Here is a 55,826-nt window from a genome sequence, read left to right on the forward strand (position 1 = left end):
AGCTGAAAAGCCGTTTCCCGGCCATGGTGGTCGCCACCGCCGCAGGCTTGGCCGCCGCGACCGTGGCAGCAGAGCTGGACGCGCAGTACGTCAAGGACCTGCTGGAAGACAAGACGCCGACCGACGAGGAGTTGGACAACGCTTTCGACCTGAGCCTGGATGACCTGGAAGCGACCCCGGTTGCGCCGGCGCCAGAGCCTGTCGCTGAGCTGGACGCGTTCCCGGAAGATGACGACCTGAGTTTCGAGTCGGTGCTCAAGCAGCAGACTGAAGCCAACGAAAGCCTGGACGACCTGTCGGAATTCGACCTGGACCTGGGCGCCGAGGCGCCGACGCCGGTTGCGGCGCTCGACGATGAAGACTTCCTGCTGGACTTGGACGACGACCTCAAGGGCCTGGATCTGCCTGCAACTGAAACGCCAGCCTTGGCCGACATCCCAGCCGACGATCTCGAACTGCCAGCGGATTTCGATCTGTCCCTGTCTGACGAAATGGACGCGCACGATGCGCCCAAGGATGCCTTCGAGTCCGAGCTGGACGATGTGAACGCCGAGCTGGATCGCCTGTCCGACAGCCTGGGCCAGCCGACGTTTACCGCCGAAGATGCCTTGGTCGGCGCCGAAGACGAACCGGACTTCGACTTCCTTAGCGGTACCGATGAAGTGGCGACCAAGCTCGATCTGGCCCAGGCCTACATCGACATGGGCGACAACGACGGCGCCCGCGACATCCTCGGCGAAGTCCTCAGCGAAGGCGACGCCACCCAGAAGAGCGAAGCGCAGGAGATGTTGTCGCGCCTGGCGTGAATCAGCGGTTATGCAAAAACGGCAGCCAGTGAGGCTGCCGTTTTTTTTGCGGGTGATTCGCACCGCTCTTGGTGGCGAGGGAGCTTGCTCCCGCTCGAGTGCGCAGCGCTCGCAAAAGTGCTCGACGCACCATGGAGAGGGTCTGCTTCGCAGCCCAGCGGGAGCAAGCTCCCTCGCCACAAGGGCTTGTCTTGGTCCGGAAAATCACCTGAGCCTCTGTGGGAGCGAGCTTGCTCGCGATAGCGCCAGCCCATTCGACACAGGATCACCCGCCGGACTGGCATCCCAAGCCATCGGCCTTATAATGCCCGCCTTTGCGTACTTCAGCAGGCTGTAATTCCTTGGCAAACATAGACAACCCGGCCGCCGAAATGGCGGCCGACGGCTTTTTCCGGATCGCCTTGGGCGTTGAATACAAAGGCTCGCGCTATCGTGGCTGGCAGCGCCAGGCTTCCGGTGTGTTGACGGTGCAGGAAACCCTCGAAAACGCCCTGTCCAAAGTCGCTGACTCGCCCGTGTCGCTGCATTGCGCCGGCCGTACCGATGCCGGCGTGCATGCCTGCGGCCAAGTGGTGCATTTCGACACCCAGGTCGAGCGTTCGATGAAGGCCTGGGTGATGGGCGCCAACATCAACTTGCCCCACGACGTCAGCGTCAGTTGGGCGAAGGTGATGCCGGCGCATTTCCATGCACGCTTCAAGGCCATCGCCCGGCGTTATCGCTACGTGATCTACAACGATCAGATCCGCCCGGCGCACCTGAATGAAGAAATCACCTGGAATCACCGCCCGCTGGACGTCGAACGCATGGCCGAGGCCGCGCAATACCTGGTCGGTGTCCATGATTTCAGCGCCTTCCGTGCCGGCCAGTGCCAGGCCAAATCGCCGATCAAGGAGTTGCATCACCTGCGCGTGACCCGTCACGGCAAGATGATCGTGCTCGACATCCGCGCCAGCGCGTTCCTGCATCACATGGTGCGCAACATTGCCGGCGTGCTGATGACCATTGGTGCTGGCGAACGGCCGGTGGAGTGGATCAAGGAAGTGCTCGACAGTCGTGTCCGTCGCTCCGGTGGCGTCACCGCGCACCCGTTTGGCTTGTACCTGGTACAGGTCGAATATCGCGATGAATTCGAGCTGCCGGAGCGTTACATCGGGCCACATTTCCTCACGGGCTTCTCGGAACTCGACGGCTGACGCCCTCCGCAGCATTTGCTACCATCCGGGACTTTCACGGATTTGCCTGAGGTTTTACCCACCATGCCGGTCGTTCGCAGCAAGATTTGCGGGATTACCCGCGTCGAGGACGCGTTGGCGGCTGTCGAGGCCGGGGCCGATGCCATCGGGCTGGTGTTTTATGCCAAGAGCCCGCGCGCGGTGACGGTGCAGCAGGCGAGGGCGATTATCCAGGCCTTGCCGCCGTTCGTGACGCCCGTGGGCCTGTTCGTCGACGCCAGTCGTTGCGAGTTGGGTGAAATACTCGATGCGGTGCCGCTGGGCCTGTTGCAGTTTCATGGCGACGAGGCCCCGGCCGATTGCGAAGGCTGGCATCGTCCGTACATCAAGGCGTTGCGGGTCAAGGCCGGGGATGACATTGCCGCCAGTTGCGCAGCGTTCGCCAGTGCCAGCGGCATTTTGCTGGACACCTATGTGGAAGGCGTTCCCGGAGGGACCGGCGAAGCGTTCGATTGGTCGCTGGTGCCCCAAGGCCTGGACAAACCGATCATCCTGGCCGGTGGCCTGACCGTGGACAACGTGGCCCAGGCCATTCGCCAGGTTCGCCCTTACGCGGTGGACGTGAGCGGAGGTGTGGAGCAGGGCAAGGGCATCAAGGACCCTGCAAAGATTCGTGCATTCATGGCCGCTGTGCGCAGCAGCCAGTCGTCAATGTGACGGCTGGCAGACTGCCGCCGTCCATACCAGCACTGTACAAAGCAGGCAGGTGCCGCCTCCGGGTGGGCCGATAGCGAAGTGGTAGCCGCCGTGCGGTTGCCGGGATGGCTGAGGAAGGTTGGGTTGCACGCAGGTCATGTTTTGCACTGACCGTGGTGGCCCCTCGACTCGCCGCACAATGAATTTAGCTCAAGGGCATACGCGGGGCCGCGAACCAAAGCGTTCGGGCCGCCGGTACTGGAGAAAGAAAGCATGAGCAACTGGTTGGTAGACAAACTGATCCCTTCGATCATGCGTTCCGAGGTGAAGAAAAGCTCGGTGCCTGAAGGTCTGTGGCACAAATGTCCATCCTGCGAAGCGGTGCTGTACCGCCCCGAGCTGGAAAAGACCCTGGACGTTTGCCCCAAGTGCAACCATCACATGCGCATCAGTGCGCGTGCCCGTATCGACATTTTCCTCGATGCAGAAGGCCGTGTTGAGCTGGGTGCCGACCTGGAGCCAGTGGACCGTCTGAAATTCCGTGACGGCAAGAAGTACAAGGATCGCCTGACCGCTGCCCAGAAGCAGACCGGCGAAAAAGACGCGCTGATATCCATGAGTGGCACCCTGCTGGGCATGCCGGTGGTGGTGTCGGCCTTCGAATTTTCCTTCATGGGCGGCTCCATGGGTGCCATCGTCGGTGAGCGCTTCGTTCGTGCCGCCAACTACGCTCTGGAAAACCGTTGCCCGATGATCTGCTTCGCCGCTTCCGGCGGTGCGCGGATGCAGGAAGCGCTGATCTCCCTGATGCAAATGGCCAAGACCTCCGCGGTGCTGGCGCGTCTGCGCGAAGAAGGCATTCCGTTCATCTCGGTGCTGACCGACCCGGTCTACGGTGGTGTTTCCGCCAGTCTGGCCATGTTGGGCGACGTGATCGTCGGCGAGCCGAAAGCCTTGATCGGCTTTGCCGGCCCGCGCGTGATCGAGCAGACCGTGCGTGAAAAACTGCCGGAAGGCTTCCAGCGCAGTGAGTTCCTGCTGGAGCACGGCGCCATCGATATGATCATCCATCGTCAGGAGTTGCGTCCGCGCCTGGGCAATCTGCTGGCGCAACTGATGGGGCTGCCGACGCCGAAATTCGTCGCCGCGCCGATCGAGCCGATCGTGGTTCCGCCAGTGCCTGCCGGACTATGACCCAACGCACCCTGGGCGACTGGCTTGCCTACCTCGAGCAGTTGCATCCTTCGGCCATCGACATGGGGCTGGAGCGGTCGCAAGCGGTAGCGTCCCGGATGGGGCTGTCCAAGCCGGCGCCCCGGGTCATCACCGTCACTGGCACCAACGGCAAGGGTTCGACCTGCGCCTTCGTGGCTTCGCTGCTGCGGGCCCAGGGGCTGGGCGTCGGTGTCTACAGCTCGCCGCACCTGCTGCGCTACAACGAGCGGGTGCAAGTGAACGGCGTCGAAGCCACTGACGTCCAGCTGTGCGAAGCCTTTGCCGCGGTGGAAGCCGGGCGAGGCGATACAACCCTCACGTATTTCGAGATGGGCACCCTGGCGGCGTTCTGGTTGTTTGCCCGTGCCGGTCTCGATGCGGTTGTACTGGAGGTCGGCCTGGGCGGACGGTTGGATACGGTCAACCTGGTGGACGCAGACATTGCACTGGTCACCAGCATTGGTGTGGACCATGCCGATTACCTGGGCGATACCCGCGAATCCGTGGCCTTCGAGAAGGCCGGCATCTTTCGCCGGTGCGCGCCTGCGCTTTGCGGCGATCTCAATCCCCCCCAGCCGTTGCTGGACAAGGTGCGCGAATTGAGCTGCCCGTTCTTTCTGCGCGGGCGGGATTTCGACCTGGCGATGACCGAGCAGCATTGGCAATGGCGCGGCAGCGACCTGCAGGGCAATCCAGTGGAGTTGCACGATCTGCCCTTGCTGGACCTGCCGATGGAAAACGCCGCGCTGGCGCTCCAGGCCTATCTGTTGCTGGGCTTGCCATGGGATGCCGGGCAAATCGTCCAGGCGCTGCAGGCGACCCGTGTGGTCGGGCGCCTCGATCGTCGTCAGTTCGACTGGCAAGGCAAGCGTCTGAACCTGTTGCTGGATGTCGGCCATAACCCCCACGCGGCGCAGTACCTGGCCGAGCGCCTGGCACGGCGACCCGTGGTGGGGCGGCGCCTGGCGGTGTTCGGGCTACTGTCTGACAAGGATCTGGATGGCGTTGTCGAGGCGTTGGGTGCTAGTGTCCAGCATTGGGCGGTGACGCCACTGGATTCGCCGCGCTCGCGTACCGCGGCGCAGTTGCAGGAAGCCTTGCAGCGCCATGGCGCTTCAGTGCAGGCCTACGCTAGCGTGGCCGCCGCGCTGGAAGGGCAGTGCGCGCTGGCGACGGTCGATGATGAAATCCTGCTGTTCGGATCATTTTTTTGTGTTGCCGAGGCCCTTCAATGGTTGGCCCGGCGCTCCACGGAGGAGGCTGCAGATGGCATTGCTGGATAAGGCGTACAAGCAGCGCATGGTCGGGGCCTTGGTGTTGGTGGCCCTGGCGGTGATTTTCCTGCCGATGCTGTTTTCCCGTCAGGACGAGCAACGCCAGGTCACGGTCGACGCGCCGGCCGCGCCCCAGGCACCTTCGGTGCCGCCTGTGCAAGTCGAGCCAGTGGCGGTGCCCGAGCCCCAGGCGTTGCCTCAGGAACCTGTCCCGAGCGACGAGGAGTTGGCCGAGCAACCGGCGCCGTCGATGCCGATTGCGCCTGCACCCGCAACGCCTGCGCCTGCCGCACCGACCAAACCGTCAGTCGCTCCGAGTCCAGCTCCCGTTCCGGCTGCTCCAGCGGTCAAGCCGGCCCCAAGCCAGCCGATTACCGCCGCCACGACCAAGCCTGACACCACGCAAAGCCGCGTGGATGCCAATGGCCTGTCGGTCAGCTGGTCGGTGCAACTGGCCAGCCTGACCAGCCGTGAAAGTGCCGAGAACTTGCAGAAAACCCTGCGCAGCCAGGGCTACAACGCCTACATCCGTTCCGCCGATGGCAAGAACCGGGTGTTTGTCGGGCCGCTGATCGAGCGTGCCGAAGCCGACCGCCTGCGTGATCTGCTCAGCCGCCAGCAGAACCTCAAGGGTTTTGTGGTGCGCTTCCAGCCAGAGCGCGGCTGACAGCGATTTGGCTGATTTGAATCGTGCAGCTTACCGACAGCCCTGCGCTCTGCTAAAATGCGCCGCCTTATCCGTCTGTAGGCTGCACCGTGCCATTTACCTGGGTTGACTGGGCGATCGTTGCGATCGTCGCCATCTCCGCATTGATCAGTCTGAGTCGCGGCTTCGTCAAGGAAGCCCTCTCGCTGCTGACCTGGATCATCGCGGGAGTCGTAGCCTGGATGTTTGGTGGTTCGCTGTCCCAGTACCTCGCCGGATACATCGAAACTCCGTCGGCTCGCGTGATCGCGGGCTGTGCCATCTTGTTTATCGCCACCTTGCTGGTTGGCGCAATGATCAATTATCTGATCGGCGAACTGATTCGCGTCACCGGGCTTTCCGGGACGGACCGGTTCCTGGGCATGGCCTTTGGCGCGGCGCGTGGCGCGTTGCTGGTGGTCGTGGCCGTCGGGCTCTTGAGCCTGGGGCCGGTACAGCAGGATACGTGGTGGCAGGAGTCCCGGCTCGTGCCACAATTTCTATTGGTCGCAGACTGGTCCAAAAACCTGATCCTGGGTTGGAGTAGTCAGTGGCTTGCCAGCGGTATCAGCGTACCCGCTGAAATACCGTTCAAGGAACACCTCTTGCCGACGGCCAAAACGCCGCAGTGAGTGTTGTTCAGTTCAGATCCATTAAGTAGGGGTTGCGTCGCATGTGTGGCATCGTCGGTATCGTCGGTAAGTCGAACGTCAATCAGGCGCTGTATGACGCGCTAACCGTGCTCCAGCACCGCGGCCAGGACGCTGCCGGTATCGTGACCAGCCATGACGGCCGGTTATTCCTGCGCAAGGATAATGGCCTGGTGCGTGATGTGTTCCACCAGCGCCACATGCAGCGCCTGGTCGGTCACATGGGTATCGGCCACGTGCGCTATCCGACCGCGGGCAGCTCGACGTCGGCTGAAGCCCAGCCGTTCTACGTCAACTCGCCGTACGGCATCACCCTGGCGCACAACGGCAACCTGACCAACGTCGAGCAACTGGCCAAGGAGATCTACGAATCTGACTTGCGCCACGTCAACACCAATTCCGACTCGGAAGTGATGCTCAACGTGTTCGCCCATGAGCTGGCCCAGCGCGGCAAGCTGCAGCCGACCGAAGAAGACGTATTTGCCGCCGTGACCGACGTGCACAACCGTTGCGTGGGCGGCTATGCGGTGGTGGCAATGATCACCGGCTACGGCATCGTCGGTTTCCGCGATCCCCACGGCATCCGCCCGATCGTGTTCGGCCAGCGCCACACCGATGAAGGCGTCGAATACATGATTGCCTCCGAAAGCGTGTCCCTGGACGTGCTGGGCTTCACCCTGATTCGCGACCTGGCCCCGGGCGAAGCGGTCTACATCACAGAAGACGGCAAGCTGCACACCCGTCAGTGCGCGACCAACCCGTCCCTGACCCCGTGCATCTTCGAACACGTCTACCTGGCGCGTCCGGACTCGATCATCGATGGCGTCTCGGTCTACAAGGCCCGCCTGCGCATGGGTGAGAAACTCGCCGACAAGATCCTGCGCGAGCGTCCGGACCATGACATCGACGTGGTCATCCCGATCCCGGACACCAGCCGCACCGCGGCCCTGGAGCTGGCGAACCACCTGGGCGTCAAGTTCCGCGAAGGCTTCGTGAAGAACCGCTACATTGGCCGGACCTTCATCATGCCAGGCCAGGCTGCACGGAAAAAATCCGTACGCCAGAAGCTCAACGCCATCGAACTGGAGTTCCGCGGCAAGAACGTGATGCTGGTGGACGACTCCATCGTCCGTGGCACCACGTGCAAGCAGATCATTCAGATGGCCCGTGAAGCCGGCGCCAAGAACGTGTATTTCTGCTCTGCGGCCCCGGCCGTGCGCTACCCTAACGTCTACGGCATCGACATGCCGAGTGCCCATGAGCTGATCGCTCATAACCGTACCACCCAGGATGTGGCCGACCTGATCGGCGCCGACTGGTTGATCTACCAGGACCTGCCGGACCTGATCGAAGCGGTCGGTGGCGGCAAGATCAAGATCGAGCACTTCGATTGCGCGGTATTCGACGGCAAGTACGTCACCGGCGACGTCGACGAGGCCTACCTGAACAAGATCGAGAACGCACGTAACGATGCGTCCAAGGCCAAGACTCAGGCGGTCAGCGCGATCATCGATCTGTACAACAATTGATTAACCAACCGGCCCTGAGGGGCCGGTTTGCGTTTAAACCGATTTCAGGAGTGACAGCATGAGTCAGGATTGGGATGCCGGTCGGCTGGACAGCGACCTTGAAGGCGTAGCGTTCGATACCCTGGCGGTTCGCGCGGGTCAGCACCGTACACCGGAAGCCGAACATGGCGATCCGATGTTTTTTACCTCCAGCTACGTGTTCCGCACCGCTGCCGATGCAGCCGCACGGTTTGCCGGCGAAGTACCGGGCAACGTTTACTCGCGCTACACCAACCCGACCGTGCGGGCCTTCGAGGAGCGCATCGCCGCCCTGGAAGGCGCTGAGCAAGCGGTGGCCACTGCCACCGGCATGGCCGCGATCATGGCCGTGGTGATGAGCCTGTGCAGCGCCGGTGATCATGTGCTGGTGTCGCGCAGCGTCTTCGGCTCGACCATCAGCCTGTTCGAGAAGTACTTCAAGCGCTTTGGCGTGGAGGTCGATTATGTGCCCCTGGCGGACCTGCCTGCTTGGGATGCGGCAATCAAGGCCAATACCAAGCTGCTGTTCGTCGAGTCGCCTTCCAACCCGCTGGCCGAGCTGGTGGACATCGCCGCGCTGGCGGAAATCGCCCACGCCAAGGGCGCCATGCTGGTGGTCGATAACTGTTTCTGTACCCCGGCGCTGCAACAGCCACTGAAAATGGGCGCGGACATGGTGGTGCATTCGGCCACCAAGTTCATCGACGGTCAGGGTCGTTGCATGGGGGGCGTGGTGGCCGGTCGTGGCGAACAGATGAAAGAAGTCGTGGGCTTTTTGCGCACCGCAGGCCCCACCCTCAGCCCGTTCAACGCCTGGATCTTCCTCAAGGGCCTGGAAACCCTGGGCCTGCGCATGAAAGCCCATTGCGCCAATGCCCAGGCCCTGGCCGAGTGGCTGGAGCAGCAGGATGGCATCGAGAAGGTGCATTACGCCGGCCTCAAGAGCCATCCGCAGCATGACCTGGCCTTGCGTCAGCAACGCGGTTTCGGCGCGGTGGTGAGCTTTGAGGTCAAGGGGGGCAAGGAGGGCGCCTGGCGTTTCATCGACGCGACCCGGTTGATTTCCATCACCGCCAACCTGGGTGACAGCAAGACCACCATCACCCACCCGAGCACCACGTCCCACGGTCGCCTGTCGCCCCAGGAGCGTGAATCGGCGGGTATTCGTGACAGCTTGATCCGCGTTGCGGTCGGCCTGGAAGACGTGGCTGACCTGCAAGCCGACCTGGCCCGCGGGTTGGCGGCCTTGTGATCGAGCTGGCAACGCCACCGAGCGGCACTCATGGCCGGGTTGCCCTGGTTACGGGCGCCGCACGGGGCATCGGCCTGGGCATCGCTGCCTGGCTGATCTGTGAAGGCTGGCAGGTGGTGCTGACCGACCTGGACCGCGAACGCGGTTCCAAGGTGGCGAAGACCCTGGGCGACAATGCCTGGTTCATTGCCATGGACGTGGCGGACGAGGCGCAGGTCGCCACCGGTATCGCCGAGGTGCTTGGGCAGTTCGGGCGGCTCGACGCGCTGGTGTGCAACGCGGCCATCGCCGACCCGCACAACATCACCCTGGAAAGCCTGGACCTGGCTTATTGGAATCGGGTCCTGGCGGTGAACCTGGGTGGGCCGATGCTGCTGGCCAAGCACTGCGCGCCGTATCTGCGCGCTCACAACGGCGCCATCGTCAACCTGGCCTCGACCCGCGCTGCGCAATCGGAACCCGACACCGAAGCCTATGCGGCGAGCAAGGGCGGCTTGCTGGCCCTGACTCATGCCCTGGCCATCAGCCTCGGGCCGGAGATCCGGGTGAACGCCGTCAGCCCTGGCTGGATCGACGCGCGCGATCCCTCACAGCGTCGTGCACAGCCGCTGACCGACGCCGATCACGCCCAGCATCCAGCGGGCAGGGTAGGCACGGTAGAGGACGTGGCGGCGATGGTGGCGTGGCTGTTGTCGCGTAACGCCGGTTTTGTCACGGGGCAGGAGTTCGTGGTGGACGGCGGCATGACCAAGAAAATGATTTATGAGTGAGGAGCAGCTGCAAGTGGCGAGCTGCATGCTGCAAGCGACTATGCGGTGTTGGTGCTTCTGACTTGTAGCTTGAAGCTTGCCGCTCGAAGCTGTTTTTGAAAAAAAAACCAACCCTGCTATTGACTTAGCTTCGGTACCTGCGTAAATTTCGCGGCCTCAACGAAGCAAAGGGTGATTAGCTCAGCTGGGAGAGCGTCTGCCTTACAAGCAGAATGTCGGCGGTTCGATCCCGTCATCACCCACCATGTTTTACGAGAGTTTTGCGAAAGCAAGACGGAAGCTGTCAAAAGCCTCCACCGACGCGCAGCGGTAGTTCAGTCGGTTAGAATACCGGCCTGTCACGCCGGGGGTCGCGGGTTCGAGTCCCGTCCGCTGCGCCATATCTGCTTTGAGGCCCACTGAACGCCTTGAAGCTAAGAAGAAGCTGCAAAGCGACTTCTAATCGATAGCAAAGACCCTGGTCGAAAGACCGGGGTTTTTTGTTTTTGGTGTACTGCAATCCATATGTTGGATGCTGTGGCGAGGGAGCTTGCTCCCGCTGGGCTGCGAAGCAGCCCTTGTTGTTGGTGGCTTCAGAGCCCCAATTTATCCCGCAACCCGTAATACCAAGCCCCCAACGCCGCAAAAGGCGTACGCAACAACTGACCGCCAGGGAAAGGGTAGTGAGGCAGGTCCGCAAACGCATCAAAACGCTCAGCCTGACCCCGTAGCGCTTCCGCCAGAACCTTGCCCGCCAGATGCGTATACGTCACGCCGTGGCCGCTGCAGCCCTGGGAATAATAAATGTTATCCCCCAGTCGCCCGACCTGTGGAAGACGCGACAGCGTCAGCAGGAAATTTCCGGTCCAGGCGTAATCGATCTTCACATCCTTGAGCTGCGGGAAGGCCTTGAGCATCTTCGGACGAATGATCGCCTCGATGTTCGCCGGATCCCTCGCGCCATATACCACGCCGCCCCCGAAGATCAGGCGCTTGTCGCCGGTCAGGCGGTAGTAATCGAGCAGGTAGTTGCAATCTTCGACGCAATAATCCTGGGGCAGCAGGCTATGAGCCAACTCATCGCCCAACGGCTCGGTGGCGATCACCTGCGTGCCGCAAGGCATGGACTTGGCCGCCAACTCTGGCACCAGATTGCCCAGGTAAGCATTGCCCGCCACGATAATGAACTTGGCCCTGACCTTGCCCTGTGGCGTATGCACAACCGGGCTGGCACCACGCTCGATGCGCACCGCTGGCGATTGCTCATAAATTACCCCACCCAGCGACTCCACCGCCGCCGCTTCGCCCAGCGCCAGGTTGAGCGGATGAATATGCCCGCCGCTCATATCGAGCATGCCGCCCACATACTCATCGCAAGCCACCACCTCGCGAATACGCCGCTGATCCAGCAACTCCAACTGGGTATGCCCGAAACGCTCCCATAAGCGCTTCTGCGACTCCAGGTGGCCCATCTGTTTAGCGGTGAGGGCGGCGAATACGCCGCCGTCCTTCAAATCACACTGAATCTGATACTTCGCCACCCGCTCACGAATGATCCGTCCACCCTCAAACGCCATGTTGCCCAGCAACTGCGCCTGCTGAGGGCCAACGCTGCGTTCGATCACATCAATATCGCGGCTATAACTGTTAACGATCTGCCCGCCGTTGCGACCCGAAGCCCCAAAGCCGACCTTCGCCGCCTCAAGCACGGTGACTTTGAAACCGTTCTCCAGCAAAAACAGTGCAGAGGATAGGCCGGTGTAACCAGCGCCGATCACGCATACATCCGTCTCGACGTCATCCTGCAGGGTAGGGCGCGGAGGGGTGGGGTTGGCCGACGCGGCGTAATAGGACGCTGGATAGGATGTGTTCGCCATTCTGCAACCTCTGTTTTATATTTTTTACGAATGCAGCGATCCTACCCGAGATAAAAATCGGCCGCCAGCCACCGCCAAGTCTTCGTCGCATCGGCGAAATTAAATATTTTGCATATTCATAGGGTTAGGTGAAAAAAAGGTGTTGACACCCCTCCGGAATTCCGTAGAATGCCGCCTCACAGCAGGCACGTAGCTCAGTTGGTTAGAGCACCACCTTGACATGGTGGGGGTCGTTGGTTCGAGTCCAATCGCGCCTACCAAACAAAATCCGCTCTGCTGGGCGGTCTAGAAGGGCCCACCGAAAGGTGGGCCCTTTTTTGTTGGCGTACACATAAGGACATGGTCATGCGGGTTGTCACTTCCATAACTTTTCTTGCTTTAGCACTTGCTGGTTGCTCTGGAATACCTTCAGTTCCATACGAAGAGCCTGCTCAATCAGAGGGCGTGGCGCGTGTTCGCGTTATCACGAACTCCGATGTGTATGGAGATAGCATCGTCGGCAGTTGTGCTCCTGCTACCCGGCATAAGATGGCAGAAGCCGGACGTTTCGGGCAGGACGGTACGGCGAGCATCAACTACCCGCAGTATCCCCTGAAGTCGGCGAGCATTGGCATACCGAAAAGAGTTTGGCCCAGTCTTATCCAGTACGTCCCTGCAATTCGGATGGGGGAAGGGGCTTACAAAGAGGTCGTGACCGAGTATCGCGTCAGGACGGATCTGCCATTCCAAATTGCAACCCTGGGCGCGACCATTGCGGGCAATGGCAGCTCTTACCGGACCTGTGGTGGCCAGGCGCTCGTTTACAAGCTGGAACCCGGGAAAGACTACGAAGCAGTGGTAGGGGTGGATGGCAGACCAAGCAAAGATGGCGAGCCAGCGCTTATTTGCATGTTGGCGGTTCTTGAAGTTACCACTTTGCCTGGCACTTCGATTGTGATCCCCCAAAAGCTGACGCCTGCTGCGCCTCCGCAGGTGGTCTGCAAAAACTGATAGGCACAGCCCGCCATTGAGCGGGTTTTGCGTCTAGCAGAAACGAGAAAGCCCCGACTTGGATCGGGGCTTTTGCGTTGCGGCGGATAACGAGAGGCATAGGCGCCTCTACAGTAATCGGGGCCTTTTCGTTTTCAGCCACGCTGGGTTTTTTGTTGCTTCAAATCCTCGTCATGAGTAGGGCCCAGGTCTTCATGTTTCAGTCTCGCAAGGCTAAAAGCGTCCCAGCCAAAGTTGCTGAGGCGTTCAGAACTTTCACTGAGCCACCAGAACTTATCGTCGTCATCGTCTAGAACTACGGTTGCGAGCTTTGGTGGAACGGCGGCGTACTCCTGTGCCAGTCCAATTGGCAGGCTCAATTCATCCAAGCCTTTATTTGCAAGATGCACGAGGTAACGGGTGGCCGTCGGCTCTTGAATTTGGCGAATCAACAATTTGGTTGGGTTCTGGCTCATTACCTTGACATCAACGTAGAGTTCAAGAGCATCCAGGGCGCGCTCGACCTGATCCATTTTGGAGGTGTGAAGAAAGTCGACCAAGCGATCGCCTTGGGCCTGATGCACACCGAGCAGTCGGCACAAGTCGGCCTTTCGCATATCTCGCTCCATCATGGTGTTCCAAAGCGCGATCTTCGCCACGGTCACCGCAGGTAGATGAACAACGTGTTCGCCTTCCAGCGGGGCGGACGCCGGCGGAATCGAGCGGCGCTCATCGACGTAGATGGAGAGGGTGGATTCAATCCCGTCCAAGGCTTCGCGGATAGCGTGCTTCCGATCATCGCCGTAGCTGTTCAGCTCTGGCAGGTCGCGGCAGAACACGGCAACGCCCGGGGCGCTAACGTCCTGTTCGAATCGGATTGGATAGTCGTACATCGTCACTCCTTGGAGGTGAAGTCCAGTGCTCAGGCGTGGTGAAAGGGCTCTTCAGAGCCCAGTTGTTTAATGATCGCCTTACCGGTCGGTTCCGGCTTTTCCTTGGAACTGTGATCCGCGAGGTAGCCTTGTTGCCGTGGGAGGACTTTGAAGTGGCTTCCTTTGCCTGCTTCGAAGGCCATCCTTTGGGTCTTCAACCATCGTCTGAGCTCGCTGAGCTTCATCACTTCGCTTGGTTGCTTGGATGAGTCCACTCTACAACATTTCTGTGTTAATACAACACTTGTGTGTTGTTTGGTTCGAGCAGTGCCCGGGCCATGCAGGCCACTTTTATTCTGAAATGACGATGGACCCTACTGATCTCTGCACAGGCACAGCTACCTGGATGAACTGACGAGCAAAACGAGCATCGCGCAGACCAGCTGTTTGCAGTTGATGGATGTAAGCGGGTGCCTCTCAGCTGTGTTGCGTCGACCGGTTGAATCCACAACCCTGAACGGACATTCATCGACGTCAGTTCAGGGTCGAAAACTGCTTGCTCCGCTATTGCAGCGGAACATACACATCAGTTTGCCAGTGATCCTGCGGTGTCTCGGGATAGATGCTCAAGTAATGGAAGAACAGCGGCTGGTCACGAAGTTCCTCTCCACTGCCAGGAAGCCAATCGCGGTAAATCGGGTAGATCGTTTCGCCGATGTGATCCGGTGACCCCTCATGTCGCGCCACGGCACAGCGACCGCCGGGAATGACGATTTCGCGCACGCCGAACTCATTCGGCGCCACGGCCTCGTGAATCTCGCCGCAGATTGCGAAGCGGAATGCTTGCGCAGGTGTCGTGTCGGGGTTGCCATAGGGAATGCCAAAGCTGCGACTCGACGCCACCGGCGACTGTCCGCTCTGCTTACGCCACTCGATGAACTTACGCACGCTCTCATTGACGAGCCCGGCGGGCCCGCAGTGTTCAAATGCTGCGACCCTGACTTCAGGGAATTGCACGATTCGTATTTGCATGATGATAGTCCTGGAAAAATGAGGGATTGAGAACACCGCATTCCAGACCTGCCAGTTCGGCTCTTTCCTGAACGCACTCGGCGTCATACCGAACGCCCGCCTGAACGCCCTGCAAAAAGCCTCCGGACTTTCGAAGCCGGCACCGAGTGCGGCCTCCAGTACCGAGTGATCAGCGGTGGCGGCAAGGCGATGCGCCGCGCGTCGTAATCGCATCAGTTGCACATAACGTGAAACAGGCACGCCTACGAACGCGGTGAATTGTCGATGGAAGTGAAATTCCGAAAAGTTCGCCACATGGCTCAACGTATTCACCGACAGATCACCTTCGAGATTCTCATTAATGTAGGCGAGGACGGCGTTGAAGCGTTTTGCGTAAGCGAAGTTGGTCGACATGTCAGACACTTGGAAAAGGCTCCTGGAAGTACGGTCGGCAATAGAGTCGACTATAGCGCCGTGAACGCGCCTAGCCGCGTTTGCTCAAGGCACGTTTTGGGTTGGCACGTCTGATCTCTTCCAGGGCGATGTGAAGGGCGGGGGCATGTCAGGTGTTTACTTCTGGCCGTTCTCTGCCGGTGCTCACTGCTTCGTTTGCTGGTCAAGTCGAATGAGAAGGGAAAAAAGGATGAAAAAATTCTCAGATTTATTTTGGTACCCGCGCTTTGCGGGCCAAGTCCTATAAGTTAGTGCCCTGTAAGTGATAGTCTACGAGCTCTTCTATAAATGATATTGGATACAGTTATGACACGCTGTTTGAGGACGCTCGGAGCTAGCCTCGCTAACAGTATAGTGATCCCCGCCGCTTGGTTGTCGGGGCTTGTGACGATAGGACTCTTGTGGGGCATGATAGAGTTTTGGCCCGATAAGCTTACAGTCGAAGGACGTCAGCTCTTCCTGGCTTCTTTTTTTATTTTTTTTCTCGCCATATGGCACTTGATACGGCGCAAGCGACGAGCAAAAGCACTTGTAGCCTCCATCAACCTGAAAGAAAGTCTGAACCTTGACGACACTCGGCTGCTCGGCTATCCAAGCCCCCTATTTTTTGTCTTCGACCTCCCCAACAAGAAACTCGCTCAATGCCAAAGCGCCACCGGCGACTATCAAATTCGAGACTTCACGTGGGTGACAGGCTGGCAGTTTGAGTGGCTACGGATTGACAGCCGGGTGTCGGGCGGGGTTCTGCAAATAGTCGATGGGGCAGGCATGAGCGTTCCTGCCGACGAGCTACGGCGTAAATTCATAAAATTCTCACTGGTTCTGACGGTTGCCGATACAAGTCATCCTCCCTTCCGTTTTCCAATGAACCGGAGCGCAGCTGAAGGGTGGTGTACCCGGTGCAATGTGCTTTTCAAGAGCTAAACGAAGCATCACACCAGAAGACAATTATTTTTAGAGCTCGCGGCAGCGCTGCTATGAGGGCTCAAACGAGCGTTGCGAGAGGCATTGACGCAAATTCCTACACAAACCTCGGAAACGAGCGCATTGCAGCATTTGGGTATGCAACTTATTGTCTTTGTGTCGCACAGATGGCGATTCGGGTTTGGCGACTCGATTGAATGAAGCGCAGAAGCTCCTGCTCCTAAATCAATTGAATGAAGGTACTGCTCATGCCCCGATACATGCCCATCACCGGCATCGACTGCATCCCCGCAACTCTGCTCATCGACACCGAAGCGCCTCTGGACGTCCTTTTCGAAACCGCCGATTACCGCATCCGCACGGTGACCCAAGTCTTGGAAAATATCGCGTTTCGCTCGGACATCAGCTCAGACACGGTGGTGCTGACGGATTTTTGTAAATTGCTGACCACATCGTTACGTGATGGTTGTGATGTCATGGATGTGATTGGAAGACGATTGCGGGCGCAGGCGGCGGAATAATGAAGACGAGCGACTTATAAGCCGCCCGTTTCATAAGAGGAGAACAGGGACAGACTACGATTATGAGACCGACCGATTTTACAAGCGAACTCAAAATCGTGGTTTGTCCCGGTGTCTAATCCGTTCGTCAGGCAGGTGAATGATTAGCTGCATGCCCAGGCTGCGCATGAAGATCAATGCCTAGCGCATGAATGACCTTGAGTACGGTATCGGGGTAGGGAAGAAAATGGGGGCAGCCCATGACCTGTGAACTCAAACCATGGTCTGTCGCCAGTCTTTGCTGACCTCGTCCTTGCCTCGTAGCAGCGAAGTAATGGTGCTAAATTCTGCGCGTCCAGCGTACGGGCCCATCTGGCTCGGCGGGATATTTAACGCCTCTCTCAACCGATTTTGTGGATATGGAAATTCAATGAGCACATCCAAGCTTTCGATTACGCTGTCCTGCGCTGCAGCTGTTTTGATGTTGAGCGGATGCGCTGCCTCTGTAAAAAGCGGCGGGACTGAAACGCTCGTCATTCAGGAGTCAGCCAAGCAGAACCTGGTCGTAAACTTTCAAGGCAATAGCAAGGTTCAACAAAACGAGGACTGGCCTCGCTTGAAACAAGAGTGGAATGACGCCCTGCACGTCGAAGCGACTCGCGCCGGCTACAGCCTTAAAGAGGCTCAGGCATCAAGCCTCGACGGCAAGGACGGTGTCGGTATCAAGATCAACGTGACCAATTTCCGTTACCTGACCCCAGGTGCTCGCTACGGAGCCGGGGTCATGGTGGGAAATGCGTGGGTCAATTCCAGTGCAGACTACTCGGACTTGAAATCGGGTCGCCTGATTGGAACTCGCACCTATGACACGTCGTCGTCTGCTTGGGAAGGTGTCATGTCGGCTATGACCAAAGAGCAGGTTCAGGCTATTTCTCAGGAAATCATCAGTGATATCAAGAGCGCAAAAGCCAAGTAATGCGATCCTGGCTAATCAGCGGCGATGACCGGGGCGGTGTCAATCTGATGCACGCCGCTGTTGATCTTTCGGAAAGCGGATAGGTAACAGGGAAAACGGGGACAGGTCACGATTATGAGATTCAGATGAATTCAAAATCGTGGTCTGTTCTAGTTTTTAGTGCGTGGCTAGTCCTCTATTCTAGTTTTTCAATGTCTCCGTTTGAAGTTTTGAAGTAGCTTATTATGTCTTTCGGTTGCAAGCCGGAGATTATTTTCATATCGTTGAGGCTGTTGAAATGAAAAAGCTTTAGTTCTTCTGCGTATGTGGCGACAATGGTTTCGTCATTTTCAAGGTGGCATACATACATGTTGTGAAATGGGGGGCGCGTTTCGGGCCAGTCATGGGGCTTGGTGGTGGTGGATGGTATTGGGCCAGCGAACGTTTGATTGTTTCCTGATTTGAAGTCTTCAGTTAGATTTCCTGTATAGAATTCTAGGTGGCCGATAACGTACTCTATTTTTCGAGTGCGAGGTGATGCGGACGGAAAGTGATAAAAGTCATTAAAGTCTCGGACTAGACAAGAGTCCGTGTCGCTGTAGTTTCCTGCGGCCTGGTTCCCCTTGAAAATTTTCCATGATTCCCAGTAGGTTATAGTTTTGTTTGGGGTTTTTTCTATAAAAACTTTGTCTACCAATGAGAATTCTCTTGTTGTAATGGTGACTTTTTGTACTAGATATCCATCTGATGTGGGGTTGTTAATGGCAAATGAGCATTTCCAACTTACATCTCTTCCTTGTGTTCTGCTAGGCAAGTCCAGAGAAACTATTGCGATTCTAGGTTTGTCTTTCATCAATTCCATATGTGCGATCTCCAGAAGGTATTACTTTTCGGACTCCAAGAACCTTAGCTGACTCATGGTTGAACGCCTGATCACCGGTGGAGTAGACCAAGGCTCCAGTATGATCGATACCACGACAGGTCACGAACGCTGGTGTCTTGTGAGAGTGGTCCTTAGCTATCCAACTCTCCGAACTGGGAGCATAGCTGCGTATGGAAAAATCGTAAGGCTGCGATCGTGGGGCGAGCCGATTGCAAGTGAGCTCAAAATTGTGGTGTGTTCCCAGTTTTCTTTTTTGCTCGAAACCTTGTCGCCCAGTCTTGTACCGAGAGCGCGAATGGTTGGCCGTTAGCCGGGTCTGGACACCTGCGTAGTGGTCTGGCGTGATGTAATCGCGTCGAAGCTGATGAAACAACGGGCCCGAGGAAGGTTAATCAATGCCAAAGAAACAGCAGGAAAGCAAAGCAGCGACGGCTGCTGACATTGAGCGCTCCATCCAGGCACTGAACAAGATGGCTGAACGCCTCTGGGGCGATGGTCGGGAGGCTGAGGCGAAAGCCCTGCTCGATGCCTTGGACGCTTTAAACAGGGCGCTCGACAGGATCAGGATCGGGGAGAGTCGCAGGGTTCTTCATTGAGGCGTGAAGGAAAAGTGAAGAACACGGAGTCGGCGTACCTTTGGCGCGCAAAGAAAAGCCCGACTGGGGAGGCCGGGCTGAAAGGGTTTCACAAGGAGCTGAGGTAACCATAGGCGCTCGGCTGTGAAAGGAATGTGAAAGATTGCGTTCAGTACGAGTTTTAAAATCGTGGTCTGCTCCTGGTTTCTGAAATCGAGCAATCTCTACCGCATGCGGCCTACACTGGGCTAGCTCTCTAATCGAAGGACATGGAATGCTCATCGTCTTTAGCGGCCTTCCCGGCACCGGAAAAACGACTATCGCCAATGATCTTGCCGCTACGACAGGCGCCGTGTACCTGCGGATCGATACTATTGAGCAGGCGATTCGAAACTCGGGCGCTCTTGCGCAAGACGTAGGGCGCAGTGGCTACATGGTCGCCAATGAGCTTGCGCGGAGTAATCTCCGTTTGGGCCGCACAGTCATCGTTGATTGTGTCAATCCCGTTCTCGAAAGCCGAGTCGCGTGGAGCGAAATCGCCTCACAGGCGAGTAGCCGATTGGCAAACATCCAAGTGATTTGCTCCGATAAAGATGAACATCGGCGCCGGGTCGAAACAAGGAGGGTTGATATTCCCGGGCTGACGCCACCCACTTGGCAGTCGGTACTGGATCATGAATATGAGCCGTGGGAGGAAGCTCCGTTTTGCATAGACACAGCCTTGATCTCTCCGGTGCAAGCGGTCTCGATGATCATCGACCGATTTCTGCCCAGTGAGTAGCGTCGGCTAAGTCTAAGGTGGCAAGGAGTGATTTCATCACAAATTAAACGACCAGCGGTACAGAAGCCGATAGTATGTTCTCTACCGATTTCAGCGGCACTCTATACGCACCGATCTGCACGCTCTCCCAAGTTAACTGATTGTCAATAAAGACTTTTTACATTCTTCAAGAAGGTTGGATGCGCATTGCTTTCAGCGTTGCAGCGCAAAAATAGCTTACAGAAATAGCCTGTCCGACTTGCAGTCGTCGTCCGACTGTCAATGTTGACAGGTTTCAAGATGCTTTTTTCTACTTATAACCATCACGGAGGAGTTGCCGAAGTCGTCAATAACATAGAGGCAGTTTTTCTCTAGGAACGCCCGAGCAATTTAGCTGAAAAGCGGCTGGAAATTTATATCTTCTCCAGCTTTTTGGGAGTGTTATCTTATGAAAAATCTCGTAAAAATAGTAGAGCCCATGAGCCGTGCTTTAAAAGAAGCAGGTTACCCTAAGACTGTACTTGTGGTGGATCCTGCTCTAGGGGTGAGGTTTGGCGCTGCCCGGTTGAGACCTTATCAAGAAGAAGATGGAAGATGGTCAGCAGAGTTCAATTTTGATATGAATATGACCCTTTCTCGTCAAATTCTCTTGGAGCATTATTTGTCGATTCTTCAAAAAAATCCTACTCTGTTTCTTTCTATGCTTGCATTTACTAAATATGGGACCTTATTTTTAACCCCTGAGGATAAGGTTCTGACGTCGGTAGATACCTTGATGAGTTATGTCAATGACTCGTGGGCGCTAATTGAAGACTTTCCTGTTAGTCCCTTCGGTTCCGATTACTCGGTTACAACGATTGGAAAACTCATGGAGGACCGAGAGTCTAATCGATTGAGTGTTAACTTTAGGATTGAGTGCTTGTATGCTCCTGCGGCGAGTAAAGAAAATCTGGTCCGAGATATACGTCGTTGGTTCATGCCTCTTATGACCTGCATGGGGGTCTTAATAAGGCCGGGCGGTGGTGATATCACTTTTTATACTAACAGTGGTGGATTTTTTTTGATGCACCCTGTTTACGGGGAGTTGCAAGGCGGTGTGAGTTATCTTCCCTTTAATACGTGGGATGGAGAGGATACCGTCTATGCAGAATCAGACTTGGCTCTTATCTAACAAACAATACATTGATATATTAAATTTCCAGGCGAACGATGCACGGGGTGGCTTGATTTATATGAGAAAACCACGACAGACCACGATGATGAGACGGGCTGGCAACAAGTGAACTCAAATCGTGGCCTGTCCCCGATTCTAATGTCATGGATGTGATTGGAAGACGATTGCGAGCGCAGGCGGCGGAATAATGAAGACGGGCGACTTATAAGTCGCCCGTCTTCATTAAATGTGGGAAAGCTCCAAGAACGGAAGGGCAGGCAGGAATCCGCCACTACTTCGTTACTGAAATCGCAGATGGTACAGCATCAGAGTGCGGCGTTTCAGAGACAAAGCTCTCCGTATGAATGATTTGGTTTGTAGCCCCTGCCACTTCAGCGAGTCGGCAGGCAAAAAACTGGCTTCCGTGGTTTTTTATGCCGCCAGCTGTTTTTTCCAGGTCGAAGCGGAGATCTCTAACGGGAGATTTTCGCTTGTTCGGTGGGACAATAATATTGATTGGCATACGGATGTAAGCCAGAGCTTCGCCGTGCTCGAAGATACGGTCGATTTCCACTTCTTCGGTATTCTTATCTCGAGGCGGGTTAGCGGTGGAGAACCAACCGGTAACTGGCGATGAGTTAAAGGCGATTACTTTATCAATCCTGATCGGATGTGTTGCTGATCGAGGCATTGCATATGCCAACTGCTGAGCAAGCCCGCCGCCAAGTGAATGGCCAACAGCTACAACCTTGACTGTTGCGGGGAGTTTACCCCGATGTATACGGTCTTGAAGCTCAGCCTCGAAGGCCCTGGATACCCAGTCGCGCGTAATATCGTATTGGTCTTCACCTCTGAGCCAAGTCGGGATAAACCATCTAGCGTTAGAGATCCAATCCTGCTTTTGATCCCCCTCGGTGCCCCGAAACACAATCGCCACTTCTGAAACACTCGCAGCCTCTGTTCCAGATCGGTGCTCCCAGACGCTAAAAAATAGCTTTGCGTCTTCTGCCCGTTCCGCCAGGACTTTCGAAGGGAAGTCAACCCAGGCGTACCAGCCTGGTGTTGGGACTAGCTGTGTACTGTCAGGCTGGCAGGCCTGATCAAATTGCTCCTGTAAAGATGGTTGGCGAGCTTTGTTGTTGGCAATGGCTAGCTCTTGCTTATAGTTGGGCCAAGCCAAGTGATATGCATTAGCTGCGAGGGCCGTGTATTGCCAGTACATTTTTGCTGGCCCCTCTCTCTCGTGTACTACAAAACTTGACTGTTTTGGCTCGCGAATCAATACAGTGCCTTCTTTCTGAAACCATACACTGCACCCTGCCTGCAAAACAGCAATCAGTAATAAACCGACGCTTCTTAGAATCATGCTGCTGCGCTCCCTGTGTGATGGCTTCATGCTATCAATAGGTATAGCAACTCGTTTGGTAGTTGCAACACGCAGCAATACGTTATTTTTTGATTTTGTAGCGAACCTTCTGGGGCAGAACTTCGCCTCCAGCTTTGTATAGCGCAATTATTCCCCTGCTTCCAATTTCGAGCGCTAAGGCCACGATGGGGGCAACATCGGGTGTTGAACAGCATTTTGTCGAAAAACACCGCGCTCGTAGCTTGAAGTGCGGGTGGACAAATGGCACACGCTGATCGGCGATCCGTAAGCCTTCGAGCTACACCATCTTGCAACTCAGACCTTGATCCGTCTAAACCTTCACCGTCAGGCGTGTGCTGCGCGCTCAAACGACCTCGTCGGCCCATTGGTGGCAGCTGGGGCTGCAATGGTCGCGGCAGCATGCACTTCAGGACGAATGCGCAGCATCACCTTCCCAGAGGCAGTCCCCTCCGGGCTGACTCCTTATTCGGAACAGTCCGCCAAATAATCCTCGATAGCGCTAGCAAATTCGGCGCGCAGCTCTGTCACTGACTCGGCGTGAAAGCTGATGATGTCACGTCCCCCCAAAACTCGACCAACGAAGATGTCGTCACGCTCATCAAACTCAACTCGGGCGGTATAGCCCTTATAGGTAATGCTGTTCATAGTTCAACTCCTCCCCGCTGAAGAAATTCTCGAGCTTCTTCTACCTGATAATTCTTGGCTTCCTTTCCTGGGTGCGAACTCCACCGTCATTGCTCATTCAGCCGTTACTCTGCCCCAACAACCACTCACTAAACCCCCGCACCGCCACCTGCCGCTCCCGCCCTGGCACGCACACCACGGTATACCGCGCACCCGCCAAGCGAACCTCAGGGCGATATTCAACCAGCTCCCCACGCGCAACAGCCTCAGCAACCAACACATTGCTGGCAAGCACCAGCCCGTGCCCGGCGATCGCCGCCTGCAGGGCGTGTTGTTCCTCGTCATAACGCCGAAAACGCGCGTTCTCCAGCCAGCCTAGGGTGCCGGCCTTGGCACACCATGCAGGCCAGTCGACTGCAACGTTTGCGCTGCTCAGCCATGGCACGTCGATCAGTTCGACGGGTGAGCCCGCCGCGGGTGGTTGCCAACCGGGGCGGCAATAAACGCCAAAGTGCTCATCCAACAGAGGCTGTTCAAACAGCTGTGGGGCCGGCCTGAAGAGGGCGCGGATCGCCAGGTCGATGCTGGCGTCACGCTGCAGGTCGACCACGTCGTTGCTGGTATGCAGCCTGACGTCGATCTCCGGGTACAACCGATGAAAATCCCCGAGCCGCGGTATCAGCCACAGGCTGGCGAATGCCGGCGTCGTGCTCACCACCAGAGACTGTGCCGCACAAGGTGGTGACAGCACCTGCAGGCCATGTTGGATATCGAGCAGGGCGCGGTGCATGAAAGGGTGAAGGCGCTCGCCATCGGCGCTCAGGCGCACGTTTTGGCTGGAGCGTTCGAACAGTCGCACGCCAAGGAAGGCTTCAAGACTTTTGACTTGATGGGAGATCGCCGCCGGGCTGACATTCAGTTCCAGGGCTGCTGCCTTGAAGCTGCCTAGCCGTGCGGCAGACTCAAAGCCACGCAAGGCGGTGAGGGGCAGTTTGGCGAACATGAGCGGGTAGGTTACTCAGGTTGAGCGTGGCTCAATTTAGCTCAATTGTGCGCGAGGGCTCAACTTGCCAGGCTGGGGTCTTCCAAACCGGCTCAGGAGCCCAGCGATGCAAGGTACGCCCCGTAAAATCCTCCAGGCCATCCTCTACGAAGCCGGTGGCGTGCTGTTCGTGGCACCGGCGCTGGCGCTGACCTACGGTCAAGGCATGGGTTATTCAACCCTGCTGTCGCTGGTGATTTCCGCCGTCGCGCTGGCCTGGAACATGCTTTTCAACGGCCTGTTCGAGTGGTGGGAGCGCCGCCAACCCAGTCGCCATCGTAACTGGCAGCGGCGACTACTCCATTCTCTGGGATTTGAAGGCGGCTTGACGTTGATTCTTACCCCGGTGATTGGCGCGTGGTTGGGCATCAGCCTGTGGTTGGCGCTGGTGACCAATCTGGGGTTGTTTGTATTTTTCTTTTTTTACGCACTGGTTTTTCAATGGCTGTTCGATCGAGTGTTCGATGTTCCGCTTTCTGCGCAGACCGATCAGGGGTCTGCGTCCAGCGCCCGCTGAGTCAGTTGCACGACGTGACATTGCGCCTGGTTGTTGCTGATCGTCAGTCATAACCGGGTGCCGATGCTAAAAAACTCATCCAGAAGCCGATAAAAATAAATTCGATCCCGATCAACCTCGATCACTCCATATCGTCGCAGAAACGGCGCTACCCATTGTTCTCCCAACCCCTCGGCAATGTCCCGAGTTGCCAGCGCCAGGTCTTGGTATCGATGCGTGTAACGGGGTGGTGGTTGATTCGTCCTGGGGGGCACCGCAGCTCCTTGGAAGGTCTGGGTCGACCGTCATGAAACCACACATTGGCCCGCCGTGGCAGGGTGTCATTGGTCGGCGACTCGTCTAGACCGGGGGTTTATGCCGGGTCAAGGGTTGCCACTCAGGTTGTTGGCGACTACCCTGAAAATGTTTGGATTGTTACGAGAAAATTCAAGCGTGGCAATTTTCGGTCAACCGACTTAAGGATGAGGTGAACACAATGTTTTCTCATGAAGGTGCTGCAATAGAGGTGCTGCTATTCATTTTTGGCTTTGCCGGGTTTGCCCTGGCACTGTGGTTTGTTCACGCCTATTTTGAGCGAAAGACTAAAAATGGTGTAAAAAAACAACATTCAGCTCATCGGGGTAGTTGAGCGTTGGCTGATACTGCTTCCCAAGAATTTTTAATCCTCAGAAACAACAAGCCCGCACACTCATGATGAGGCGCGGGCTCTCGATGATCCAAGCCTGCAATCAGAGACGCATGCCTTTGAACGGGTTCCAGCCTTGCTCGCCTTTCACTTCCTTGAGGTAGTAGGCGTAGTTGGCCATGAGTGCGTACATCATCGACATGGCGATGCTCAGGCCTGTACTCAACGGCCGCGGAAACTCCATGCCGAGGATCGCGAAAATCACGCTCAACGCGATATTGATCGCCAGGAAAATACCCAGCAGGGCGAGGTTTTTCTTCCAGAGGCCGAGGACGAACAGGTAGATAGGGCCAAAGAAAAAAGCAATCACGTTGGCGTTGATGAGGATTTTCTTCTTGACGCCTGGCAGCGTCTTGACGGCTTCCTTATAGCGCGGGTCGTTTGGTGCGCCATAGGTTTCAAAGAAGTCAAAGCGTTCCTGCCACTTGGCGCTGTATTTACCCGTGCTTTGTACTTGTTCAGTTGTGCTCATTTTGCAAGGCTCCTGCTTTCCATTAGTAATTTTTCTTTCTTCCAAGAAATCCTGTGCTCTGTTTCTAGCGCATTGATTGCTTTGATCTTTGACAAAGGGCGCGAGTGAGTCGCGTGAGGTGTTTATTTTGCCGTTTTATGGGCCTTGGTGTGGAACATTCCGCACTGGCCGCTGGAACGGTCGCCTGGTCTGTGACGTGCTTCACCCTATTTTTTCAATGGGGCCCCCGGTGTGCTGAATCCGGATCGGGAGCAGCAGGTCGAGAACAAAGCAGCACAACTAGACGGTTGACCTTCAGGAGCGGCTGACGCGGTCACCGTAGACACGGATCATGTCCAGCAGGTTCTTGACCCGCAGCGGCAGGTTGCCGGCTGGATAGACCGCATGCATGCGCGGGTCTTCACCCGTGCTGGAGGTTAGCTTGTACTCAGGGAACACCCGCACCAGGCGTCCCGCAGCCACTTCCGGCTCCGCCAGCCAGTCGGCCAGGCGGGCAATCCCGGCACCGGCCAGCGCAGCCTGGAACACCGCCGTGCCGGAACTGAAGCGAAACTTGGGGTGCACGCGAAAGCTGCCGGCCTGGCCCGGCCCACGAAAATTCCATTCCTTGAGAATCCGCGGCGCCGTGTGCAGGATCAATGCGTGCTGTTCCAGCGCCTCGATGGATGTCGGCAGCCCGCATCGCTCCAAGTAGCCAGGGCTGGCATAGAGGTAGCGCGAATAGTTCCACAGCGGGTAGCCGATCAGGTCGCTGGATTGTGGGAAGGCGCCGCGAATCGAAAAGTCCAGCTTGCCCTCGACCGGATCGACCGCCGCATCGGTAAAGATCACATCCACGCTGACATCGGGATAACGCTGGCTGTACTGGGTGATCAACTGGGGGACCACCATGTGGGCCAAGGATTGCGGTGCGGAAAAGCGGATCCAGCCGGTGGCCAGGCCGCTGAGCCCGGCCAGGTCCTCGTCCGCCTCACGTTGCAGATCGAGCATTCTGTGGGCGTGGGGCAGTAGCCGCTCGCCGGCCTCGGTCAGCGTCACGGCATTGGCCGAGCGATTGAACAGCTTGACCCCAGTGCGTTCTTCCAGCCCTTGAATGACGCGGGTCAGCGAGCTGGGGGAGCGCCCCAGGCTGCGGGCTGCGACGACAAAGCTGCGCTTGCGGGCCACCGTCGCAAAGGCTTCAAGATCAGCCAACATATCCAGTGCCACCGGCTACCTCATTGCACTTTTCACAATATGACATTGCAACACAAAAAAGCCCCTTCCGTTAGCCTTCCCGTTCTCAGCACAAGGACGTAGGTAGACAGGAGCGATGGATATGTCAACGCTGGATGAAACGCTCAGAAAAGCAACCGCCCTTGCGGGCGAAGCGACCCACGAATGGCTGGTGCCAAAAGCCCCCCTCTCGACAGAAAAGCCTTTGGTCGAATTACAGCTTTCCTACGAAGAAAAAAGAAAACTCCACAACGAACTCAGGCATTTCGCGATCGGCGACAGCGCCAGCGGCCTGCGGCAGATGCCCGCCCTCGGACGCTGCCTGGAACAACTGCTGGCTCCGGAAAAATCCCGCTTGCTGCGTGATTTCCAGCACTGCGACGAGGTGGCGCTGGTGATCCGTGGCCTGCCGGTCGACGCGCAGTTGCCGGCGACGCCCTACGGTGGCAACCCGGATATTGCTGAACTGCCGGTGGTCGCCGGGGCGATCCTCGCGGTACTCGCCGTGCTCGGCACCTGCCCGGTGGGCTACCAGGGCGAGAGCGAGGACAGCATATTTCGCCATGTCTCGCCCAAGCAGCAGCGGGAAACCGAGAGGAGTTCTTACGGCTCGCGCCTGGACCTGGGCATGCATGTCGACAATCCACACCTGCCGCTCAGTTGCGAGGCCGTGCAGCAGTTGTCTGCCTGCCCCGAGTACCTGAGCCTGACCGGCTTGCGCTGCGAGCTGACGGTGCCGACGCGGATTGTCGCGATTGCCGACGTGCTCAACATGCTGCCGGACTTCGTCGAGCAGGAACTGCTGCGCCCGAGCTTTTCAGTCCGCCGGCCGGACTCGTTCGCCCGCCAGGACACGGTCCTGGAACAAGTCCCGCTGCTCTACCGGCCCAGCAGCGGGGGCCTGCACTGTCGCTACAACATGGCCAGCATCAGCGCTCACTGCGAGCACTCGCGACTGGCCCTGCAACTGTTCGCCGCCGCCGCCAATCACCCCGACGTGGTCCGCTCGGTACTGCTGCAGCCCGGCGACATGCTGATCTTCAAGAACCAGCAGACCCTGCACGCACGCGATGGCTTCGCGCCGCGCTACGACGGCCTGGACCGCTGGATGCTGCGGGTCTTCGGCGTCAACGACCGCAAGCGCCTGCTCCCGTTTTCGGCCACCCACCCCTTTATCGCCAGAGCCTGATCCAATGTTCGATATCGTCCTGCTATGTGTCTTCGCCTTCGCCGCCGGCCTGATCGATGCGGCCGTCGGCGGCGGCGGCCTGATCCAGATCCCGGCACTGTTCAATGTGCTGCCCGGCGCCCAGCCCGCCGCCCTGCTCGGCACCAACAAGGTCGCGGCGGCCTGCGGCACAGCCTTTGCTGCGCGCTCGTTCGTGCGCAAGGTGGTGATCGACTGGAGCCTGGTGGTTCCTGCCGCCGGCGCGGCCTTTGTCATGGCCTTCGCTGGCGCGGCGACGGTATCGCTCGTGCCGCAGGCCGTGATGCGCCCGGCGGTATTGGTGCTAATCGTGCTGATGGCGATCTACACCTTCTGGAAAAAGGACTTCGGCAGCCTGCACAAGCCCATGCGCATCGGCACCAAGGAGAAGCTGCTGGCGGTACTGGTCGGTGGCGCCATCGGTTTCTACGACGGGTTGTTCGGACCGGGCACCGGCAGCTTCCTGATCTTCCTGTTCATTCGCTGCTTCGCCTTCGACTTCCTGCACGCCTCGGCGTCGGCCAAGCTGGTGAATATCGCCACCAATGTCGCGGCGCTGCTGTTCTTTATCCCGAGCGGCAACGTGCTCTACTTGGTAGCGCTGCCGATGGCGCTGTTCAATATCCTCGGCGCGCTGACCGGCACCTGGCTGGCGGTGCGCAAGGGAGTGCCCTTTGTCCGCGCGTTGTTCCTGGTGCTGCTGGTGATTCTGATCAGCAAGCTGTCCTATGACCTGATCTCGGTGGGTTGAGTTGCCCATAGCCCCGCCAAAAAGTGTTCGGCAAGCAGATTCAGCCCCATACTCTCGGTTTTTGCACCGCAGATATCCAGATGAGGCCCTGTTTTGTCGAATGTTGAACCCCAGTTGCACGCGCTGACGTTGAATCACATCTATGACGGTTTCAAACAGCTGATCCCAATCTCTCTTTTCGTCGTCGTGTTCGGCGTTGCTTTCGGCCTGGCGGCTGCGCAAACGGGCTTGAGTGATACGTCAGCCGTACTCATGAGCACGCTGGTTTTTGCCGGCGCTTCTCAATTTGCCGCACTGGATCTGTGGGGGCAGCAAGTGCCGGTCGTTCCCCTGATGATCACCGTCTTCGCTATCAACGCCCGGCACTTGTTGATGGGCGCGACGCTTTACCCGTGGCTGCGGGAGCTGCCCGTTGCCAAACGCTACGGTGTCATGCTGGTTGTTTCTGACGCCAACTGGGCCATGGCGATGCAGGCGCTCAGTCGTGGCAAGCCGGGGCTCGGGCTTTTATTCGGCGGCGGCATTGCGCTCTGGGTCGCGTGGATCCTGGGCAGTTGGCTGGGACTTCATTTCGGCAGCGCCATTGAGAACCCGGTCAGTTTCGGACTCGATATGGTGATGGGCTGTTTCTTGTTGGCGATGGTCGTGGGCGGGAAGAAAAACCTGCGCATGTTCATTATCTGGACCGTGGCGGCCTGCTCATCGCTGTTGGCTTACTGGTACTTGCCGGCGAACAGTCATGTCGTGGTCGGCGCTTTGGCGGGGGGCATTCTGGGTGCGCTGTGGATGGAGAAAACACAATGAGCATTGAAACGGCGGGTTACGGCACCCTGATTGTCATATTGATAATGGCCGCGGTGACATTGGCGACTCGGTGGGGCGGTGTTTTCGTGATGTCGTTCGTGCCGATCAACTATCGGGTGCAACAATTCATCACGGCCATGTCCGGTTCGGTGTTGGTGGCGGTGTTGGCTCCGCTGGCGGTTAAAGGTGATAACGGCGCACGCCTGGCTTTGCTGACTACGGCGATCGTCATGCTGATACTGAAAAAACCGTTGCCGGCAATTGCGGCCGGCATACTTGCAGCGGCTTTAGCCAGGCAGTTCTGAATGGTCGAGTCGCCCGCGAACAAGCGAGCGACGAAACCCCATCAACACCCAGGTCAAAAACTCAGCGCCGCCGCTTCCCCAAACGAGTGATCCTGTACACCCGTCATAAAGTGCAGCGACATCTCCTGTGGCGCCTCGATGGGCGGAATTTCAAAACTCCCCACCACCTGCCCCTGAAGCGCACTCAGCCGCATCGACTCTTCTTCCTTTAACTTTGCCATTCTCGCGTGATTCGCTGCGATTTCGTTGAGAGTTGACACGGTACATCTCCGTTTGCTGACCAAGCATTGATTAATTTGCCGCCGCGTCAGAATTACGTCGTTCTTGGCTGCTGAGACAAGTCAGTGCAAGCCCTGAGCCAGACGTGGCCGCCTGTTGGCTCCGCCACTGGACAGGTGACGAATGGCGGGGGCAGACGTGCATTGACGGCGGCAACGTTGCAACCATGCCTCAACAATAAGTCACTGATAATACAAACCGCTCCCCGGCAGGGTCAGTCGGTCTCGGCGCTGTAGATGCTTGACCGGTGTGTCGAATACCTGTGCACCACAACCACCCCGGCTCCGATCAGGCTGGTGGCAACCGCCAGCAGCAGAATCACCTGCTGCGTTCCAATAGGCGCGGCCAGCACCGCGACCAGTAGGCCTGCGAGTGGTTGCGACAGGTTGTTGAGCAGCGTGATGACGCCGACGGTCTTGCCGAAGTCCTGGGGCGGAATGACTTGCTGGCGGAGGGTGCGGAAGTAGACGTTGAACATTTTGTCGAAACCGACAATCAGCAAGAAACCGACGACGTAGCCCCCTGTGTTCGGGCTGAGCGCAGTGATGAAGGCGCCGACGGCAATCAGCGTGTAGGAGAGGGCGCCCAGCAGTTTCAAGGGCAGGGTCAGCCGGGCGAGGAGGAACAGAATGAGGATGGTGGTCACGGCACCGGCTGCCTGTAGGCCTGCGTAGTCATCCTTGCCGGCGCCGTAATGGCCGATGACCATGGCCGCCGAGGTGGCGAGGGTGACGCCGATGATCAGGTTGACGCCCACTGCCAGGCTGATGATTTTTTTCAGTTCTGCCAGGTTGCGGATGTGGCCGAAGGCAATGCGCAGCGGGTTCAGCCAGAGGTCATGATGCTGCTCGAAGGTTTCCAGGGTGACCGAACTGATGCGCTGCCAATACAGCATCGCCAGGTCTGCCAGCAGGAACAGCCCGGCAATCGCTAGTACCACCCAGTGCCAGGCCCACACCTCAAGCAGCAGCGCAGCGATCAGCGGGCCCAGCACCAAGCCGGTCTGGTCGGCTATTTGCGAGTAGGACAGGGTCTTGGTGTAGGTGTAGTGCTTGAAGATGTACGGCATCACCACTTCGCGGGCCATGATGCCCTGGGTGGTCAGCACGCCGCACAGGGCCGAGAGCGCGACGATCCAATAGATCCCGCCGAAGACGCCATGGAGCACGACCGCCACCCCGCAGGCGACGGCGCGATAGACCTGGCTGATGTGCAGGATGCGAATCGGCGAGAACTTGTCGCACAGCGCGCCGCAGATCGGGAACGACAGGTAGCGTGGCAGGGACTCGACGAAGAACGCCAGGCCTGCCCAGGAGACGCTGTTGGTGGTCTGGAAAACAATCAGCGGGACGATGAACAGCAGAATCTGGTCGGCCAACCGGGAGAGGAACATCGAGACGAAAAAAGCCAGGTAATCCTTGCGCATGAAACTCCTTGATTGCTGTGTTCAGGTGCATCCGGTCCAGGCAAGCGGCGCGCAGTGTGATATGGAACTAATATCACCGTTAGTCTCTATATCTTTACAGGGGACATCCCTTTTTTGAGAGAACTGCCATGTTCAAATCGCGCTCGTTGATTGCTGCAGTGACTTGTTTCGCCCTGGCGGCTGGCCCAGGCATTGTTGTCGCGGACCCGGGCAACGGCAAGGGGAATGCTCAATTCGATCAAGGTCCTGGCCAGGGAGGCAAAGGCGGGCAAGGCAACAAGGGCGGTCAAGGAAATCCCGGTAACAAGGGGAACCAGGGCGGCAAAGGCAACCAAGGTGGTGGCGGCGGCGATTGGCATAACGGCCCGAGCCTCGACCGCAGCGGCATCCTGGGTGTGATTGGCGGATATCGCGATTACTGGAGCCCCGGCCCGGCGTTGCCGCCAGGCATCCAGAAAAATCTTGCACGAGGCAAGCCGTTGCCACCCGGTATCGCCAAAAAGCTCGATGGGCGACTGCTGGGGCGGTTGCCGCACTATGACGGTTATGAGTGGCAACAGGTCGGTACGGACCTGATCCTGGTGGCGATTGCCACTGGCATCATCTATGAAGTGCTCAATGGTGCGTTCGACTAAGTCGGAGTAATGCCAATCAGTTAAGCAAAACGCCTGTGGGAGCGGGCTTGCTCGCGAAAGCGGTGGGTCAGCTAGCGATGATGTTGGCTATGCCGACGCCTTCGCGAGCAAGCTCGCTCCCACAACTGGATTGGAGTATGACTGGGAGAGCCAGGCCGGCTGTCAGGCCGCCTCGCGGTGGACGTTGATCTCGGCGCCCCGTTAACCACGATGGCCGAACGCAGGTATTGCGTAGTGGGCATCCCGGCATGGATGCCGGGATAGCCGCGCTGGGCCATGGATGGCCCTTCGCGGCGGGCCCACGGAGCAATGCCGGAGTAAGGGCACACCGAGCCTAGGCGAGGTGCCGAGTGGTGGGGCAAAAGCGCTTTGGTTACTTTCGCCTGGGCCGGCTTCCGGATTTTCGAAAGTGACCCGCCGTCAGGGCGGAACCCTAAGTGGCCGTTACCGCAGCAATGGATATGTACTCAATCAACAAGAGCAAGCCCACCCACTCCCACAGGTTTTGTATCAGCTTCAAGTTGCCGCAGCCGTTTGTACAAGGTATTGCGGCTGACGCCCAGCCGTCGCGCCAGGTGTGAAATGTTCCCGCCCACTGCCTGCAACTGACGGTTCAGGTCCTCGGCATCGTTCAGGTCCACCGTCAGCGGCTCAGGCGTTTCCACCGGTTCCATTTCAAGGTCGACAAAGAAGTCGTCGGGCAGGTGTTCCGGGCGGATCGGCTGTTCCTCGGCCATCGCCAGGGCCACTTGCAGCACGCTGCTGACCTGTCGCAGGTTGCCCGGCCATGGATGGCGTTCGAACAGGTCCAGTACCTCGCGGCTCAGGCCGGCCCATTGGGTCGGTTCGCGGTGGTGTTCCCAGAGGCGTTTGAACAGGGCCTGTTTGTCGCTGCGTTCGCGCAGCGGTGGCAGCTCCAGCGTCAGGCCGCCGATGCGGTAGTACAAGTCTTCGCGAAACCGCCCCAGTTGCACCTGTTCACGCAGCGAGCGGTTGGTGGCGGAGATGATGCGGATGTCCACTGGGAACAGCTCGGCGCTGCCCACCGGTTGTACGCAACGTTCCTGCAAGACCCGCAGCAGCCGGGCCTGGGTTGGCAGGGGCATGTCGCCGATCTCGTCGAGGAACAACGTACCCCGGTCGGCCTTGCGGATCAGGCCGATGCTGCCTTTCTGGTTGGCGCCGGTGAAGGCGCCTTTTTCGTAGCCGAACAGTTCCGACTCCACCAACTCGGCGGGGATCGCTGCGCAGTTGACGGCAATGAACGGCTGCTTGCAGCGTGAACTGGCCAGGTGCAGCGCTTTGACGAAGACTTCCTTGCCGACACCGGTCTCGCCGTGGATCAGCAGCGGAATGTCCTTCTCCAGCAAGCGCTCGGCCTGGCGCACGGCTTTCTCCACGCGGCTGTCACCGAAGTGCAGGGTGTTGAGGCTGATAGCGTTGCTGGCGGGGGCCGGCGCAGGTGCTGTTTCGGTGAACACGCGAGCCTTGATCGACACCTGGCTTGGGCGCCGGAGCAAGCACTGGAAACGGTTGCTACCGGATGCTTGCAGGGCGAACGGCAGGCCGTCGGGCTGGTTCAGCAGTTCCAGCAGCGAGACCTTGAACAGGCTTTCGATACTGACCCGTGACAGGCTCAGGCCCAGCAGGTTGTCGGCCCGACGGTTGGCGGACAGGACCTGGCCGCTCTCATCGAAGATCAGCAGTCCGGCCCATTGGCTGTCGAGGTTGTTCAGGCCGGTGTTGAAGGTCAGTTGGAAGTGTTCACCGCGAAACAGGTTGAGGATCAGCCGGTTCTCCACGGTCTGGCTCATCATCTTGACCATGCCCAGGGTGTGGGAGGGCGGCAGGTAGCTGTCGCTGGAGACGTCGAGCACGGCGATGACCTTGCGCTCGGCATCGAAGATCGGCGCGGCCGAGCCGGTCATGAAGCGGTTGGCCTTGAGGAAGTGTTCATCGTGTTCGATGTGCACCGCCTGTTCGCAGGCCAGCGCGGTGCCGATGGCGTTGGTGCCGGTGCAGCGCTCCATCCAGCTCGCCCCGGCGCTGAAGCCATGGGCCAGTTTCGGCTCGATGAAACGCTGGGTGCCCCAGGAGGTCAGCACTTGGCCCTGGTTGTCGGCCAGCATGATCAGGCAGTTGGAGTTGCTCAGGATGTTTTCGTAGTACGGCAAGACTTCCTGGTGGGTGGTCTGCACCAGCGAATGCTGGCTCTCCAGCAACTGGGCGATGCCTTGGGCGGGCAACTGGTCGAAGGCCGGCACGCTTTGATGGTTCAGGCCGAAGGCGCGGCAACGGGACCAGGAGGCCTGGATGATGGCCTCGTGGGACAAGGCTGGAGCAGGTGCGGCCATGGGGCACTCTCGCAGGAGCTGTTTTTATTGTTGTGGCAAGTCTCGCACAGACTCCTTGTGCTGGGGCAGGCCTGAATACCACTTCATACACAAGCCCTTGTGGGAGCGAGCAAGCTCCCACAAGGGCATGGCCAGGCTAGCCGAAAACGTTCTTTCAGTGTTGTTCAAAATTGTTCATTGTCAACCCGTGAGTTGTTCAGTTGTTCAGTCGTGGCTGTTCACTTGTGTTCATCTGCGAACGTGGCTTTCTCAAGTTTTCTGAAAAAAACAAGCCAGATCAGCGGCTTGTCATTTCTGGCACGGCTTTCGCTTTCTAACTCGGGTCGCTTGACTCCAATAATAAAAAGGCCGAGCCATGTCATTAAAGCTTGAGCACATCTGTCGCACCGTCGAAGGCCAGACCTGGATCGACGATGCCAATCTGAGTTTCGAACCCGGATCCTTCAACGTCCTGTTGGGCCGTACGCTGTCCGGCAAGACCAGTCTCATGCGCCTGATGGCCGGTCTGGACAAGCCCGACAGCGGCCGCATCCTGATGAACGGCGTCGACGTCACCCACCGCCCGGTGCGGCTGCGCAATGTGTCGATGGTTTACCAGCAGTTCATCAACTACCCGACCATGACTGTTTTCGAAAACATCGCCTCGCCGTTGCGCCAGGCCGGTGTGTCCAACGAGGTGATCCAGAGCAAGGTGCTGGAAACCGCCAGGATGCTGCGCATCGAGAAATTCCTGCAGCGCCATCCGCTGGAATTGTCCGGCGGCCAGCAGCAGCGCACGGCCATGGCCCGGGCCTTGGTCAAGGACGCCGAACTGATCCTGTTCGACGAGCCGCTAGTGAACCTGGACTACAAGCTGCGTGAAGAGCTGCGCCAGGAAATGCGCGAGCTGTTCCAGGCCCGCCATACCATCGCTGTCTACGCCACCACCGAGCCCAACGAGGCGTTGGCCCTGGGTGGCACCACCACGATCCTGCATGAGGGCCGGGTGATCCAGAGCGGCAAATCGTCCTCTGTGTATCACCAGCCGCAAACCGTGCTGGCCGCCGAGTTGTTTTCCGAACCGCCGATCAACCTCATGCCGGGTCGTATCGCCGGCAACGAAGTCAGCTTCGCCAATTTCGTGCACTTTCCGCTGAATGTCGACCTGCGCCCGGTGGGCGAGGGTGAGTTCCGTTTCGGCGTGCGCCCCAGCCATATTTCCCTGGTGCCGAGCAACGACGACGACCTCGAACTGGCGGTGACCGTCGAGGTGGCCGAGATCAGTGGCTCGGAGACCTTCCTGCACGTGCGCAACGAGCATTTCCTGCTGGTGCTGCACTTGCCAGGAGTGCATGAATACGACGTGGATGCGCCGATCCGCATCTACATTCCGACCCATAAACTGTTTGTCTTCGACGCCCAGGGCAAGCTGGTCCAAGCCCCAGGGCAGCGTATCGCGAGGGTTGCCTGATGGCCGAAATTCGTTTGCAGAACCTCGCCCACAGCTACACCAGCACCCCGGCGGGCCCCGAGGACTACGCGATCCGCGAGATGAACCACATCTGGGAGCAGGGCGGCGCCTATGCGCTGCTCGGACCTTCGGGCTGCGGCAAGTCCACCTTGCTCAACATCATTTCCGGACTGCTCAGCCCCTCCGAAGGGCAGGTGATGTTCGACAGCAAAGTCGTCAACGACCTGACCCCGGAGCGGCGCAACATCGCCCAGGTGTTCCAGTTCCCGGTGGTGTACGACACCATGACCGTGTTCGACAACCTAGCGTTCCCGCTGCGTAACCAGGGCATGGCCGAGGCCAGGATCCACACCAAGGTCCAGGAAATCGCCGAGGTCCTGGACCTGCAGAGCCTGCTGGACAAAAAGGCCCGCAACCTCACCGCCGATGAGAAGCAGAAAGTCTCCATGGGCCGCGGGCTGGTGCGCGACGATGTGTCGGCGATCCTGTTCGACGAGCCACTGACCGTGATCGACCCGCACCTGAAATGGAAACTGCGGCGCAAGCTCAAGCAGATCCATGAGCAGTTCAACATCACCATGGTCTACGTCACCCACGACCAGTTGGAAGCCTCGACGTTCGCCGACAAGATCGCGGTGATGTACGGCGGCCAGATCGTGCAGTTCGGCACGCCCCGGGATTTGTTCGAGCGCCCGAGCCACACCTTTGTCGGCTACTTCATCGGCAGCCCGGGGATGAACCTGATCGAGGTCACGGCGCAGCCTGGCGGTGTCGGTTTCGCTTCGACGCACTTGCCGCTGTCGGAAACCTTGCAACGTCGTGTCGCCGAAGCCGAAGGTAAAAGCCTGAAGGTCGGTATCCGCCCCGAGTTCGTGCATGTCTGGGATGGCCCTTACGACGACGCGATGCGGGCTGACGTGGTCCACGTCGAAGACCTGGGCACCTACAAGATCCTGACCCTCAACCTCGATGGCGTACCGCTGAAAGTACGGCTGGCCGAAGACAAGCCCGTGCCTGAAGGCACGGCGTACATCAGTTTTCCGGGCCAATGGCTGATGGTCTATGCCGATGAATACCTGCTGGAACCGTTGAGCGAGGTGCAGCCATGAACAAGGTGCAGAACAACAAGGCGTGGTGGCTGGTATTGCCGGTGTTCCTGCTGGTGGCCTTCAGTGCCGTGATCCCGATGATGACGGTGGTCAACTATTCGGTGCAGGACATCTTCGACCAGTCCAGCCGCTACTTCGTCGGCGCCGACTGGTACAAGCAGGTGCTGCTCGATCCACGGCTGCACGATTCGCTGCTGCGCCAGTTCATCTACTCGGCGTGCGTGCTGCTGATTGAAATCCCCCTGGGCATCGCCATCGCCCTGACCATGCCGACCAAGGGCAAATGGTCGTCCCTGGTGTTGATCATCCTCGCGATCCCACTGCTGATCCCGTGGAACGTGGTGGGCACCATCTGGCAGATTTTCGGCCGCGCCGACATCGGTTTGCTGGGCTCGACCCTCAACGGCCTGGGTATCAACTACAACTATGCGGCCAACACCATGGACGCCTGGGTCACCGTGCTGGTGATGGATGTCTGGCACTGGACTTCGCTGGTGGCGCTGCTGTGCTATTCGGGGCTGCGGGCGATTCCCGACGTGTACTACCAGGCCGCGCGGATCGACCGGGCGTCGAACTGGGCAGTGTTCCGTCACATCCAGTTGCCGAAGATGAAAAGCGTGCTGCTGATCGCGGTGATGCTGCGTTTCATGGACAGTTTCATGATCTACACCGAGCCGTTCGTACTCACTGGCGGCGGGCCGGGCAACGCCACCACGTTCCTCAGCCAGACCCTGACGCAGATGGCCATCGGCCAATTCGACCTGGGCCCGGCGGCGGCGTTTTCCCTGGTGTACTTCCTGATCATTCTGTTGGTGTCCTGGCTGTTCTACACCGCCATGACGCACTCCGACGCCAACCGTTGAGGCCCGCACGATGAGCAAGAGAAAGCTGATACCCCTGCTGATCTACATCCTGTTCCTGCTGGTGCCCATCTACTGGCTGCTGAATATGTCGTTCAAGAGCAACACCGAGATCCTCGGCAGCCTGACCCTGTGGCCGCAGGATTTCACCTTCCACAACTACAAGGTGATCTTCACCGACCCGAGCTGGTACACCGGTTACTTGAACTCGCTGTACTACGTGAGCCTGAACACGGTGATCTCCCTGGGCGTCGCGTTGCCGGCCGCCTATGCGTTTTCCCGCTATCGGTTCCTGGGGGACAAGCACCTGTTCTTCTGGCTGCTCACCAACCGCATGGCGCCACCGGCGGTGTTCCTGTTGCCGTTCTTCCAGCTGTATTCGTCCATCGGGTTGTTCGACACCCACATCGCCGTGGCCCTGGCCCACTGCTTGTTCAACGTGCCATTGGCGGTGTGGATCCTCGAAGGCTTCATGTCCGGGGTGCCGAAAGAAATTGACGAGACCGCCTACATTGACGGCTACAGTTTCCCCAAGTTCTTCGCCAAGATCTTCATTCCGTTGATCGGCTCCGGCATCGGCGTCACGGCGTTCTTCTGCTTCATGTTTTCCTGGGTCGAATTGCTGCTGGCGCGCACGCTCACCTCGGTGAATGCCAAGCCGATCGCAGCGGTCATGACCCGTACGGTGTCGGCGTCCGGTATCGACTGGGGCGTGCTGGCGGCGGCGGGGGTGTTGACCATCCTGCCGGGCATGCTGGTGATCTGGTTCGTTCGCAACCACGTGGCCAAGGGCTTTGCCCTGGGCCGGGTCTGAGGAGTCGATGATGGAATGGATGAACTGGACCGCCCCCACGGCGGCGTTCTTTGGGGTCATCGCCTTGCTGCTGGCAGGCATGACCACGTGGGAATTGCGTTCGCCGAGTATCCCTCGGCGTGGTTTCCTGCCGATTGCCACCACCCGTGGCGATCGGTTGTTTATCGGTCTTCTCGGTAGCGCCTATCTGCATCTGCTGGTGATTGGCGTTACCGACTGGAGCATCTGGATAGCGTTCGCGTTGTCTGTGGTGTGGCTGTTGGCAGTGATGCGGTGGGGCTAATCGCGACAATTCGACGATCAGGCTCTTAAACCCAAACAGGAGGTCTCTATGTTCGATAAAAACAATAAGCTGCGACATAGCGTTTCATTGGCAGCCATGCTGGCACTCAGCGGGCTGAGTGCTGCGGCCTGGGCCGACGCCTATGAAGACGCCGCTAAAAAGTGGATCGGCAGTGAATTCAAACCGTCTACCTTGACAGCCGAGCAGCAGCTCGAAGAACTCAAATGGTTCATCAAGGCCGCCCAGCCATTTCGTGGGATGAAAATCAACGTGGTGTCGGAAACCATCGCCACCCACGAATATGAATCCAAGGTGTTGGCCAAGGCCTTCAGCGAAATCACCGGGATCCAGCTGACCCACGACCTGCTCCAGGAAGGCGACGTGGTGGAGAAGCTGCAGACCCAGATGCAGTCGGACAAGAATATCTATGATGGCTGGGTCAACGACTCGGACTTGATCGGTACGCACTTTCGCTATGGTAAGACCGAATCGATCACCGACCTGATGGCCAATGAAGGCAAGGACTTCACCTCGCCGACCCTGGACCTCAAGGACTTCATCGGTATCTCCTTCACCACCGCGCCGGACGGCAAGGTCTATCAACTGCCCGACCAGCAATTCGCCAACCTGTACTGGTTCCGCGCTGACTGGTTCGAGCGTGCGGACCTGAAGGCCAAGTTCAAGGAGAAATACGGCTACGAGCTGGGCGTGCCGGTGAACTGGTCGGCCTATGAGGACATTGCCAAGTTCTTCTCCGAAGACGTCAAGGAAATCGACGGCAAGCGCGTCTATGGTCACATGGACTACGGCAAGAAAGACCCGTCCCTGGGTTGGCGCTTCACCGATGCCTGGTTCTCCATGGCCGGCGGCGGCGACAAGGGCCTGCCCAACGGTTTGCCAGTGGACGAGTGGGGCATTCGCGTCGAGGATTGCCATCCGGTCGGTTCCAGCGTGACCCGTGGTGGCGACACCAACGGTCCCGCGGCTGTGTTCGCGACCACCAAGTATGTGGATTGGATGAAGAAATACGCACCGCCGGAAGCTGCGGGCATGACCTTCTCCGAGTCCGGCCCGGTGCCGTCCCAAGGCAACATCGCCCAGCAGATTTTCTGGTACACCGCTTTCACCGCCGACATGACCAAGCCGGGCCTGCCGGTGGTGAACGCCGATGGCACGCCGAAATGGCGCATGGCACCTTCGCCACGCGGCCCGTATTGGGAAGAGGGCATGAAGCTGGGGTATCAGGACGTGGGTTCCTGGACGTTCATGAAGTCCACGCCGGAGAAGCAGAAGCTCGCGGCCTGGCTCTATGCGCAGTTCGTGACGTCCAAGACCGTGTCGCTGAAGAAAACCATCGTTGGCTTGACGCCGATTCGTGAGTCGGACATCAACTCCCAGGCGTTGACCGACCTGGCGCCGAAACTCGGTGGCCTGGTGGAGTTCTACCGCAGCCCGGCCCGCGTGCAATGGACCCCGACCGGGACCAACGTGCCGGACTACCCGCGCCTGGCTCAGCTGTGGTGGAGCCACATCGCCGAAGCCGCCAGTGGCGAGAAGACCCCGCAGCAGGCCCTCGATGGCTTGGCCAAGGACCAGGATGCGATCATGACGCGCCTGGAACGCTCCAAGGCCCAAGCCACCTGCGCCCCGAAAATGAACCCCGAGCGCGACGCGCAATACTGGTTCGACCAACCGGGCGCACCGAAGCCGAAACTGGCGAACGAGAAGCCTAAAGGTGAAACAGTGAGCTACACCGAGCTGTTGAAATCGTGGGAGGCAGCACGCAAGTAAAGCCCCAAGCGTGAAAACGAACGGCACCGAAAGGTGCCGTTTTTTTTGCGTGCGCTTGCACCGCTATCGCGAGCAAGCTCGGCTCCCACTGGGGATTGTGGTGATCTGAAGGGCGAGTGATCAACCCGCTTTGGCCGGGCTGGCCAAGGCGTTTCCGGCCACGGGCGATGGTGGGCTTTTCATCAGGGCATTCAATGCCTGCCCGTAGTTTTTGCCCGCCAGGCTCATGCTGTTGTTATGCGTCGCCCCCGGCACCAGCAGCAGGCGCTTGGGCTCCCGGGCGGCGTTGAACAGTTGCTCGCTGAAGCGCGGCGGGACGTAACGATCGGCAGAACCATGGACCACCAGCAGCGGCATGTTGATCTCGCCGATTTTGTCGATGGAGTCGAATTTCTGCGACAACAACCAGCGCACCGGCAGGGACGTATTTGCCATTGCGGTGGCGACATCGCCCAAGGAGGTGAACGTGGATTCGATGATCAGGCCTCGGACCTGGGCAGCGCCATTCTTCGCGGCCTCCTGGCCCAACTGCGCTGCGAGGTCCACCGCGACGGCACCGCCCAGAGAGTGACCGTAGATCAGCCGCAGGGCCGGGTCCGGTTGCAGTACCTTGAGGCGTTCCCAAGCGATGCGTGCATCCTCATAGACGCTGGCTTCCGATGGCAGATCCCCATGGCTTTTGCCAAAGCCACGATAATCGATAGCCAGCACCGAATAACCCAGCGCCCTCAGTTGCTGGATACGAAACAACTGGCCGGTCAAATTCCAACGCACACCGTGCAAGTACAGGATCGTCGGTGCGTTCTTGCGTTCGGCCGGCCACCACCAGCCGTGGATATTTTCCCCGGCCTTGAAACTCTTGGGCTTGAGATCGAATTCCTGCACGCCGCTGGGAAGCCCACTGAACCAGCTCGCCGTCCCCGGCTCGATGCGAAAGACCAGCTCGCGTTCCTTATGTTGCAGCACTGCACAGCCCACCGGCAGTCCGACCACCATTGCGCTCATGACAAGGAAGGCCAGCCAGCGCCGCCGAAGGCGAGAGAATAAAGGTAAAGGCATCGACGCAATTCGCAACTCGAAACAGAAGATGCCTTGTAGCAGATTCTCCGGAATCGGCGCAGGGATTTCGGACGACCGTGGCGAGGTAGCAAACGCCCTCGCCACAGGTAAACACCGCGTTCCTGTCAGTGCACATCCCCGTACTCAACCACCGTCAACACCCGTGCGTTCCGGCCGTATGCGACCTTGGGCACGCCCGCCAGGCGCTTGTGCAGTACTTGGGTCAACGACTCGCCTGGCCTCAAGCTGGCATCGCCAAAATCCCCGTCCAATTGCATCGGATGCACGATGACCTCAAGCGAGCCATATGCCGGTGGCGCGGCGTGGTCCAGGTCGGCTGGGGTGCAGACGTAGTCCGCTGTCGCGCCGCACAGGCTGCGCATGCGCCGGTTGAGCAGGGTCTTGAAGATGCGTTTGGGCAGGTTCAAGTTTGCCCCCAGGTTGCGCGCCAGGCGTATGGGCACGCCTTGCCTGGCGGCGAAGCGGGCCACCAGTTCGCCGATGGGCCAGATGTTGTGCACATGTTGATGGGAATCGAGATGGCTGGGTCGCAGGCCGTGGTCCAGGCAGTGTTGCCATTGCGCTTGCAGTTCATCTTCCACTGCCGCCAGATCCTTTGAGCCCAGGCGCAGGCAATAACGCGACAGATTCAGGTCGAACTGGCCACTGGCGTCGCAAAAAACCGCTCGTGAGGTGATCGCCTGGCCCAGCGGCAGGCCGTAGCTGAGGTTGAAATGCAAGCCAACGTGGCCGTTGAGCAACGGTTGCCGGGCCATTTCACACGCCTGACCGAAACCCGGCATGTTGGCCATGGCCGTGGTAGAACTGATCACTCCGGTCTCGAAGGCCCGCAGGATCAGCGCGTTTTCGCTGAGGCTGAGGCCGAAGTCGTCAGCGTTGACGATCACTTGGCGCGGCATCCGTCTTCTCCTGGTTCTTTGGAGGGGACGATGCCGTCGTCGCGGTCGGTTTGCTCCGGCGTTTGCCGAACCATGGCTTCAAGCTTTTCCATAGCCGCAAGGCAAACCCCAGCAGCAAGCCACCGGGCTGCCAGGAGTAAAAACTCCAGCGCCAGTGTTCCAGTTGGCCAGTCATGCGTTCGTGTAGCTGATGGCTGGAGTTCTCCAGGCTGACGCGCGAGGCATCGATCCAGTGCCAGTTCTCGTCCAGCCCCCAGCGAATCCACTCTTCGAGCAATACCCGGCCGCTGCCTAGGTCGGCATGCTGCGGCAGGAACGCCAGGTTGTAGTCATACAGCCGTCCCTGATCCAGTAAACCGAGGCGATAGCTGATGCATTCGCCGTTCAGCTCCAGCATCACCACCCGCACCAGGCCTTGGGCGGCGAGGGCGGTGAAGGCGTGGTTCATCCATTGCCGGCGCCTGGGGTCGGCGAAGATGCCGACGCCTTCCTCGCCTTTCCAACTGGCCGCCTCGACCTCGGCTAGGTTGCGCAACAACTGCCCCATGCTGATGGCATCCGGTTTCACCCGGCGGATCTCGGCGCCACAGGCGGCAATTCGCTTGCGTGCGCGGCGCAATTTGTAGCGTGGGTCGCCAGAGATTTCCTGATGGTCGCTGTCGCTGATCAAATGCACCGGCACCCGGCAACTCAGGCGTCGTTCTCCGGTGGAACTCAGTGTCATCCAGGCACTGAGGACGCTTTGCTCACCGACCGGCTCGATCACCTCGTTCAATTGCAGCAGCGCGTGGGGCAAGTGCTGACGGATCTGCATCAGCGCCTGTCCCATGCCTTCGGCGTCCAGGCGCATCATCAAGGCGATGCGGTCGGCCAATGGATAACCCAAGTGATGCAACACCCGGAACCGCAGCCCGCCGATACGCTCACGCCCCGATACCAGGGGCAGGCACAGGCACAGCGCCTGGTCTTCCCAGCCCAGCAAAACCTGTAACTGCTGCTCCGGCAGCAGGGCGAACTCCGCCGCTTGCAACCAGGCCAGGGTGTTGAAGGGCGTAGCGTCGGGCACCTGGGTTCGCAGCTGGTCATAGGCCGTTATGGGAAAGTCCTCGGCGCCCAGGGAGCGACACCATTGGAACCGGATCGCCATGGGCGTCAGGCCGCTGCAGTCGATGCAACCGGCTGGGCCGGTTTACGGAAGGCGTCCAGTGCCGAGCCGTTGTAAAGCGTGTCGCGGAAAAAACGCCAGCGACCGAACAGGCGATACACATGGGTGATCTTGCCGCGTTCCTGGAAGCCCATGCGTATATGCATCTTGATCGCTGGGATGTTCTCTATGTCGCAGACATCGACCATGGTGTCGCAGCCTTTGTCCGCCATGACTTTCCACATCTCCAGCTGCATGTCCGCCGACATCCCGGAGCCCCAGTAGGCGCGGGTCATCTCGCCGCCGAACTGAAAGTATTCGCCGGGGTTGATCGGGAAGTTGCAGCGATAGAAATGACGGTCGAAATAGTCTCGCGTGCTGCCCCAGGCGAACCCCACGGTGTCGCCTTGACCGTCCAGGTACATCAAGCCTGTGTAGCCTTCGGCGGCCAGCTCGTGCATGGTTTTGACGCGGTCGCCGAAATACCGGGCAAAAGCGTCGGCATTGTTGACTGTGATGAACTCCAGGCGCATCGGCGGGTAGGCCTTGAGATTATGCGGGGGCAGTGGGGTCCGCACATCGTGCTCCAGCCATACCAGTTGCGAGTGGAGAAACACGTAGCGTCTGAACAGCTGTTTGAGGACGGCGCGCAGGCCTTTTTTCTGGATGCGATCACGCAATTTCTGCAGAACGTTCATGGTGCCTCCTGACGGGTGGCGGGGTGGGGGGAAACGGAAGCGGTCCAGCTCAGGGCAAACAGGGTTTCTCCTGGCAGGAGAAAGTGGATTTGCCCGGCCTCGCAATTGAACGGGGCGCTGCGGCTATGGTTGTCGGGGCCGAAATACGCCAACTCGGCTTTCGCCTGGGGGCAGGGCACGCCGTCCAGGCTGACCTGTTGCAGGCGCGTGCTTTTGTTTACGCCCAGCAGGCTGCGTCTTGCGTCGGTGGCCATGGCCAGTACGTCGACTTCGAAGGCGTCGTTATCCAGGCGCAACACCTGTTCGAGCCAATGCGCTTGGATGAATTGCTGGGCCAGGCCCACCGGCTTGAGTTCCAAGCGCTGGTTGTCCAGCACTCGCACCATGCCTTTTGGGTACTCCGGTTCGTCGGCGGACTGGAACCAGTTGAGCATGTCCAGCCAACCGTCCGCGGAGGCGTTGATCACCACGGACGTCCACCACAGGGCGGCGTAGTGGGTTTCCTGGTCGTAGGGGCTCAGGCTCGAGCCGCTGGACATGTTGGTCTGGTCCAGCAGCAAGGCCTTGTTCGGCCGGCCCTTGCTGTCCAGGCCCACCAGATCCGCGGCGCGGCGCACGCTGTTGCGATAGACCCGGGTCGCCAGCAGGTCGCGGATCATCCATTCATGCCAGGCCAAGGCGTCGATCTGGTCACTGGATTCGGCCAGCAAGCGTCGCGCCCAGTCGATCCCGCGCCGGTCAGCGGCGTTTTCCGCCAGGGGGCCATTGGTGAACCGAGAGCTGGCCGGTATGGCAATGCGCACCCCGGCGCGGGCGTTGGCGGGGACGGCGCGAACCTGACTGGCCATGCTCTCGAACACCTGCTTGAAACTGGCGAAATCCGGGTAGTTGAGGTTCGGCTCATCGGCGAAACTGAGGTAGTGGATACCTTTGCCGCCCATGGCGCGGGTCGACTTGAGCCAGGCCTGCAAGCCGCTGTTGCTGACGCGGTCGGCCTGCAGGTCGGCCTTGCGTGCGCTACCGGCCAGCAGGGTGATGTCCCGGGTGATGCCGAAGCGGTCCTGGTACAGGCGCCGGAACCCATCTTCATGGTCCGGCTTGGCAGCGGTAACGTCGACAAAACTGTAATAAGTGGCGGCCTGGGGCTTGAGGGCATCGATTACCGGATAAGCGGAGGGCGGGGGCATGGCGTAGGGCAGGGACATACCCAGTTTCGGAGTTGTTCCCAGGACATCGCCATAGAGTTTCAGGTGCGCTTGCCCCGGGTCCTGGCGCAGCGGGTGCAGATGCTCGGCGGTCTGGGCGAACAGGTTCGCCGTGCCGTCCAGCCAGAACGCCGCCTTGCCGTTGCCCTGCAACTGCAAGCGCCAGGTTTGCTCGACGTTGGCAACGGGCAGGGCGACCTGGTCGAACTGCCAATAGGCCGGGTATGGCTTGAGGTTCAATTGCAGCTGTTTGCCATCGGCGACGCGACGGGCTTGCAGGCTGCGCACACCGCCGTGGAACTTGCCCGCGAGCATGGCTTGCTCACCGGGGGCGACCTTGAAGTACAACTCATCGCCGTCATGGGTTTCAGCGCTGAAATGCACCTTGGCCGGAGCGAACATCGCTTGGGTATGGGCGTCGTGCTCGACGGTGTAGCGACGGAAACTGTAGCCGGGAATTTCCAGTCGATAGCTGGCGGCCCCCGGCAGCAAGGGCCACTGCTGCTCGCCACGTTCCTGGGCGGCCTTGATCAAGCGCGTACCCACCAGTCGCCCCTGGCCGTTGAGCAGGTACAGGTGCTCACTATTGGCGTTGGCCTGCCAGGCTGGTACCCAGCGCACAGTCACGTAATCCGGGCGGTCGGTCTGCAGGTACAGGCTGCCGTCGCGGATGCCGGTCCATTGCATCACCGCGCCCTGGGCCAAAAAGGCCAGGCTCCAAAGGCACAGGCCTGCAGCCACTTTCCACCAATGCTGCACTGGCCCGATCGCGAGCTTATTCGCAATGGCGGTTTGGCAGGCAACCACACTCATGTCGATTTCCCCAACAGCATCTGGCGCATCGGCAGCAAGTCGCTGGGCAGGATGATCAGTGTCTGCCACAGCGCCACGCCGCTGAGGCGGCAGTACATGGCCAGCAGTGCCACGGTCACGCCCAGGTAGGCGATTGAAGACGCGGCGGCGGCCCCGACGATGCCGTAGCGGGGAATCAGGATCAGGTTCAGCGCCAGGTTCAGCAGCGCGCCCACGCCCATCAGCAGCGAAACCGTGCCGGGGCGGTCCTTGCCCAGCAGGTCCAGGCGCAGGATGCTCGCGTAGCACAGCCCGAACAGCCCCGGCAGCAGCGCCAGCAAGGCGGGATAAGCCGGCTGGTAGGCGGCGCCGAACAGGGTGACGATCAGCCATTGGCCGATCAGCGCCATGCTCAGGCAGGCGCCGAGCATCACCGTGGCGGTCAGGCGCAAGGCCAGGGGCGTCAGGCGCTGCATGTCGCGGTCCTGCTGCAACAGGCGTTTCATCAGCGGCGTGGTGACGGCTTCTGGCACGATCAGCAGCAATTCGGCGGCGGCGCTGGCCATGGCGTAGTGACCCAGGGCCGTGCTGCCCAGCAGGGCACCGATGAACAGGAAGTCCGAGCGCAGCAGCACTTGCTGGAACAGCAGGTCCGGATGGCTGCGGGCGCCGTAGCGCAGCAGTTCGTTCTGATGGGTGCGATCCCAGCGCAGGGTCACCACATGATCGCGACGCAACCACATCCAGCCGGCCAGTACCACCAGACTCAGGCCCGCCAGCCAACTGATCAGCGCCGCTTCCAGGGCCGCATCTTTCCACATCCAGAACAACACTAGGAACAGCACCAGTGGCGCCAGGGATTCCATCAGGCGCAAGGCATTGAAGGCACCCACGCCGCCGGAGGCGTTGTGCAGCGTCAGCAGACCGCTCTTGAGCACGGTCAACGGCACGGCCAGCAACAGCAGCCAGGCGAGCAATCCCAATTGCGTGGTGATGTCCAGCTCGCCGCCGAACTCGCGTACCAACGCCACCACCAGCAAGGTCAGCAAGCCGGCCAACAGGCAGCCGAAGACCAGCACCTGGCTGAGCAACAACCCCATCGAGCGCTGCTGCGCCGCCTGATAACCCACGGCGCCATTCAGCCCACCGCTGGTGGCGGCGCTGATCAGGTCCGGCAGGGTGCTGAGCAAGGCAAACAGCCCGCGTTCGCTGGGCCCGAGAATCCGCGCCAGCAGCACATTGCGCACCAGGCGCAGGCCGATCATCGCCAGGCGCGTGCCCATGCTCAGTGCCAAGTGCTTGAGGTAATGAGCGCGGCTCATGGGCGTGTCCCGCGGCGAATGCGCCAGGCCAGCAATTCAGGGTGATGGGCATTGCTCTGACTGACGCCGAAGCGCGGCAGGTTCAGCGGGTCACCGTCGTTGCGATACAGCCCCGCCTCGGTGCCGAGGGCGAAGGCAAACCCATGGGCCGCCACCTGTTGGCGCACCCGGGCATCGTGATCGCCGTTGGGGTAGCAATACACCGGCAACGGATGGGCACAGCCGTTTTCCAGGGCGATCCAGCTGCGCGTCAGTTCTTCGTGCAGGCGCTGGTCATCCAGCCCGGTCAGGATCGCGTGGCTGGCGCCATGGGGACCGAAGCGGATCAGCCCGGAATCTTCGAGCATGCGCACCTGGGGCCAGTCCAGGGCCTGGGGCTGGGAACCCTGGGGGCAGGCGTCGGTGAGGTCGCTCAGCGTGTGGGTATCGAGACTCTTGAGGCTTTGCAGGTAATGCAGCAGCGCCAGGCTGCGGCGCTCGTCGTCGATGTCATCGAGCAGCACCGGCAACGGTCGACCGACGTGCTGCAAGTGCTCGATCAATGAGCGCCGTGCCACCTGGCCATGGCTGCCCCAGAGGGTTTCGCCGATGCTTTCCCACCAGAAGTGCTGGCGACTGCCGATGAAATCGGTGGAGAGGAAAATACTCGCCGGCACCTGGTATTGGCGCAGCAACGGAAAGGCATTCATGGCGTTGTCGCGCCAACCGTCGTCGAAGGTCAGGGCCACTCGCGGACGGTTCGGAACGGTTTCGGGATCGGCCAGCAACAAGGTCATCAGCGGCACGCACTCGAAATGCCGTAGCAGCCAGATCAGCAAATGTTCAAACGCTTCGGGCCCCACGCACAGTTCGTTGCGGTGGGGCAGTTCGGCGGCGCGGTCGTTGTTCAGTACACGATGGAGCATCAGGATCACGCCGGCGCCACGCAGGGGGTGGCGGCCCAGGGACGTGTTCAGGTACAGCCAGCCGCCGGTGCGCTTGAAGACTTGTTTGATTGACATGGGCCGTCCTCCTCAGCGGTTCTGTTCGGGGTTCCACTGGCTGTAGCGCTGGCCCCGCAGGAACTGCCAGAGCCCGATGCTCATGCCCGCCAGCGTCACCAGCACGAATGCGGCCAGGCGAAAGGGCCGGGGCAGGCGGTGGCGCGCGTCCATCAATCCGATCAGCGCCATGGCGTAACCGAGCAGTTGCGCCACCAGGCTCAGGCGATAGAACGGATGGTCGTTCCACAGCCAGGCATTGCTCAGCAAGAGCGGCAGCAGCAACACCGGCGCCAGGCGGCGGATCAACTTGTGGCTGATCAAGCCGATGGCGTAGAGCCCATGGCGCAGTGGGTTGAGCAGTTCCCGGCGCTGAGCCAGGCTCTGCAACCCGCCAACGGTGACCCGCTGGCGTCGGCGAAATTGCTTGTCGGCTTCGTCCACGCCCTGGTCGGTCACCCGGGCCTTGGGGGCATAGACGATGGATTTGCCGGCAGCTGGCGCGCAGGTGCTGAGGAAAAAGTCATCGTTGACCTGGGCCGGTATCGGTTGGAACAGCACCCGACGCAAAGCCAGCAACGCGCCGTCGGCCGAGACCATGCAACCGGTGCGACTCTCCACCCGACGCAACCAGCCTTCGTAATGGCGATACAGGCTGTCGCCCAGGCTCAGGCCCTTGCCCGGCACCGGGATTTCCATGTGCCCGGCGCAGGCGCCGACTTCCGGATCGCCCAAGGGCGCCAGCAGATGGCTGAGGGTGTCGTTGGCCCATTGGTTATCGGCGTCGGTGAACACCAGGATCTCGCCGTGGCTGTGGGCGACACCGGTATTGAGGGCGGCAGCCTTGCCTTGGCGCGGCAGGTCGAGCACGGTGATGCGCGGGTCGATCACCTTGCGTGCGCAGGCCACTGTGTTGTCGGTGGAGCCGTCGCTGGCGAGGATGATTCGCAATGAATGGGCCCGATAGTCCTGGGCCAGCAAGGTGCGCAACTTGTCCTCGATGTGCCGCGCCTCGTTGTGGGCGGCAATGACGATGCTCACGTCCATCGGAAGCGCCTTGCCGTAGCGCCGCACCGGAAACAGCGGCGCCAGCAGGCTCAACATCAAGGGATAACCGAGGTAGGCGTACACCGGCAGCAACAGGCACGACCAGTAAATGAATTCAGCCACGGGCAGGTCTCCTGGCATTCCAATGACACAGATTGAGCAGCAGTGCGGCACCGGTCAGGTGCAGGCGCACCCCATGCAAGGCCCACAGTTGAAGCGTCAGGCGCAGGTCGCGCCGACTCTGGCGCAGGCTGAGGAACAAGGCCGGCAGCGAGGTGATCAGCAACAGCATCAGCGCCAGACGCAGCTGCCCCTGCAGCAGCGCCACCAACGTCAGCAAATCCAAGCCCCAGGCGCCAATGGACAGCGCCGGGAAGCGCAGCAGGCGCAGGCTCGGACCATGGCTGCGCAGCAACTGCAAATGACTGCCCTGGCGCCACAGCTCTTTGCTCATCCACTCGCGCCAACTGCCTTCGTAGCCCCAATGCAAGGCCACGCTTTCATTGACCAGCAACAGCTGCGCTCCGGCCTGGCGCAGGCGCCAGGAGAAGTCCTTGTCTTCACCGGTGCGCAGGCTCTCGTCGAAGCCGCCGACCCGTTCGAACCAACGGCGGCGCATCAACAGGTTGGCGCTGGGCAGCCACTGCACCCGATGCAGGAGACGTGATGCCGGGCGTTGGCTGCGGCGCTGCCAGGCTTCGGCGAACCACGGTGCCTGCCGGGGCGTGTCCAGGTCCAGGCCCAGCACATCGCCCTGGTGGCCTTCGAGCTCCAGCAACAGCTTGAGCCAGTCGGCCGGCATTTCGATGTCGGCGTCGATGAACGCCAGCCAGTCGCCGCTGGCGACGGCGGCACCGCGGTTGCGCAGGGCGCCGATGTGCACGCCGGGTACGATCAGCACCCGCGCGCCCAACTCATTGGCGATGCGCGGGCCAGCGTCGTCGGAACCGTTGTCCACCACGATCAATTCGCACTCCAGCTGCGCCTGGCGCGCGGCTTCCTGCGCAGCCAACAGCGTGCGGCCGATGTGACGCGCCTCGTTGTACATCGGGATCACAATGCTGACCCGGCTCATGGGCGAGCCTCCAGTGGCGCGGCCCGTTCGGCGTCGTAGCGCAACACGCTGGTGAGGGCGAGCATGATCCACAGCAACTTGTGGTTCGGCGCACTGAGAAACATCAGGAACAACGCCAGCGAAAGGAAACTCATGCCCAGGTGCGTCAGCAGGTCGGCTTGCGCCCAGTCCCGGCGTTGCAGCCAGAGGCGTCGGGCATGCAGCAGGTTGTACAGGCCAAGGCCAATCATGCCGACGAACATCAGCCCGCCCGGCACGCCGATTTCGCTGAAGATTTCCAGGTAGGTGTTATGGGCCCGGCGATACAGATCCCCCAGCTTGCGGTTGGCCGAGAACGCCTTGGCATAGCCGGTGGGCGCGTAGTGCAGGGGAAAGGTTCCGGGCCCTGACCCGAGTATCGGGTTCTCGCGGATCATCTGGCTGCCGACCAGGATGTACGAGGCGCGGCGGCCCAGGGACTCGTCCTTGTGGGCGCTGGCGCCGGCACTGAGGATGCTCAATGACTGGATGCGGGCGACGTAGCCGGCCGGCATCACGGCGATTGCCAGGGGAATGATGATCGCCAGCCCGAGCATGGCGAAACCCAGGTGCCGTGGGCGGATACGCGGCAACTGCGCGCGGTAGTGATACAGCCCGATCATCAGGCTGAGCAACAGCACCACCAGTCCGGAGCGCGACTCGGTCTTGGTCATGCCACCGAGCAACAGGATGAACCCTGCGCTCCAGAACAATCGGTGCAACAGGTTCGGACTGCGCAGCACCAGCCACAAGGCCAGCGGTACGGTGAACGCAATCAACAGGGCAAAGACGTTGGGGTCTTCCAGCAGGCCGGAAGCGCGGCCCTGATCCTGATATTGGGCCGAGAACATGGCGAGCACGCACGTGGTGGAGACGCTCACCGTCATCAGGCGGGCGAACAGGTCCAGGTTCAGTTCGCGACCGATCAGCAGGGTGATCACGAAGAGAATCAGCCCCACCGTCAGCTCTCGCAGGTGGGTCAGGGACAGGTCCATGTTTTCCGAGAGCAACAGACTCAGGCCATAGAGCACCATGAAGCCGATCAGCGGCTTCCAGATATTGCTGCGCAAGCGTGTCGCAGGAATCTGGTGCACCGCCAGTTGCAGCATCAAGATCAGGATCAGCGCCAGGCCAAGGAACTTGCTGCCGGAAAACGCGCTGTCCTTGAACAGGCCTTCGAATGGCACCAGCGCGGCAATGCCCAGCAAACCCCAGCCGGGCTTGCGGTACAGCAGGGCGACGCCGACCAGGCCGAGCACCGCGCCCGGTGCCAGGAACGGATAAGGGCTGGCCAGCAACGCCAGGCACACAAGGCCCAGCAGGCTGACGATCGAGAGCGGGACAATCATGAGCGAGCCTCCCGTGCCGTGCGGATGTAAAGCTGCGACCAGCATTCGGCCAGCGTGCGCAGGTCGTAGCGGTCCCGTTGGGTACGGCGTGCGTTATCGGCCAGGATCCGCGCCAGGGGCGGTTCGCTGAACAGTGTTTCGATCTGCGCTGCCAGTTCCGCGCTGTTGGCCGGTGCCGCGAGCAGGCCGTTATGACGGTCCTGCAATACGTCGGGAATGCCGCCGACGCCGAACGCCACCACCGGCACGCCGGCCTGCATGGCTTCGAGCAGAATCATCGGGGTGCCTTCGGTGCGCGAGCTGATCACCAGGGCGTCGAGGCGACTCCACCAGGCGTTCATGTCGGTCTGGTAGCCTGGCAATTCGATACGCGTGGGCAGTCCGGCGTCGGTGATGCGCTTGAGCAGCGCCTGGCGCTCAGGGCCGTCGCCGAGCATCACCGCGTGCAGCGATGCATGCTTCTGGCACAGCGGAATCATGGCGTCGAGAAACAGGTCAGGACCTTTCTCGCTGCTCAAGCGGCCGACGTAGCCGACCCGCCAGCGTTGCTTGTCGGCGCGATGGGCCAGCGGCGTGCTGGCCGCTGGCAGGCCGTTGGGAATGACGTCGAGTTTTTCCGCCTGCACGCTGGCTCGGCGATGCAGCGTGGCGATGCTCTCGGCCACGCAGACCACGCGCTTGACCGAGGCGGTGCGGCACAGTTGCAGGCTCAGCCAGGTATAGAAGCGCTGCTTGGGGCTTCGTGGGGTGAAGCCATGCTGGGTAATCACCAGCGGCAGGCCCAGCAGCGTGGCGGCGGACCAGCCGAACAACAGCCCCTTGAAGTTGTGGGTGTTGATCAGCGGCCGCTCGTCCCGGCGCTGGCGCAAGTGCTGCAACAACTCGGCCCAACTGGCGCAATGACGGCAATCGACCCCGGCCTGGCGAAAACGCGTGATCAAGGTGGGGGGCGCCGCCAGGAACAGCACTTGGTGCTGCCCAGGCGTCGCCAGGCAATGATCGAGCAGCATCCGCTCGGCCCCATAGAAGCCGCCGCTGTCGAGCAGATGAATGATCGACAGGGGACTGCTGTGGCGGGTCGGGCCGAACGGCGCGTTCAATTTCGCACCCAATGGACAAGGCTGGGCAGGCTCCAGTTGCGGTGCGGGTTGACCTTGTCGGGGGACTGCTCGTTGATGACCAACAGCACCGGCACATCCAGTTGCTGGGTGATTTGCGCTGGGTGCTTGAAGCGATGGTCGAAGAACTCACGCACATAGACCAGGGCGATCGCCAGCAGCAGGCCGCTGAACATGCCGAAGACAATGATCAGCATCGGCTTGGGAAAGGCCGCAGCGGTTGGTTCGAACGGCGGGCTCAGGACCCGGGCGTTGGACAGGTCGTTGTCCAGCGAACGCGCGGTGCTGGCTTCGGCGAAGCGCTGGGCGTAGGTGGAGAAGGCCGCATGCAGGGCGTTGATCTCGGTGTCCATCTGCCGCAGCTTGCTCTGGGTTTCCTGCAATTGATGGATGCGCTGCTTGAAGGCGGCGATGCGTTCGATCTTCTGATTGATCACCGAACTGACCACCGCCAGATCGGTGGTGCGTTCCTGAATGCGGTTGTTCACCACCTTCAGGAACTGCTGGCGCGTGCGGACGATCTGTTCCCGGGCCAGCAGCATCGGTTCGCTGCTGGGCTGGAAGATCGCCAGGTCATTCATGTAGCGGCTGACCTGGCTGGTCAGTTGCTCGCCCAGCTGTCTGATTTCCCGGTCTTCGAAGGCAATGTTGTCCACGGTGGTGGTGAAGGTGAACGGGAAGGTGTAGTCGTTGAACCGCGAGCTGTTCGCCGCCGCGAGACTGGTCTTGAGGTAATCGAGCCAGCGTTGGCTTTGCAGCAGGCGATCCTGGTACAGGTTCAGGGCCTGCTCTTCGGTATTGATGGCGTTCAGGCGGAAGGTGACTTCTTCCTTGGGATCGGACGATCCGATGTTTTCAAGCAGCCCGAGCCGGTTGCTTTCCAGGCCGTCGAGACGGGTCTGGTACTGGGCTTTCTTCTGCTCATAGAACGTCTGCGGCAGTTCGATCGATTGCAGGTCCTGGCGGCTGCTGAGGTAGTTCTGCAGCAGTTGCGCCACGAACCGGGTGCCCTGGGCCGGGTCGCCGAAACTGTAGACGATGGAGATGACGTTGGAGCCGGGCAGGGTCTCGATCTTCAGGTTTTCGATGGCCTCGTCGGTCAGCGTATCGAGCACAGTGTCGCGCACCGGATCGACTTCCAGCCCCAGGCCATCGCGCAACGGGTTGATGACGTACTCGCGCAGGGGCTGGGTGATGTAACGCTTGAAGGGATCGCTCACCCATTTGTTGAAGATGCCCGGGCTGGGCGTGTATTCGCCCTGGTCGCGCAGGGTGCTGATGGTCTGCCGGATCAACGCTGGCGAGCGCAGGATATTGCTTTCGGTTTCCATGTCCGCCAGGGACGGCGGGATGAAGGTCGCGTTTTCCTGGTTCAGCGACGTGGTGGCGTCGCCCTGGGAGAGTTTCTTCGACTGGACGATCACCTGGGCGGTGATATCGAAGCTCTGCTTGAGCATCAACGGCAGCACCAGAGCGATCACGGCGAAAATCAGGAAGATACGCTTCACCCACTGCTTGTTGGCGAAGAAGATCCTGAAGAACTCGTGCAGATAGTTTTCCTTGGGGTTCATGATCGGTCACCTGAGTTTCAGTTGTCGCTGCCTTTGTTGTCGACGCGGTAGCCGAAGCCGAACCCCACGCCCTGGAACAGCACTACGTCGGCCAGTTGCCTGGCCGTTTCGCCGGCTTTGGCCAGTCCGGTCTTGGGCACGTACAACATGTCCTCCGGCTGCAGGTAGGCGATCTGCGAGGCGTCGCCGCTCAAGGCCTTTTCCACGTCGTAGTGACGGGCTTCGACCTGGTTGCCGTTGCGGCGCATGATCATCACCGAGTCGAGCCGGGCCTTGACGTTCGTGCCACGGGCCAGGGTCAGGGCTTCGAGAACCGAGATCGGCCGGCGGATCGCATAGGCGCCGGGTTGGGCCACTTCACCGAGTACATAGATCTCGTTGCCGGCGGTGGACTTGAGCAGCACATCCACGGTCATGTGGCCGGGCAGTTGGGCGTAGCGCTCGTTGAGGAAGGTCTCCAGCTGGGTGACGGTCATGCCTTGCAACGGCACCGAGCCAATTTCCGGGAAGCTGGCGTAGCCATCCCGGCCCACGATG

General features: G+C 59.7%; 55 protein-coding genes, 3 tRNA genes and 3 pseudogenes (2 of these 61 cut by a window edge). 33 read left to right on the forward strand and 28 right to left on the reverse strand.

The genetic code is table 11. The annotated features are described in order from the left end of the window. From BLU76_RS09935 to BLU76_RS09995, 12 genes are all read left to right on the forward strand, one after another. Positions 1-806, forward strand: partial view of a FimV/HubP family polar landmark protein gene (locus BLU76_RS09935; RefSeq protein WP_092222565.1) — the 3' portion only. It extends 1,789 nt beyond the left edge of the window; 806 of the gene's 2,595 nt are visible here — the last part of the coding sequence; its start codon lies off the left edge, out of view; the stop codon is at positions 804-806. Between the two features lie 371 nt (positions 807-1,177). Then, complete coding sequence (gene truA / locus BLU76_RS09945) at positions 1,178-2,002, forward strand: tRNA pseudouridine(38-40) synthase TruA (RefSeq protein WP_018610821.1); 825 nt, start codon at positions 1,178-1,180, stop codon at positions 2,000-2,002. Between the two features lie 63 nt (positions 2,003-2,065). Next, positions 2,066-2,698 carry a phosphoribosylanthranilate isomerase gene (locus BLU76_RS09950; protein ID WP_092222569.1) on the forward strand — a complete coding sequence of 211 codons (633 nt, stop codon included), beginning with the start codon at positions 2,066-2,068 and terminating at the stop codon, positions 2,696-2,698. Between the two features lie 252 nt (positions 2,699-2,950). Then, positions 2,951-3,871: an acetyl-CoA carboxylase, carboxyltransferase subunit beta gene (gene accD / locus BLU76_RS09955; protein WP_058546590.1), complete on the forward strand. Its 921-nt coding sequence runs from the start codon at positions 2,951-2,953 to the stop codon at positions 3,869-3,871. Beyond that, a complete protein-coding gene (folC, locus tag BLU76_RS09960; RefSeq protein WP_092222571.1) occupies positions 3,868-5,175 on the forward strand; it encodes a bifunctional tetrahydrofolate synthase/dihydrofolate synthase in 1,308 nt (435 codons plus the stop codon). The genes accD and folC overlap by 4 nt, the downstream gene beginning before the upstream one ends. After that, a complete protein-coding gene (locus tag BLU76_RS09965) occupies positions 5,159-5,833 on the forward strand; it encodes an SPOR domain-containing protein (RefSeq protein WP_092222573.1) in 675 nt (224 codons plus the stop codon). The genes folC and BLU76_RS09965 overlap by 17 nt, the downstream gene beginning before the upstream one ends. A gap of 89 nt (positions 5,834-5,922) precedes the next feature. Continuing rightward, on the forward strand, positions 5,923-6,483 hold the full coding sequence (locus BLU76_RS09970) for a CvpA family protein (RefSeq protein ID WP_030142022.1): 561 nt from the start codon (positions 5,923-5,925) through the stop codon (positions 6,481-6,483). A 41-nt stretch (positions 6,484-6,524) separates the two neighbouring features. Further along, the gene (gene purF, locus BLU76_RS09975) at positions 6,525-8,030 is read left to right on the forward strand and encodes an amidophosphoribosyltransferase (RefSeq protein WP_063320319.1); all 1,506 of its coding nucleotides are present in this window, start codon (positions 6,525-6,527) and stop codon (positions 8,028-8,030) included. 58 nt (positions 8,031-8,088) lie between these two features. Then, positions 8,089-9,300, forward strand: a complete 1,212-nt coding sequence (locus BLU76_RS09980; RefSeq protein ID WP_092222575.1) for an O-succinylhomoserine sulfhydrylase — start codon at positions 8,089-8,091, stop codon at positions 9,298-9,300. Further along, entirely contained in the window at positions 9,297-10,070 is a 774-nt protein-coding gene (locus BLU76_RS09985) for an SDR family oxidoreductase (protein ID WP_063320321.1), read from the forward strand. Before BLU76_RS09980 ends, BLU76_RS09985 begins: the two co-directional genes overlap by 4 nt. 169 nt (positions 10,071-10,239) lie before the next feature. Then, positions 10,240-10,315 (forward strand) — tRNA-Val (locus BLU76_RS09990). Positions 10,316-10,373: 58 nt separating this feature from the next. Further along, positions 10,374-10,450, forward strand: a tRNA-Asp gene (locus BLU76_RS09995). A 192-nt stretch (positions 10,451-10,642) separates the two neighbouring features. On the opposite strand, the gene BLU76_RS10000 is transcribed toward BLU76_RS09995, so the two are convergent. Next, a complete protein-coding gene (locus BLU76_RS10000) occupies positions 10,643-11,926 on the reverse strand; it encodes an NAD(P)/FAD-dependent oxidoreductase (RefSeq protein ID WP_092222578.1) in 1,284 nt (427 codons plus the stop codon). A 183-nt stretch (positions 11,927-12,109) separates the two neighbouring features. On the opposite strand from BLU76_RS10000, the gene BLU76_RS10005 reads away from it, so the two are divergent. Continuing rightward, positions 12,110-12,186 (forward strand) — tRNA-Val (locus BLU76_RS10005). Between the two features lie 85 nt (positions 12,187-12,271). Beyond that, positions 12,272-12,916 (forward strand): hypothetical protein, encoded by a 645-nt coding sequence (locus BLU76_RS10010; RefSeq protein WP_092222580.1) that lies wholly within the window; start codon positions 12,272-12,274, stop codon positions 12,914-12,916. Between the two features lie 455 nt (positions 12,917-13,371). On the opposite strand, the pseudogene BLU76_RS10015 reads toward BLU76_RS10010, so the two are convergent. The 3 genes and pseudogenes from BLU76_RS10015 to BLU76_RS10025 all read right to left on the reverse strand — a co-directional run. Continuing rightward, positions 13,372-13,788: pseudogene (locus BLU76_RS10015) on the reverse strand (type II toxin-antitoxin system HicB family antitoxin); the annotation flags it as partial. Positions 13,789-13,817: 29 nt separating this feature from the next. Continuing rightward, positions 13,818-13,970 carry an mRNA interferase gene (locus BLU76_RS31675; protein ID WP_256572664.1) on the reverse strand — a complete coding sequence of 51 codons (153 nt, stop codon included), beginning with the start codon at positions 13,968-13,970 and terminating at the stop codon, positions 13,818-13,820. 361 nt (positions 13,971-14,331) lie between these two features. After that, positions 14,332-15,201 (reverse strand): AraC family transcriptional regulator, encoded by an 870-nt coding sequence (locus tag BLU76_RS10025; RefSeq protein WP_092222582.1) that lies wholly within the window; start codon positions 15,199-15,201, stop codon positions 14,332-14,334. 438 nt (positions 15,202-15,639) lie between these two features. On the opposite strand from BLU76_RS10025, the gene BLU76_RS10030 reads away from it, so the two are divergent. Both BLU76_RS10030 and BLU76_RS10035 read left to right on the forward strand, forming a co-directional pair. After that, the gene (locus tag BLU76_RS10030; protein ID WP_256572665.1) at positions 15,640-16,155 is read left to right on the forward strand and encodes a hypothetical protein; all 516 of its coding nucleotides are present in this window, start codon (positions 15,640-15,642) and stop codon (positions 16,153-16,155) included. Between the two features lie 248 nt (positions 16,156-16,403). Further along, positions 16,404-16,676, forward strand: coding sequence for a hypothetical protein (locus BLU76_RS10035; RefSeq protein ID WP_092222811.1), 273 nt, complete (start codon positions 16,404-16,406; stop codon positions 16,674-16,676). Positions 16,677-16,803: 127 nt separating this feature from the next. On the opposite strand, the pseudogene BLU76_RS31830 reads toward BLU76_RS10035, so the two are convergent. Then, positions 16,804-16,896: pseudogene (locus BLU76_RS31830) on the reverse strand (transcriptional regulator); the annotation flags it as partial. 189 nt (positions 16,897-17,085) lie between these two features. On the opposite strand from BLU76_RS31830, the gene BLU76_RS10045 reads away from it, so the two are divergent. Further along, positions 17,086-17,631, forward strand: a complete 546-nt coding sequence (locus tag BLU76_RS10045; protein ID WP_092149304.1) for a DUF4410 domain-containing protein — start codon at positions 17,086-17,088, stop codon at positions 17,629-17,631. 175 nt (positions 17,632-17,806) lie between these two features. Here the strand turns inward: BLU76_RS10045 and BLU76_RS30615 are convergent, their stop codons facing one another. Then, the gene (locus tag BLU76_RS30615) at positions 17,807-18,472 is read right to left on the reverse strand and encodes a hypothetical protein (protein WP_139211590.1); all 666 of its coding nucleotides are present in this window, start codon (positions 18,470-18,472) and stop codon (positions 17,807-17,809) included. Between the two features lie 416 nt (positions 18,473-18,888). Here BLU76_RS30615 and BLU76_RS10050 point away from each other — a divergent pair, with 416 nt between their 5' ends. The 3 genes from BLU76_RS10050 to BLU76_RS10060 all read left to right on the forward strand — a co-directional run bounded on the left by BLU76_RS10050 (position 18,889) and on the right by BLU76_RS10060 (position 20,999). Continuing rightward, a complete protein-coding gene (locus BLU76_RS10050) occupies positions 18,889-19,089 on the forward strand; it encodes a hypothetical protein (RefSeq protein ID WP_072339873.1) in 201 nt (66 codons plus the stop codon). Positions 19,090-19,342: 253 nt separating this feature from the next. Beyond that, entirely contained in the window at positions 19,343-19,849 is a 507-nt protein-coding gene (locus BLU76_RS10055; RefSeq protein WP_092222586.1) for a P-loop nucleotide/nucleoside kinase family protein, read from the forward strand. A 427-nt stretch (positions 19,850-20,276) separates the two neighbouring features. Continuing rightward, positions 20,277-20,999: a hypothetical protein gene (locus BLU76_RS10060; protein WP_139211591.1), complete on the forward strand. Its 723-nt coding sequence runs from the start codon at positions 20,277-20,279 to the stop codon at positions 20,997-20,999. A 274-nt stretch (positions 21,000-21,273) separates the two neighbouring features. Here BLU76_RS10060 and BLU76_RS10065 read toward each other — a convergent pair whose 3' ends face one another. The 4 genes and pseudogenes from BLU76_RS10065 to BLU76_RS10075 form a co-directional block, all read right to left on the reverse strand. Continuing rightward, positions 21,274-22,347, reverse strand: coding sequence for a Tle-like phospholipase domain-containing protein (locus BLU76_RS10065; RefSeq protein WP_170867290.1), 1,074 nt, complete (start codon positions 22,345-22,347; stop codon positions 21,274-21,276). A gap of 345 nt (positions 22,348-22,692) precedes the next feature. After that, positions 22,693-22,815, reverse strand: a pseudogene (locus tag BLU76_RS31835) (toxin-antitoxin system HicB family antitoxin); the annotation flags it as partial. 15 nt (positions 22,816-22,830) lie between these two features. Then, entirely contained in the window at positions 22,831-23,013 is a 183-nt protein-coding gene (locus BLU76_RS31840) for a type II toxin-antitoxin system HicB family antitoxin (RefSeq protein WP_256572667.1), read from the reverse strand. A gap of 97 nt (positions 23,014-23,110) precedes the next feature. Then, on the reverse strand, positions 23,111-23,995 hold the full coding sequence (locus tag BLU76_RS10075; RefSeq protein WP_092222592.1) for a LysR substrate-binding domain-containing protein: 885 nt from the start codon (positions 23,993-23,995) through the stop codon (positions 23,111-23,113). A 106-nt stretch (positions 23,996-24,101) separates the two neighbouring features. On the opposite strand from BLU76_RS10075, the gene BLU76_RS10080 reads away from it, so the two are divergent. Both BLU76_RS10080 and BLU76_RS31480 read left to right on the forward strand, forming a co-directional pair. Next, positions 24,102-24,551 (forward strand): PACE efflux transporter, encoded by a 450-nt coding sequence (locus tag BLU76_RS10080; protein WP_092222594.1) that lies wholly within the window; start codon positions 24,102-24,104, stop codon positions 24,549-24,551. Positions 24,552-25,026: 475 nt separating this feature from the next. Continuing rightward, entirely contained in the window at positions 25,027-25,179 is a 153-nt protein-coding gene (locus BLU76_RS31480) for a hypothetical protein (protein WP_170862055.1), read from the forward strand. A gap of 100 nt (positions 25,180-25,279) precedes the next feature. On the opposite strand, the gene BLU76_RS10090 is transcribed toward BLU76_RS31480, so the two are convergent. Further along, positions 25,280-25,708: a DUF2628 domain-containing protein gene (locus BLU76_RS10090; RefSeq protein ID WP_072339863.1), complete on the reverse strand. Its 429-nt coding sequence runs from the start codon at positions 25,706-25,708 to the stop codon at positions 25,280-25,282. Positions 25,709-26,002: 294 nt separating this feature from the next. Then, on the reverse strand, positions 26,003-26,917 hold the full coding sequence (locus BLU76_RS10095; protein WP_092222596.1) for a LysR family transcriptional regulator: 915 nt from the start codon (positions 26,915-26,917) through the stop codon (positions 26,003-26,005). Positions 26,918-27,026: 109 nt separating this feature from the next. Here BLU76_RS10095 and BLU76_RS10100 point away from each other — a divergent pair, with 109 nt between their 5' ends. From BLU76_RS10100 to BLU76_RS10115, 4 genes are all read left to right on the forward strand, one after another. Then, complete coding sequence (locus BLU76_RS10100) at positions 27,027-28,112, forward strand: TauD/TfdA family dioxygenase (RefSeq protein ID WP_092149325.1); 1,086 nt, start codon at positions 27,027-27,029, stop codon at positions 28,110-28,112. A 4-nt stretch (positions 28,113-28,116) separates the two neighbouring features. After that, a complete protein-coding gene (locus BLU76_RS10105) occupies positions 28,117-28,881 on the forward strand; it encodes a sulfite exporter TauE/SafE family protein (protein WP_072339857.1) in 765 nt (254 codons plus the stop codon). A 93-nt stretch (positions 28,882-28,974) separates the two neighbouring features. After that, entirely contained in the window at positions 28,975-29,685 is a 711-nt protein-coding gene (locus tag BLU76_RS10110) for an AzlC family ABC transporter permease (protein ID WP_063320340.1), read from the forward strand. Beyond that, positions 29,682-29,990 (forward strand): AzlD family protein, encoded by a 309-nt coding sequence (locus tag BLU76_RS10115; RefSeq protein WP_063320341.1) that lies wholly within the window; start codon positions 29,682-29,684, stop codon positions 29,988-29,990. The genes BLU76_RS10110 and BLU76_RS10115 overlap by 4 nt, the downstream gene beginning before the upstream one ends. Positions 29,991-30,043: 53 nt before the next feature. Here the strand turns inward: BLU76_RS10115 and BLU76_RS10120 are convergent, their stop codons facing one another. Both BLU76_RS10120 and BLU76_RS10125 read right to left on the reverse strand, forming a co-directional pair. Next, positions 30,044-30,250 carry a hypothetical protein gene (locus BLU76_RS10120; protein WP_027912993.1) on the reverse strand — a complete coding sequence of 69 codons (207 nt, stop codon included), beginning with the start codon at positions 30,248-30,250 and terminating at the stop codon, positions 30,044-30,046. 233 nt (positions 30,251-30,483) lie between these two features. Continuing rightward, positions 30,484-31,695, reverse strand: coding sequence for an MFS transporter (locus BLU76_RS10125; RefSeq protein ID WP_063320342.1), 1,212 nt, complete (start codon positions 31,693-31,695; stop codon positions 30,484-30,486). Positions 31,696-31,823: 128 nt separating this feature from the next. Here BLU76_RS10125 and BLU76_RS10130 point away from each other — a divergent pair, with 128 nt between their 5' ends. Beyond that, positions 31,824-32,330: an anti-virulence regulator CigR family protein gene (locus BLU76_RS10130; RefSeq protein ID WP_092222598.1), complete on the forward strand. Its 507-nt coding sequence runs from the start codon at positions 31,824-31,826 to the stop codon at positions 32,328-32,330. 467 nt (positions 32,331-32,797) lie between these two features. On the opposite strand, the gene BLU76_RS10135 is transcribed toward BLU76_RS10130, so the two are convergent. Then, positions 32,798-34,684, reverse strand: a complete 1,887-nt coding sequence (locus tag BLU76_RS10135; protein ID WP_092222600.1) for a sigma-54-dependent Fis family transcriptional regulator — start codon at positions 34,682-34,684, stop codon at positions 32,798-32,800. 355 nt (positions 34,685-35,039) lie between these two features. Here BLU76_RS10135 and BLU76_RS10140 point away from each other — a divergent pair, with 355 nt between their 5' ends. The 6 genes from BLU76_RS10140 to BLU76_RS10165 are packed head-to-tail and all read left to right on the forward strand — an operon-like array spanning position 35,040 to position 40,991. Continuing rightward, positions 35,040-36,134, forward strand: coding sequence for an ABC transporter ATP-binding protein (locus BLU76_RS10140; protein WP_063320344.1), 1,095 nt, complete (start codon positions 35,040-35,042; stop codon positions 36,132-36,134). After that, entirely contained in the window at positions 36,134-37,243 is a 1,110-nt protein-coding gene (locus BLU76_RS10145) for an ABC transporter ATP-binding protein (RefSeq protein WP_092222602.1), read from the forward strand. Before BLU76_RS10140 ends, BLU76_RS10145 begins: the two co-directional genes overlap by 1 nt. Beyond that, positions 37,240-38,106 carry a carbohydrate ABC transporter permease gene (locus tag BLU76_RS10150; RefSeq protein WP_030142069.1) on the forward strand — a complete coding sequence of 289 codons (867 nt, stop codon included), beginning with the start codon at positions 37,240-37,242 and terminating at the stop codon, positions 38,104-38,106. The genes BLU76_RS10145 and BLU76_RS10150 overlap by 4 nt, the downstream gene beginning before the upstream one ends. 10 nt (positions 38,107-38,116) lie before the next feature. Beyond that, a complete protein-coding gene (locus BLU76_RS10155; RefSeq protein WP_063320346.1) occupies positions 38,117-38,917 on the forward strand; it encodes a carbohydrate ABC transporter permease in 801 nt (266 codons plus the stop codon). 10 nt (positions 38,918-38,927) lie between these two features. Continuing rightward, positions 38,928-39,200 (forward strand): DUF2160 domain-containing protein, encoded by a 273-nt coding sequence (locus BLU76_RS10160; protein ID WP_063320347.1) that lies wholly within the window; start codon positions 38,928-38,930, stop codon positions 39,198-39,200. Between the two features lie 48 nt (positions 39,201-39,248). Next, a complete protein-coding gene (locus tag BLU76_RS10165; RefSeq protein ID WP_063320348.1) occupies positions 39,249-40,991 on the forward strand; it encodes an ABC transporter substrate-binding protein in 1,743 nt (580 codons plus the stop codon). A gap of 120 nt (positions 40,992-41,111) precedes the next feature. On the opposite strand, the gene BLU76_RS10170 is transcribed toward BLU76_RS10165, so the two are convergent. The 13 genes from BLU76_RS10170 to BLU76_RS10230 form a co-directional block, all read right to left on the reverse strand. Beyond that, positions 41,112-42,050 carry an alpha/beta hydrolase gene (locus BLU76_RS10170; RefSeq protein ID WP_063320349.1) on the reverse strand — a complete coding sequence of 313 codons (939 nt, stop codon included), beginning with the start codon at positions 42,048-42,050 and terminating at the stop codon, positions 41,112-41,114. A 125-nt stretch (positions 42,051-42,175) separates the two neighbouring features. Continuing rightward, positions 42,176-42,970 (reverse strand): ChbG/HpnK family deacetylase, encoded by a 795-nt coding sequence (locus tag BLU76_RS10175; protein ID WP_092222604.1) that lies wholly within the window; start codon positions 42,968-42,970, stop codon positions 42,176-42,178. Continuing rightward, positions 42,942-44,117: a GNAT family N-acetyltransferase gene (locus BLU76_RS10180; protein WP_092144319.1), complete on the reverse strand. Its 1,176-nt coding sequence runs from the start codon at positions 44,115-44,117 to the stop codon at positions 42,942-42,944. The genes BLU76_RS10175 and BLU76_RS10180 overlap by 29 nt, the downstream gene beginning before the upstream one ends. Before the next feature lie 5 nt (positions 44,118-44,122). Continuing rightward, positions 44,123-44,812, reverse strand: coding sequence for a GNAT family N-acetyltransferase (locus tag BLU76_RS10185; protein WP_063320352.1), 690 nt, complete (start codon positions 44,810-44,812; stop codon positions 44,123-44,125). Next, a complete protein-coding gene (locus tag BLU76_RS10190) occupies positions 44,809-46,704 on the reverse strand; it encodes a hypothetical protein (protein WP_170867294.1) in 1,896 nt (631 codons plus the stop codon). Before BLU76_RS10190 ends, BLU76_RS10185 begins: the two co-directional genes overlap by 4 nt. A 122-nt stretch (positions 46,705-46,826) precedes the next feature. Further along, complete coding sequence (locus tag BLU76_RS10195) at positions 46,827-48,131, reverse strand: lipopolysaccharide biosynthesis protein (protein ID WP_092144323.1); 1,305 nt, start codon at positions 48,129-48,131, stop codon at positions 46,827-46,829. Then, positions 48,128-49,132 (reverse strand): polysaccharide deacetylase family protein, encoded by a 1,005-nt coding sequence (locus BLU76_RS10200; RefSeq protein WP_063320354.1) that lies wholly within the window; start codon positions 49,130-49,132, stop codon positions 48,128-48,130. Before BLU76_RS10200 ends, BLU76_RS10195 begins: the two co-directional genes overlap by 4 nt. Before the next feature lie 12 nt (positions 49,133-49,144). Then, complete coding sequence (locus BLU76_RS10205) at positions 49,145-50,281, reverse strand: glycosyltransferase family 2 protein (RefSeq protein WP_092222609.1); 1,137 nt, start codon at positions 50,279-50,281, stop codon at positions 49,145-49,147. Next, positions 50,274-51,233, reverse strand: coding sequence for a glycosyltransferase (locus tag BLU76_RS10210; RefSeq protein WP_092222611.1), 960 nt, complete (start codon positions 51,231-51,233; stop codon positions 50,274-50,276). The genes BLU76_RS10205 and BLU76_RS10210 overlap by 8 nt, the downstream gene beginning before the upstream one ends. Beyond that, positions 51,230-52,600 carry an O-antigen ligase family protein gene (locus BLU76_RS10215; RefSeq protein WP_092222614.1) on the reverse strand — a complete coding sequence of 457 codons (1,371 nt, stop codon included), beginning with the start codon at positions 52,598-52,600 and terminating at the stop codon, positions 51,230-51,232. The genes BLU76_RS10210 and BLU76_RS10215 overlap by 4 nt, the downstream gene beginning before the upstream one ends. Further along, positions 52,597-53,700, reverse strand: coding sequence for a glycosyltransferase family 4 protein (locus BLU76_RS10220; RefSeq protein ID WP_092222616.1), 1,104 nt, complete (start codon positions 53,698-53,700; stop codon positions 52,597-52,599). The genes BLU76_RS10215 and BLU76_RS10220 overlap by 4 nt, the downstream gene beginning before the upstream one ends. Continuing rightward, positions 53,697-55,289 carry a GumC family protein gene (locus BLU76_RS10225; protein WP_063320359.1) on the reverse strand — a complete coding sequence of 531 codons (1,593 nt, stop codon included), beginning with the start codon at positions 55,287-55,289 and terminating at the stop codon, positions 53,697-53,699. Before BLU76_RS10225 ends, BLU76_RS10220 begins: the two co-directional genes overlap by 4 nt. A gap of 17 nt (positions 55,290-55,306) precedes the next feature. Next, positions 55,307-55,826, reverse strand: the 3' portion of a protein-coding gene (locus BLU76_RS10230) for a polysaccharide biosynthesis/export family protein (RefSeq protein ID WP_046063509.1). 503 nt of this gene lie beyond the right edge of the window; only the last 520 of its 1,023 coding nucleotides appear in the window; the start codon falls outside the window, past its right edge; it ends in the stop codon at positions 55,307-55,309.

Source organism: Pseudomonas sp. NFACC08-1 (assembly GCF_900106735.1).
Taxonomy (GTDB): domain Bacteria; phylum Pseudomonadota; class Gammaproteobacteria; order Pseudomonadales; family Pseudomonadaceae; genus Aquipseudomonas; species Aquipseudomonas fluorescens_Q.

Excerpts from the sequence above, each read along its gene's own strand:
- truA (WP_018610821.1), top strand. The coding sequence starts at position 1,178 with ATGGCGGCCGACGGCTTTTTCCGGATCGCCTTGGGCGTTGAATACAAA.
- BLU76_RS09950 (WP_092222569.1), top strand. The coding sequence starts at position 2,066 with ATGCCGGTCGTTCGCAGCAAGATTTGCGGGATTACCCGCGTCGAGGAC.
- accD (WP_058546590.1), top strand. The coding sequence starts at position 2,951 with ATGAGCAACTGGTTGGTAGACAAACTGATCCCTTCGATCATGCGTTCC.
- folC (WP_092222571.1), top strand. The coding sequence starts at position 3,868 with ATGACCCAACGCACCCTGGGCGACTGGCTTGCCTACCTCGAGCAGTTG.
- BLU76_RS09965 (WP_092222573.1), top strand. The coding sequence starts at position 5,159 with ATGGCATTGCTGGATAAGGCGTACAAGCAGCGCATGGTCGGGGCCTTG.
- purF (WP_063320319.1), top strand. The coding sequence starts at position 6,525 with ATGTGTGGCATCGTCGGTATCGTCGGTAAGTCGAACGTCAATCAGGCG.
- BLU76_RS09980 (WP_092222575.1), top strand. The coding sequence starts at position 8,089 with ATGAGTCAGGATTGGGATGCCGGTCGGCTGGACAGCGACCTTGAAGGC.
- BLU76_RS10000 (WP_092222578.1), bottom strand. The coding sequence starts at position 11,926 with ATGGCGAACACATCCTATCCAGCGTCCTATTACGCCGCGTCGGCCAAC.
- BLU76_RS10010 (WP_092222580.1), top strand. The coding sequence starts at position 12,272 with ATGCGGGTTGTCACTTCCATAACTTTTCTTGCTTTAGCACTTGCTGGT.
- BLU76_RS31675 (WP_256572664.1), bottom strand. The coding sequence starts at position 13,970 with ATGGCCTTCGAAGCAGGCAAAGGAAGCCACTTCAAAGTCCTCCCACGG.
- BLU76_RS10030 (WP_256572665.1), top strand. The coding sequence starts at position 15,640 with ATGATAGAGTTTTGGCCCGATAAGCTTACAGTCGAAGGACGTCAGCTC.
- BLU76_RS10035 (WP_092222811.1), top strand. The coding sequence starts at position 16,404 with ATGCCCCGATACATGCCCATCACCGGCATCGACTGCATCCCCGCAACT.
- BLU76_RS10045 (WP_092149304.1), top strand. The coding sequence starts at position 17,086 with ATGAGCACATCCAAGCTTTCGATTACGCTGTCCTGCGCTGCAGCTGTT.
- BLU76_RS30615 (WP_139211590.1), bottom strand. The coding sequence starts at position 18,472 with ATGGAATTGATGAAAGACAAACCTAGAATCGCAATAGTTTCTCTGGAC.
- BLU76_RS10050 (WP_072339873.1), top strand. The coding sequence starts at position 18,889 with ATGCCAAAGAAACAGCAGGAAAGCAAAGCAGCGACGGCTGCTGACATT.
- BLU76_RS10055 (WP_092222586.1), top strand. The coding sequence starts at position 19,343 with ATGCTCATCGTCTTTAGCGGCCTTCCCGGCACCGGAAAAACGACTATC.
- BLU76_RS10060 (WP_139211591.1), top strand. The coding sequence starts at position 20,277 with ATGAAAAATCTCGTAAAAATAGTAGAGCCCATGAGCCGTGCTTTAAAA.
- BLU76_RS10065 (WP_170867290.1), bottom strand. The coding sequence starts at position 22,347 with ATGATTCTAAGAAGCGTCGGTTTATTACTGATTGCTGTTTTGCAGGCA.
- BLU76_RS31840 (WP_256572667.1), bottom strand. The coding sequence starts at position 23,013 with ATGAACAGCATTACCTATAAGGGCTATACCGCCCGAGTTGAGTTTGAT.
- BLU76_RS10075 (WP_092222592.1), bottom strand. The coding sequence starts at position 23,995 with ATGTTCGCCAAACTGCCCCTCACCGCCTTGCGTGGCTTTGAGTCTGCC.
- BLU76_RS10080 (WP_092222594.1), top strand. The coding sequence starts at position 24,102 with ATGCAAGGTACGCCCCGTAAAATCCTCCAGGCCATCCTCTACGAAGCC.
- BLU76_RS31480 (WP_170862055.1), top strand. The coding sequence starts at position 25,027 with ATGTTTTCTCATGAAGGTGCTGCAATAGAGGTGCTGCTATTCATTTTT.
- BLU76_RS10090 (WP_072339863.1), bottom strand. The coding sequence starts at position 25,708 with ATGAGCACAACTGAACAAGTACAAAGCACGGGTAAATACAGCGCCAAG.
- BLU76_RS10100 (WP_092149325.1), top strand. The coding sequence starts at position 27,027 with ATGTCAACGCTGGATGAAACGCTCAGAAAAGCAACCGCCCTTGCGGGC.
- BLU76_RS10105 (WP_072339857.1), top strand. The coding sequence starts at position 28,117 with ATGTTCGATATCGTCCTGCTATGTGTCTTCGCCTTCGCCGCCGGCCTG.
- BLU76_RS10115 (WP_063320341.1), top strand. The coding sequence starts at position 29,682 with ATGAGCATTGAAACGGCGGGTTACGGCACCCTGATTGTCATATTGATA.
- BLU76_RS10125 (WP_063320342.1), bottom strand. The coding sequence starts at position 31,695 with ATGCGCAAGGATTACCTGGCTTTTTTCGTCTCGATGTTCCTCTCCCGG.
- BLU76_RS10130 (WP_092222598.1), top strand. The coding sequence starts at position 31,824 with ATGTTCAAATCGCGCTCGTTGATTGCTGCAGTGACTTGTTTCGCCCTG.
- BLU76_RS10135 (WP_092222600.1), bottom strand. The coding sequence starts at position 34,684 with ATGGCCGCACCTGCTCCAGCCTTGTCCCACGAGGCCATCATCCAGGCC.
- BLU76_RS10140 (WP_063320344.1), top strand. The coding sequence starts at position 35,040 with ATGTCATTAAAGCTTGAGCACATCTGTCGCACCGTCGAAGGCCAGACC.
- BLU76_RS10145 (WP_092222602.1), top strand. The coding sequence starts at position 36,134 with ATGGCCGAAATTCGTTTGCAGAACCTCGCCCACAGCTACACCAGCACC.
- BLU76_RS10150 (WP_030142069.1), top strand. The coding sequence starts at position 37,240 with ATGAACAAGGTGCAGAACAACAAGGCGTGGTGGCTGGTATTGCCGGTG.
- BLU76_RS10155 (WP_063320346.1), top strand. The coding sequence starts at position 38,117 with ATGAGCAAGAGAAAGCTGATACCCCTGCTGATCTACATCCTGTTCCTG.
- BLU76_RS10160 (WP_063320347.1), top strand. The coding sequence starts at position 38,928 with ATGGAATGGATGAACTGGACCGCCCCCACGGCGGCGTTCTTTGGGGTC.
- BLU76_RS10165 (WP_063320348.1), top strand. The coding sequence starts at position 39,249 with ATGTTCGATAAAAACAATAAGCTGCGACATAGCGTTTCATTGGCAGCC.
- BLU76_RS10170 (WP_063320349.1), bottom strand. The coding sequence starts at position 42,050 with ATGCCTTTACCTTTATTCTCTCGCCTTCGGCGGCGCTGGCTGGCCTTC.
- BLU76_RS10175 (WP_092222604.1), bottom strand. The coding sequence starts at position 42,970 with ATGCCGCGCCAAGTGATCGTCAACGCTGACGACTTCGGCCTCAGCCTC.
- BLU76_RS10180 (WP_092144319.1), bottom strand. The coding sequence starts at position 44,117 with ATGGCGATCCGGTTCCAATGGTGTCGCTCCCTGGGCGCCGAGGACTTT.
- BLU76_RS10185 (WP_063320352.1), bottom strand. The coding sequence starts at position 44,812 with ATGAACGTTCTGCAGAAATTGCGTGATCGCATCCAGAAAAAAGGCCTG.
- BLU76_RS10190 (WP_170867294.1), bottom strand. The coding sequence starts at position 46,704 with ATGCAATGGACCGGCATCCGCGACGGCAGCCTGTACCTGCAGACCGAC.
- BLU76_RS10195 (WP_092144323.1), bottom strand. The coding sequence starts at position 48,131 with ATGAGCCGCGCTCATTACCTCAAGCACTTGGCACTGAGCATGGGCACG.
- BLU76_RS10200 (WP_063320354.1), bottom strand. The coding sequence starts at position 49,132 with ATGTCAATCAAACAAGTCTTCAAGCGCACCGGCGGCTGGCTGTACCTG.
- BLU76_RS10210 (WP_092222611.1), bottom strand. The coding sequence starts at position 51,233 with ATGAGCCGGGTCAGCATTGTGATCCCGATGTACAACGAGGCGCGTCAC.
- BLU76_RS10215 (WP_092222614.1), bottom strand. The coding sequence starts at position 52,600 with ATGATTGTCCCGCTCTCGATCGTCAGCCTGCTGGGCCTTGTGTGCCTG.
- BLU76_RS10225 (WP_063320359.1), bottom strand. The coding sequence starts at position 55,289 with ATGAACCCCAAGGAAAACTATCTGCACGAGTTCTTCAGGATCTTCTTC.